The sequence below is a fragment of the Streptomyces omiyaensis genome, from assembly GCF_014650895.1.
Lineage (GTDB): Bacteria > Actinomycetota > Actinomycetes > Streptomycetales > Streptomycetaceae > Streptomyces > Streptomyces omiyaensis.
This window is the reverse complement of the sequence record NZ_BMVV01000001.1, coordinates 547727-602043: the sequence shown is the minus strand read 5'-3', so window position 1 is coordinate 602043 and position 54317 is coordinate 547727. Positions and strand designations below refer to the sequence as shown.

The window sequence follows — 54317 nt, the reverse complement described above, 5'->3', positions numbered from 1 at the left end:
GTCGCCGTCGAGGAGGGCCAGGAGGTCCAGGAAGGCGACCTCATCGTCGTCCTGGAGGCCATGAAGATGGAACAGCCCCTCAACGCCCACAAGTCCGGCACCGTCACGGGTCTGAAGGCCGAGGTCGGCGCGTCGGTCACCTCCGGCGCCGGCATCTGCGAGATCAAGGCCTGACGGCCCGACAGCTCACCGGAAGGGCCCGCAGGCAGCCGCCTGGGGGCCCTTCTCCGCGTACGGGGTGCGCACGGGGGAAGGGGCGGCGGCTCACTGCGTGCGGGGCGGCCCGGCGGTACGGGGACGGCCGCGGTTCAGCGGCGGCGCAGGTCCGCCACGCGGGCCGTGCGCTCCAGGGGCTCGGCACCCAGTCCGGGGCCCGGGCCGCGGAACTGGCCGCCCGGCATCCTGCCGCCCCGCTGCACGGGGAGCGGCATGTCGCGGCGGCCCCGGACGCCCGGGGGGAGCTGCTCGCCGGCGGGGGCGCCGGCCTGTCCGGTACCGGCCACGGCGATCTGCACGCCCTGGTCGGCGAGGGCCTGGAGCTCGGTGGCGGCCCGCTCGTCGTGCGGCGGGGGCTCGTCGGTGACCAGCCGGGTGATCACGTCCGTCGGCACCGTCTGGAACATGGTGTCGGTGCCGAGCTTGGTGTGGTCGGCGAGGACCACGACCTCGGCCGCCGCCTGCACCAGCGCCCGGTCCACGCTCGCCGAGAGCATGTTGGACGTGGAGAGGCCGCGCTCGGCGGTGAGCCCGCTGCCCGAGAGGAAGGCGCGGGAGACGCGCAGCCCCTGGAGCGACTGCTCGGCCCCGCTGCCCACCAGGGCGTAGTTGGAACCGCGCAGGGTGCCGCCGGTCATGACGACCTCGACCCGGTTGGCGTGCGCCAGGGCCTGGGCGACGAGCAGCGAGTTGGTGACCACGGTGAGGCCGGGCACCCGGGCGAGCCGGCGGGCCAGCTCCTGGGTGGTGGTCCCGGCGCCGACGACGATGGCCTCGCCCTCTTCGACCAGGCTCGCGGCGACGTCCGCGATGGCCGTCTTCTCCGCGGTAGCGAGATGGGATTTCTGCGGGAAGCCGGATTCTCGCGTGAATCCGCCCGGCAACACCGCACCGCCGTGCCGGCGGTCGAGGAGTCCTTCTGCCTCCAGGGCCCGTACGTCGCGGCGCACGGTCACTTCTGAGGTCTGGACGACGCGGGCGAGCTCGCGGAGCGACACGGCTCCGTTGGCGCGCACCATTTCGAGGATCAACTGGCGACGTTCTGCAGCGAACACGAAACTGACAGTAACGTGCGCCGGTGTTGCTTTTCAGCACTATGCGCCGGATTGCGGAAGATACGTACGAGCGGGGCCCCCAAGTGGTATGGAGAGCCCCGCCGTTGATCCTTTTTGTCCCTGGACTATGCCCCGTCTTGCCGGGGGTTGTCCGAGTCGGCGAACCGTTCCCGCAGGCGGGAGCGGTGATCGCCGCCGGGCTCAGCCCTCGTCCGCTGTCTTTCGGGTGTGCAACTGCCGTGCCACTTCCGCGATCGAACCCGACAGGGAGGGGTACACGGTGAAAGCATTTGCGATCTGTTCGACCGTCAGATTGTTGTCGACCGCGATCGAGATCGGGTGGATCAGCTCGCTCGCCCGGGGGGCGACGACGCAGCCGCCGACCACGATGCCGGTGCCGGGGCGGCAGAAGATCTTCACGAAGCCGTCCCGGATGCCCTGCATCTTGGCGCGGGGGTTGCGCAGCAGCGGCAGCTTGACGACCCGGGCGTCGATCTTGCCGGCGTCGACGTCGGCCTGGGTGTAGCCGACGGTGGCGATCTCGGGGTCGGTGAAGACGTTCGAGGAGACCGTCTTCAGGTTGAGCGGGGCCACCGCGTCGCCGAGGAAGTGGTACATCGCGATCCGGCCCTGCATGGCGGCGACCGAGGCGAGCGCGAAGACGCCGGTGACGTCGCCGGCCGCGTACACGCCGGGGGCGGAGGTGCGGGACACCTTGTCGGTCCAGATGTGCCCGGAGTCCTTCAGCCGGACCCCGGCCTCCTCCAGGCCCATGCCGGCGGAGTTCGGGATGGCGCCGACGGCCATCAGGCAGTGGGTGCCGGAGATGACCCGGCCGTCCGAGAGGGTGACCTCGACCCGGTCGCCGACCCGCTTGGCGGACTCGGCGCGCGAGCGGGCCATGACGTTCATGCCGCGGCGGCGGAAGACGTCCTCCAGGACGGCGGCGGCGTCCGGGTCCTCGCCCGGGAGGACGCGGTCGCGGGAGGAGACGAGGGTGACGCGGGAGCCGAGGGCCTGGTAGGCGCCGGCGAACTCGGCGCCGGTGACGCCGGAGCCGACCACGATGAGCTCCTCCGGGAGCTCCTTGAGGTCGTAGACCTGGGTCCAGTTCAGGATCCGCTCGCCGTCCGGCTTGGCGTCCGGGACCTCGCGCGGGTGGCCGCCGGTGGCGATCAGCACCGCGTCGGCGGTCAGCGTCTCCTCGGTGCCGTCGGCGGCCGTCACGATCACCTGACGGGAGCCGTCCACGGTCTGGCGGCCGGAGAGCCGGCCGCGGCCGCGCAGGACACGGGCGCCCGCGCGGGTGACGGAGGCGGTGATGTCGTGCGACTGGGCGAGCGCGAGCCGCTTCACCCGCCGGTTGACCTTGCCGAGGTCCACGCCGACGACGCGGGCGGCCTGCTCGAGGTGCGGGGTGTCGTCCGCCACGATGATGCCCAGCTCCTCGTAGGAGGAGTCGAAGGTGGTCATCACCTCGGCCGTGGCGATCAGGGTCTTGGAGGGGACGCAGTCGGTCAGGACGGACGCGCCGCCGAGGCCGTCGCAGTCGACGACGGTCACCTCCGCGCCGAGCTGGGCGCCCACCAGGGCAGCCTCGTATCCGCCGGGTCCGCCGCCGATGATCACGATCCGGGTCACTGGGATCTACGCCTCGCGCTCTCGTTCTGCCGGGGGTGTGCGGCCCCCGCTGGGCTGCAGTGCGTACGCCATTGTCCCGCACGCTTCAAGTGCGTACCCCATTGTCCCGCACGCGGCGGACTCCCTCGCGCCGGGGCCCCGCGAACACGCCCCGGAGCCGCCCGGAACCCCCGCACGGCCCTCACCTCGGGGTTCTCCGGACACCCCGGCCACTCCCGTACCCTCGGTCCCATGTCGCTCTACGCCGCCTACGCCGGCAACCTCGACGCCCGGCTGATGAGCCGCCGCGCCCCGCACTCCCCGCTGCGCGGCACCGGCTGGCTGAACGGCTGGCGGCTCACCTTCGGCGGGGAGCAGATGGGCTGGGAGGGGGCGCTCGCCACCCTCGTCGAGGCCCCGCGCCAGCAGGTCTTCGTGGCGCTGTACGACATCGCCCCCATGGACGAGGACTCCATGGACCGCTGGGAGGGCGTCGGACTCGACATCTACCGGCGGATGCGGGTCCGGGTGCACACCCTCGACGGCGAGGAGGCGGCCTGGGTGTACGTGCTCAACGCCTACGAGGGCGGGCTGCCGTCCGCGCGCTACCTGGGCGAGGTCGCCGACGCGGCGGAGTCGGCGGGCGCGCCGCACGACTACGTGATGGAGATCCGCAAGCGGCCCTGCTGAGGCCATGGCCCCACCCCCGGGCGGGGCGCTTTCGTGGGAAACGACAAGACAACGATCGCATGTCCGTCCGCGCCGTCATCTACGCGCGTAGGAATTATCGGGCTAGGCTTCTTCGCGAACGAAATCCGTCCGGGGTCACCTCCCTCGGACCCCCTCCCCGAGGCGAGAAGAGCCAGTGAACGCTACTGCCACCCCGTACGAGGCCGCCGAGTCCGCCGCCGCGCGCCTGCGCGAGCTGACCGGAGTCGAGAACCACGACGTCGCCCTGGTCATGGGCTCCGGCTGGGCCCCGGCCGTCGACGCCCTGGGCGCCCCCGAGGCCGAGTTCCCCGTCACCGAGCTGCCGGGCTTCCCGCCGCCGGCCGTCGAGGGCCACGGCGGCAAGGTCCGCTCGTACAAGATCGGCGAGAAGCGCGTCCTGGTCTTCCTCGGCCGCACCCACTTCTACGAGGGCCGCGGGGTCGCCTCCGTCGCGCACGGGGTCCGCACGGCCGTCGCCGCCGGCGTGAAGACCGTCGTCCTGACCAACGGCTGCGGCGGCCTGCGCGAGGGCATGCGCCCCGGCCAGCCGGTCCTCATCAGCGACCACATCAACCTGACGGCCGCCTCGCCGATCGTCGGCGCGAACTTCGTCGACCTCACCGACCTGTACTCGCCGCGGCTGCGCGCGCTGTGCAAGGAGGTCGACGAGACGCTGGAGGAGGGCGTGTACGTCCAGTTCCCCGGCCCCCACTACGAGACCCCGGCCGAGATCAACATGGTCCGCGTCATGGGCGGCGACCTCGTCGGCATGTCCACCGTCCTGGAGGCCATCGCCGCGCGCGAGGCCGGCGCGGAGGTCCTCGGCATCTCCCTCGTCACCAACCTGGCGGCGGGCCTCTCGGGCGAGCCGCTCAACCACGAGGAGGTCCTCCAGGCGGGCCGCGACTCGGCGGCGCGGATGGGCGAGCTGCTCACGCGGGTCCTCGACCGGATCTGACGGCCCCCGCGGCGGGCGGCGTGCCCGTGCGCGCGGCCGGGTGCGGGTGCCGTGCCCGTGCGGGCAGCCGGTGCGGGTGCCGTACCCGTACCCGTACCCGTACCCGTACCCGTACCCGTGCGGGTGGCGTGCCCCTGCGGGTGGGACGGTCCGTGCGGTGGTGGGGCCTCTGCGCGGGGCTCCTCCCCCGCCCCTTCCGGTGACCGGGGCTCCGTCCCGGAACCCGTGCCCCGGGCGCCGGCGGGGCCGGAACCGGTCCGCGCGGCCGCAGGCCGTACGGGGGCCCGGGGGCCCGCCCCCGGTTCGGGAGGGGGCGGGGCGGGGAAAGGCTCCGCGCAGCGGTCCCGCACCGCCCGCCCGCATCCCCACCCCCACCCGCACGCACCCCCGCCCGGCCCCGCACGGATCCCCGCACCCGCCCCGCACGCACCCGCCCCCGCCGCACCCCACCCGCCTCCTCCTTCCCCGCTCCGCACTCCGAAAGGCGCATCACCGTGACGCAGGACGAACTCCTCGCCCGGGCCCAGGCCTGGCTCGCCGAGGACCCCGACGGCGAGACCCGCGACGAACTCGCCGCGCTGATCGAGAGCGGCGACACGGACGAGCTGGCCGTCCGGTTCGCCGGGACCCTGCAGTTCGGCACCGCCGGGCTCCGCGGCGAGCTGGGCGCCGGGCCCATGCGGATGAACCGGGCCGTGGTGATCCGGGCCGCCGCCGGACTCGCCGCCTACCTGAAGGCCGAGGGGCGGACCGGCGGACTGGTCGTCATCGGCTACGACGCCCGCTACAAGTCGGCCGACTTCGCCCGGGACACCGCCGCGGTGATGACGGGCGCGGGACTGCGCGCCGCGCTGCTGCCGCGCCCGCTGCCGACGCCGGTCCTGGCCTACGCCATAAGGCACCTGGGCGCCGTCGCCGGCGTCGAGGTGACCGCGAGCCACAACCCGCCGCGCGACAACGGCTACAAGGTGTACCTGGGCGACGGCTCGCAGATCGTGCCGCCGGCGGACGCGGGGATCGCGGCCGGGATCGACGCCGTACGGGCGCTCGCCGACGTGCCCCGGCCGGAGGACGGCTGGGAGGTGCTCGGCGACGAGGTCCTGGAGGCGTACCTGGCCCGGACCGACGCCGTCCTGACCCCCGGCTCGCCGCGCGGCGCGCGGACCGTCTACACCGCCCTGCACGGCGTCGGGAAGGACGTCCTGACGGCGGCCTTCGCCCGGCACGGCTTCCCGCCGCCGGCGCTGGTCGCCGCGCAGGCCGAGCCCGACCCGGCGTTCCCGACGGTCGCCTTCCCGAACCCGGAGGAGCCGGGTGCCATGGACCTCGCCTTCGAGGCGGCCCGGGCCGTGGACCCCGACCTCGTCATCGCCAACGACCCGGACGCCGACCGCTGCGCCGTGGCCGTCCCGGACGCGTCCGTGGACGGCGGCTGGCGGATGCTGCGCGGCGACGAGGTCGGCGCGCTGCTCGCCGCGCACCTGGTGCGCAAGGGGGCCACCGGCGTCTTCGCCGAGTCGATCGTGTCGTCCTCGCTGCTCGGCCGGATCGCCGAGGCGGCCGGGGTCGGGTACGAGGAGACGCTGACCGGCTTCAAGTGGATCGCCCGGGTGGACGGGCTGCGGTACGGCTACGAGGAGGCGCTCGGCTACTGCGTGGACCCGGAGGGCGTCCGCGACAAGGACGGCATCACGGCGGCGCTGCTCGTCGCCGAGCTGGCCTCGGAGCTGAAGGAGCGGGGCCGCACCCTGACCGACCTCCTCGACGACCTGGCGGTGGAGCACGGGCTGCACGCCACCGACCAGCTGTCGGTGCGGGTGGAGGACCTGTCGGTCATCGCGGACGCGATGGCGGCGCTGCGCGAGCGGCCCCCGGTGCGGCTCGCGGGGCTGTCGGTCGTGTCGGCGGAGGACCTGACCCGGGGGACGGAGTCGCTGCCGCCCACCGACGGCCTGCGCTACCACCTGGACGGCGACTACCGGGCCCGGGTGATCGTCCGCCCGTCGGGCACGGAGCCGAAGCTGAAGTGCTACCTGGAGGTCGTGGTCCCGGTCGCCGGCGCGAGCGGCCTGGCCGCGGCGCGGGCGACCGGCGCCGAGGTGCTGGGCGCGCTGAAGAAGGACCTGGCGGCGGCCGCGGGGCTGTGAGCCGGGGCCGACGCCCGAGGGCCGGTACGGGAACGCCCGTACCGGCCCTTCGCCGTGCGCCCGGCGCCCGGCACCCCTATCCGAAGCGCCCGTCGACGTAGTCCGCCGTCCTCGGGGACTCAGCCGATCGCGGAGAGCACCACGAAGAGGATCAGGCCGACGACGACCGGGGCGATGATCTCGTACGCCCAGCGGACCTGGGGCGCTCCCTGCGCCCCGGTACGGCCCTGGTACCGCTCGGCCATCTCCCGCAGGTCCGCCACGGTCTGGTCGGTGGGCGCGGTGCGCGCCGCGCTGTCCCGGACGTCGGCGGTGGTCGAGGTGCGGCCGTGGGGGTCGTCCTGGGAGGCGCGCGCGGCCCGGCGGGCGGCCTTCTTCCGCTGCCGCAGCGAGACGGGCACGGCCCACAGCTGGTACTTCGCGCCCTCCTTGGTGAAGACCTCGCTGGAGTAGCCGGCCCGGAGGTCGGCGACCGCCGCCCAGGGCAGCAGGATCGAGCGGAAGGGGTTGCGGATCCGGAGCCGGTCCTCGTTGGCGTAGACGGCGGGGCGCAGGGTGAAGGCGATGATCAGCGGTACCGCGATCACCAGGCCGGCCAGCGCCAGCCAGGGCGCCTGGCCCTCGCCGCGCATCAGCGCGTCGATCACGAAGACGAGCACGATGGCGAGCAGCAGCACGCCTCCCGCGATGCCGAAGGAGGACCGGAAGACGCGGTCGGCGGAGGTCGGCTCGGGGGTCGGCTCGGAGGGCGCGGGGCTCGTCATGCCGCCGATTCTGCCTCAGGAGCCGCCGGGAGGCTCGGGCGCCCCGCTCGGCACACAGCCCGGCGCTCTCTGCCCGGCGCGCCGCTCGCCGCGCTGCCGCCCGGCCCTCCCGTACCGCCCGTCCCGCCCGGCGCTCCGCGCGGCCCGGGGTCAGGCCCGCCGGGCGGCGACCAGGTCGGCGTAGAGGATGATGTTGTCCGGCCGGTGCCCGTCGACGAGTTCGCCGCCGCAGGTGATGACGCGGAGCTCGGGCCGACGGGTGTCGCCGTACACCTTCTCCGTGGGGAAGGCGTCCTTGTCGACCTGCTGGAGCTCGCGGACCCGGAAGACGGCGGCGGTGCCGTCGGCGCGGGTCACGGTGAGCTCGTCGCCGACCCGGACCTTGGAGACGTCCTTCAGCACGGCCGGCCCGCGCTCGGTGTCGAAGTGCCCGATGAGGACGGCGGGCCCGGTCTCGCCGGGCGTGACGCCCTTCGTGTACCAGCCGATCCGGTCGGCCTGGGCGACCGAGGGCACCTCGACGGTCCCGTCGGCGTTCAGGCCGAGGTCCAGGATCCCCCGGGCGTCGACGGCGGCCGAGGGCAGCTGGACGCGCACGGGCAGCGAGCGGGCGAGCGGCTTCACCGGCGCGGCGGAGGCGGTGGCGGCGGGCGCCGGGGCGCTCGGCTCCGCGATCCGGGCGGGCGGGGTGGCGGCGGTCGGCCCGGCCTGCGCCGAACAGCCGGCGAGGGCGGCCACGAGGAGGACGGTGGCGGTGAGGGTGCGGCGGCGCATGGGACGGCTCTCCGGGAGGACGGGTGCGGCCGGCCGTCGAGGGGTGGCGACGGCCGGCCTGGGGTGGTGGTGCGCTCCGGGCTCGGGTCGAGGGCGGGGAGCTGGGCGTACGGGTCGTAGGCCCGGGGCGGCGCGGGTCAGGCGCGGGCCGCGGCGGTACGGCGGCGCAGCACGGTGAAGCCGAGCCCGGCGGCGGCCAGCGAGGCCGCGCCGGCGCCGACCGCGAGCAGCGTGCCGGAGCCCTCCCCGGCACCGGACTCGGCACCGGCCGCGACCCCGCCCCGCGGCACGACGGACGTCTGGCCGCCCTGGGCGTCCGTGCCGTCCGAGCCGCCGCCCTGTGCCTGGCCCGCCGGGGCCACGCCCTCCACGGAGCAGCCCTTCGGGAGCCGCGGGAAGGGGGTGCTGGAGCCCTTGGCCTCGCCGCCCTCGACCTTGGTGTAGAGGGACGGGGTGGCGGTGAAGGCGCCGTCGATCCGGGCGACGATGCCGGCGCTCGCGGGCAGCGAGGGGTGCGCGCGGTCGAGGACGCCGATGACCTTGTCGTCGCCGGCGGTGACGATCTTGGCCTGCGGGCCCTTCGTGGTCATGGTGAGCTGGGCCTGGGTGCCCGCGCCGATCGCGTAGGCGATGCTCTGGGGCAGGCAGTGGTCGACCTTGCCCGTCTCCATGTTGTAGGGCTGCGGGGCGGACTGCCGGGCCGCGCCGGGGACGTAGGCGGCGAAGTGGCCGGTGGTCTCCAGGACGACGACGGCCTTGCCGTAGAAGAGGACCTTGCGGCCGTGGCCGGAGGGGTAGGTGAAGCCGCTGCCCTTGCCCGTGGCGGGGTCGACGCTCTGGAGGCCGGTGGTGGAGCCGTCGAAGCGGACCTCCAGGACCGTGCCGTCGACGAGCCGGTAGAAGCCGTGCTTGAAGGGGGCGGTGGTGCCGACCCAGTTGTAGGTGGTGCCGTCCGGGTTGAGGACGAAGTACTCGGTGCTGACGTCCCAAGCGGCGACGGAACGGCCGGCCGCGTGGAGCTCGTCGACCTTGCGGCCGTCGAGGAAGAGCTCCGCGATGTGGTTCCGGTCCTTGAGCTTGTAGATCTTGGCGGTCCGGCCGCCGATCAGCTTCTCGGTGCGGACCGGGGTGGCGTGCTCCGGACCGGCCTCGACGGCGGTGACCCCGCCCTCGGCGTCCAGCGTCACGGCGTACCCGGAGAAGACCCCGGTGTCGCTCTTCGCGTAGCCGCCGCCGGCCTTCAGCTCGCCCAGGACCTCGCTGCCGCGCAGGACGGTGGCGGTGAAGTACCGGTGCTGGGTGCCCTTGTCGTACACCTTCGCCGTCAGGCCGCCGCCGAGCTTCACCGTGCGGAGCAGGACGTCGGCGTCCGGCGCGGGCGCGGACGGGGCGGTGGCGGCGGGGGCGGTGGTGGCAGCGGCGGCGGGCTTCTCCGGGGCCTTCTCGGGCGCGACGGCCTCGGCGGGCGCGGCGGGCGCGGTGGTCGCGGTGGCGGTCGGCGCCGGGGCCGTACCGGCGGCGAACGCGCTGCCGGCCGCGAGGACCGGAGTGGCGGCGACGCCCGCGACGAGCGCGGCGGCAAGAGCGGTGCGAAGGGCGGTGCGCATTACGACTCCCGAGAAGATTCGGTGGCGGATAAGAGAAGAGCCGCATGCCTGGCTGATGTCTCGGTCGGGGAGGGCCGGTGAGTTCTCGCTGGCTGCTGATGAATAATCTAAAGATCTTGTATGGGGGATCCATCCGCTCCACGTCACAGGCGCGTGACAGGCGTCACCGGCCCCACTCGTCCCCCTCCTCGCCGGCCGGACCGCGAGACGCACGACACCCCGCCCCGGACCCCCTCCCCTGTACAGGTCGCTACGCGCGTAGATATGCTCGACTGGTGACCATGCCCACCACTGCATCCGCAGCAGCAGCTTTCGCCGACGTGACCGCGTCCGAGAGCACGCTGCGCCGCTTCCTCCACGGGCTGCCCGGCGTCGACGCCGTGGGCCTGGAGGCGCGCGCCGCGTCCCTCGGCACCCGCTCGATCAAGACCACGTCCAAGGCGTACGCCATCGACCTGGCCATCTCCATGATCGACCTGACGACGCTCGAAGGCGCGGACACCCCGGGCAAGGTCCGGGCCCTCGCCGCCAAGGCCGTCCACCCCGACCCGACCGACCGCACGACCCCGACGACCGCCGCCGTCTGCGTCTACCCCGACATGGTGGCCACCGCCAAGGCCGCCCTCGCGGGCTCGGACGTCAAGGTCGCCTCGGTCGCCACCGCCTTCCCGGCCGGCCGCGCCGCCCTCCCCGTGAAGCTGGCCGACACCGCCGACGCGATCGCCGCCGGCGCGGACGAGATCGACATGGTCATCGACCGCGGCGCCTTCCTCGCCGGCCGCTACCTGGAGGTCTACGAGCAGATCGCCGCGATCAGGGCCGAGTGCGGCGACCGCGCGCGCCTCAAGGTGATCTTCGAGACCGGCGAGCTGTCCACGTACGACAACATCCGCCGCGCCTCCTGGCTCGGCATGATGGCCGGCGCCGACTTCATCAAGACCTCGACCGGCAAGGTCGCGGTCAACGCCACCCCGGCCAACACCCTGCTCATGCTGGAGGCGGTGCGCGACTTCCGCGCCCAGACCGGCGTGCAGATCGGCGTGAAGCCGGCCGGCGGCATCCGCAACACCAAGGAGGCCATCAAGTTCCTGGTGCTGGTCAACGAGACCGCGGGACCGGACTGGCTGGACAACCACTGGTTCCGCTTCGGCGCCTCCAGCCTGCTCAACGACCTGCTGATGCAGCGCCAGAAGATGGCCACCGGCCACTACTCCGGCCCCGATTACGTGACGGTGGACTGATCGACATGACCTCCCCCTTCGAGTACGCCCCCGCGCCCGAGTCGCGCGGCGTCGTCGACATCGCCCCGAACTACGGCCTGTTCATCGACGGCGAGTTCACCGACGCGGCCGACGGCAAGGTCTTCAAGACCGTCTCCCCCTCCACCGAGGAGGTCCTCTCCGAGATCGCCCAGGCGGGCGAGGCGGACGTGGACCGCGCGGTCAAGGCCGCCCGCAAGGCCTTCGAGAAGTGGTCCGCGCTCCCCGGCTCCGAGCGCGCCAAGTACCTCTTCCGGATCGCCCGGATCATCCAGGAGCGCAGCCGCGAGCTGGCCGTCCTGGAGACCCTGGACAACGGCAAGCCGATCAAGGAGACCCGCGACGCGGACCTCCCCCTGGTCGCCGCGCACTTCTTCTACTACGCGGGCTGGGCCGACAAGCTCGACCACGCCGGCTACGGCGCGAACCCGCGCCCGCTCGGCGTCGCCGGCCAGGTCATCCCGTGGAACTTCCCGCTGCTGATGCTGGCGTGGAAGATCGCCCCGGCGCTCGCCACCGGCAACACGGTCGTCCTGAAGCCCGCCGAGACGACCCCGCTCTCCGCCCTGTTCTTCGCGGACGTCTGCCGCCAGGCCGGGCTGCCGAAGGGCGTCGTCAACATCCTCCCCGGGTACGGGGACGCCGGCGCCGCCCTCGTGGCGCACCCCGACGTGAACAAGGTCGCCTTCACCGGCTCGACCGCCGTCGGCAAGCAGATCGCCCGCACGGTCGCGGGCACCGACAAGAAGGTCACCCTGGAGCTGGGCGGCAAGGGCGCCAACATCGTCTTCGACGACGCCCCCCTCGACCAGGCCGTCGAGGGCATCGTCAACGGCATCTTCTTCAACCAGGGCCAGGTCTGCTGCGCGGGCTCCCGCCTGCTGGTCCAGGAGTCGATCCAGGACGAGCTGCTCGACAGCCTCAAGCGCCGCCTGTCGACGCTCCGCCTCGGCGACCCGCTCGACAAGAACACCGACATCGGCGCCATCAACTCCGAGGAGCAGCTGGCCCGGATCACCTCCCTGGTCGCGCAGGGCGAGGCGGAGGGCGCCGAGCGCTGGACCGCCGCCTGCGACCTCCCGGAGGCCGGCTACTGGTTCGCGCCGACGCTCTTCACCAACGTCACCCAGGCGCACACCATCGCCCGTGACGAGGTCTTCGGCCCGGTCCTGTCGGTGCTGACCTTCCGCACCCCGGACGAGGCCGTCGCCAAGGCCAACAACAGCCAGTACGGCCTCTCCGCCGGCATCTGGACGGAGAAGGGCTCCCGCATCCTCGCGGTCGCGAACAAGCTCCGCGCCGGTGTCGTCTGGGCCAACACGTTCAACAAGTTCGATCCGACCTCGCCCTTCGGCGGCTACAAGGAGTCGGGCTTCGGCCGCGAGGGCGGCCGTCACGGTCTGGAGGCCTACCTCGATGTCCGATAAGACCGAGCAGAACCGTCTGGGCGTCTTCAAGACCTACAAGCTGTACGTCGGGGGCAAGTTCCCCCGCTCCGAGAGCGGCCGGGTGTACGAGGTGACGGACTCCAAGGGCAACTGGCTGGCGAACGCCCCGCTGTCCTCCCGCAAGGACGCCCGCGACGCGGTCGTCGCCGCGCGCAAGGCGCAGGGCGGCTGGGCGGGCGCGACCGCGTACCTGCGCGGCCAGATCCTCTACCGCGTCGCCGAGATGCTGGAGGGCCGCCGGGAGCAGTTCGTCCGCGAGGTCGCCGAGGCCGAGGGCCTGTCCAGGGCGAAGGCGGCGGCCCAGGTCGACGCGGCGATCGACCGCTGGGTCTGGTACGCGGGCTGGACCGACAAGATCGCCCAGGTCGTCGGCGGCGCCAACCCGGTCGCCGGCCCCTACTTCAACCTCTCCACCCCGGAGCCGACCGGCGTCGTCACCGTGATCGCCCCCCAGGAGTCCTCCTTCCTGGGCCTGGTCTCGGTGATCGCCCCGGTCATCGCGACCGGCAACACGGCCGTCGTGATCGCGAGCGAGAGGTCCCCGCTCCCCGCCCTCTCCCTGGGCGAGGTGCTGGCCACCTCCGACCTCCCCGGCGGCGTGGTCAACATCCTCTCCGGCAAGGCCGCCGAGATGGGCCCGCACCTCGCGGCCCACCTGGACGTCAACGCGATCGACCTGACGGGCGCGGACGCCGACCTGGCCCGTGACCTGGAGGTCGCGGCCGCGGACAACCTGAAGCGCGTCCTGCGCCCCCGCACCGAGGACTTCGCCGCGTCCCCCGGCACGGACCGCATGACGGCCTTCCTGGAGACCAAGACCGTCTGGCACCCCACGGGCTCGCTGGGCGCGAGCGGCTCCTCGTACTAGACGGCGCCGCACGGCGGAGGCCCCCGGGCAGCAGCACTGCCCGGGGGCCTTGCGCATCGTGGTGATCGGCCGCAGGATCCGGTCATGCTAAGGGGATTGATCAAGGGGGACAACGCCTTCGTCCCGACGGCCGCGCTGCGCGTCGCCGTCGGGAACGGCGTCGACGTCGCGGCGCTGCTCGTGACGGAACAGGGCAGGGTCCGGGGGGACTCCGACATCGTGTTCGACGGCGCTCCGGCGCACCCGTCGGGCGCGGTGCGGCTGTCCCCCGGCGCGGACGGCGCGGTGTGGCTGGACGCCGACCTCACGGGCGTCGAGGAGGCCATCGCCCGCGTCCTCGTCGTCGCGTCGACGGAGGAGGGCGCCCTGCGGGACGCGCGCGCCCTGTCCGTGGAGGTCTTCGGGCCGGACGGCGGGACGGTCGTGGCGTACGAGGTCACCGACGCGGGCGCCGAGACGGCGATGGTCGTCGCGGAGCTGTACCGCCGCTCGGGCGGCTGGAAGTTCCGCGCGGTGGGCCAGGGGTACGTCGACGGGCTGACCGGCCTGGCGGTGGACCACGGGGTGGACCCCGACGGAGAGCCGCAGGAGCTCCCGGAACGGATCCCGGTCCCCGCGCCGCCGGCCCCGGCGCAGGACCTGGCGGAGGCCCCGGCGGGGACCCAGCCGGGGGCCCCGCCCCTCCGCCCCACCCGTGACCAGCTCCTGAACATGACCCAGGACCAGATCCGGGCCCTGGCGCAGGCCCATGCCCAGGCCCGGGCGGACGCGCCCCCGGCGGCGACCGCCCCGCCCCTGCCGGAGCCCGACCCGTCGGTCTGGGCGTGCGGGCCCGTCTTCAAGCCGCGCACCGCCACCGGCCGGGACAACGACGTGATCACCGTGGAGGACCTCCCGCCCGGTCCCGTCATGGTCGAGCTGGCCGTGAAGGGCGAGCACTACACGGGGCTGTGGCCGCTCGACGACTCCAACACCAAGGGGCGTTACCTCGTCAACAGCACGGAGGAGGACTTCCGGGGCCGGGTGATCGCCTTCGTCCCCGAGCACGGGCGGCTGCGCCTGCGGCTGGAGGCGAACGGCTCCTGGCAGGTGCGGATCCTGCCGCTGGCGGAGGCCCGGCGCCTGACGGAGAACCTGCTGGAGAGCTGGGGCCCCGAGGTCCTGCTCCACACCGGGGGGACGGCCGACGCCACCTTCCACTACAAGGGCAGCAGCAACTTCATCGTCCACCTCTACCGGCTGGCCGGGCACACGGATCCCACCACGCTTCCGGAACGCGGACGGGCCGCCGTCAACGAGATCGGCGCGCGCAAGGAGACCCTGCCGCTGCCCGAAGGTCCGCTCCTGGTCTGTCTGATCGCGGCGGACGCCCCCTGGACCGCCCGCCTGAAGGACGTGCGGCCCCACAGCAGCGGCCGGAACGCGGACAGCCCGACGAAGCAGCCCGTGCCCCGCGGGGCACGCGGCTGGCTGCGCCGGGCGAGGGGCTGAATCCGCCCGTCTACGGCAGCAGTTTCTGCGTCAGCGGCCCGGCGACCGGCAGGTCGGCCACCGCCCCGCCCTCGGTGAGGTGGCCGGTGACGAGGTCGGTGCCGACCGGCTTGAAGTCGGCGACCTGGGTGCCGATGCCGTTGGCGAGCGGGTCGACGCCGGTCTTGGCCAGCGGGTCCAGCTGGAGCCGGGTCAGCGGACCGAGCCCGTGCGTGACGCCGGCCAGGGCGCCCGCGCCGGCCGCGCCGGCGTCGGTGCGGGTCAGCGAGTCCACCGGCAGGGGTACGGAAGCCCCCGGGGCGGCCGCCTGAGCCGCGGCGGCCGCCCCGAGCACGGCGGCGCCGGCCGCGGTGACGCCGAGGCCTGCCTTGAACAGGACGCCGCGGCGGGGGGTCTTCGGCTGTGCGTGACGCGCCATGGGAAACCTTCCGAGGGGTGAGCGGGCGGCCACCGACAGTAGTGGAGGTGTGATGCTGGATACCAACGGCCCTCCTCGGTGGTCCCCTGGACGGGGTAATGCCTCACACTGGTGTTCCGTGAGTTCCCAACCGATCCCGACCCGGGTCGTCCTGCTCGCGGGCCCCTCCGGCTCCGGCAAGTCGTCCCTCGCCGCCACCGCCGGTCTCCCGGTCCTGCGCCTCGACGACTTCTACAAGGAGGCCGGCGACCCGACGCTCCCGCTCGTCGACGGCAGCAGCGACGTCGACTGGGACTCCCCGCGTTCCTGGGACGCGGACGCCGCCGTCGCCGCGATCGTCGAGCTGTGCCGCACCGGCCGCACCGACGTCCCCGTCTACTCCATCGCCACCAGCTCGCGCACCGGCAGCGACCGCCTCGACATCGAGCGGACCCCGCTCTTCATCGCCGAGGGCATCTTCGCCGCCGAGATCGTGACCCGCTGCCGCGAGCTCGACGTGCTGGCCGACGCGCTCTGCCTGCGCGGCCGCCCCTCCACCACCTTCCGCCGCCGGCTGCTGCGCGACCTCAGGGAGGGCCGCAAGTCGGTCCCGATGCTGCTGCGCCGCGGCTGGCGCCTGATGCGCGCCGAGCGGGCCATCGTCGCCCGCCAGACCTCCCTGGGCGCCCACCCCTGCGCCAAGCCGGAGGCCCTGGGCCGGCTGGCCGCCGCGGCGGCGGGCCGGCACCGCACCCCGGCGGCCCGCTGACCGCGACCGCGGACACCGCACACGACGAAGCGGGCCGTACGAGACCCCCCGGACTCGTACGACCCGCTTCGCTTTTCCCCCGTGGGCCCCAGATCCCCCCTGAGGCCTCCCCCGTGGTGCTCCCCCGTCGTTCCCCCGTGATCCTCAGGCGACGAGCTCGCCGAAGGACTCCTCCTCGTCACGGCCGAAGCTCAGCACCTCGTCCTCGCGCAGTCGCCGCAGCGAGCGCCAGATGCTCGACTTCACCGTGCCGACACTGATGTCCAGGATCTCCGCGATCTCCGGATCGGTCCGGCCCTCGTAGTAGCGCAGCACCAGCATGGTCCGCTGGAGCTCGGGCAGGCGGGCCAGGGCCTGCCACAGCACCGCGCGCAGCTCGGTGCCGCGCATCGCGTCCGTCTCGCCGACCGTCTCCGGCAGCTCCTCGGTCGGGTACTCGTTGACCTTGCGCCGGCGCCAGGCGCTGATGTGCAGGTTGGTCATCGTGCGGCGCAGGTAACCGCCGACGGCGGCCTTGTCGCTGATGCGCTCCCAGGCGCGGTACGTGGAGAACAGCGCGCTCTGGAGCAGGTCCTCGGCCTCGAAACGGTCACCGGTCAGGTGGTAGGCGGTGGCGTACAGGGAGGCCCGGCGCTCCTGGACGTAGGCCGTGAACTCGGCCTCCGAACAGGAACGCTCCCCCGTGGCCTCCCCGTACACCGCTCCCCCGTCAGCGACGGCGACCATGTAGGGCGCCTTGCGCTGACGCCCGACGGTTCGAACGCACCCCCGTCCGTTCGTTGCACCGCCGGACTTCTCGGTGCTCCGCACGACGTCGTGGAGACGCGTGACCACTGCGCTGGAGTTGGTGCTGTGCAGTGCGTTCATCTCGCGCCCCCCGTCGTTCGGAGTGTGTCTGTCGGTCCGTGTGCCAAGAAGCTTGCCCGCCGGACTTCATGGCGTTGTCCGCCGACTGTCACAGACGTGTCACAGGGGCCGGGACGGAAGCGCGCCTCCGGGCGGTCGAACTCGGACGGCTCATGAGCCAGAATGGCGCCCGTGCCTTTTCTGTTGCTGATCGAGGACGACGACGCCATCCGCACGGCCCTCGAACTCTCCCTGTCCCGGCAGGGCCACCGGGTGGCCACCGCCGCGTCGGGCGAGGACGGCCTGCTGCTGCTCAAGGAGCAGCGGCCGGACCTGATCGTGCTCGACGTGATGCTGCCCGGCATCGACGGGTTCGAGGTGTGCCGGCGGATCCGTCGCACGGACCAGCTCCCGATCATCCTGCTGACCGCGCGCAGCGACGACATCGACGTGGTCGTGGGTCTGGAGTCGGGTGCCGACGACTACGTGGTGAAGCCGGTGCAGGGACGGGTGCTCGACGCCCGGATCCGGGCCGTGCTGCGGCGCGGCGAGCGGGAGTCGACGGACTCGGCGACCTACGGGTCGCTGGTGATCGACCGGGCGGCGATGACCGTGACGAAGAACGGCCTCGACCTCCAGCTGACCCCGACCGAGCTGCGGCTGCTGCTCGAACTGAGCCGGCGGCCCGGACAGGCGCTGTCCCGGCAGCAGTTGCTGCGGCTGGTGTGGGAGCACGACTACCTGGGCGACTCGCGGCTGGTGGACGCGTGCGTCCAGCGGCTGCGGGCGAAGGTGGAGGACGTGCCGTCCTCGCCGACCCTGATCCGCACGGTGCGGGGCGTCGGTTACCGGCTGGACGTCCCTGCGTGACGAAGGGGAACAGGGGGGCCTTCGCCCGGCTGCGGCTGTCCAGTCTGCGCCTGCGGCTCGTCGTGGTGTTCGCGCTGGTGGCGCTGACGGCCGCGGTGTCGGCGTCGGGGATCGCGTACTGGCTGAACCGCGAGGCGGTGCTCAAGCGCACCCAGGACAGCGCGCTCAACGACTTCCGGGGCGAGATGCAGAACCGGGTGGCGACGCTGCCGCTGCGGCCGACCCAGGAGGACCTGCGGCGGACCTCCGAGGAGATGACGGAGAACGGCTCCGGCTACCAGGTGCTGCTGCTCGGCGAGCGGGCGGCGGGGAAGCCGATCGTGGGCGCCTCGGACCCGGACGTGTTCACGCTGGCCGACGTGCCGGTGGCGCTGCGGGAGGCGGTGGGCACCCGGCGCCCGGTGACGGACGCGAACCCGTACGCGTACCACCTGTTCTGGCAGCGGACCGAGCGGGGCGGGACGCCGTACCTGGTCGGGGGGACGCGGATCGACGGCGGCGGTCCCACCGGGTACATGTTCAAGTCGCTGGCGGCGGAGAAGGCGGACCTCAACTCGCTGTCGTGGTCGCTGGGGATCGCGACCGGGCTCGCGGTGATCGGTTCGGTGCTGCTCGCGCAGGTGGCGGCGTCGACGGTGCTGCGGCCGGTGCGGCGGCTCGGCGAGGCGGCCCGGCAGCTCGGCGAGGGCAAGCTCGACACCCGGCTGCGGGTCTCGGGCGCGGACGAACTGTCCGATCTGTCGCGGACCTTCAACAGCGCGGCGGAGAACCTGCAGAAGAAGGTGGCGGACATGAGCGCCCGGGAGGAGTCCTCACGGCGGTTCGTCGCCGACATGTCGCACGAGCTGCGGACGCCGCTGACCGCGCTGACGGCGGTGACGGAGGTCCTGGAGGACGAGCAGGACTCCCTGGACCCGATGATCGCCCCGGCGGTGGCGCTCGTGGTGAGCGAGACCCGGCGGCTGAACAACCTGGTGGAAAACCTGATGGAGGTCACCCGCTTCGACGCGGGCACCGCCCGGCTGGTCCTGGACGACGTGGACATCGCCGACCAGATCACCGCGTGCATCGACGCGCGGGCCTGGCTGGACGCGGTGGACCTGGACGCGGAGCGCGGCATCGTCTGCCGGCTCGATCCGCGGAGGCTGGACGTGATCCTGGCGAACCTGATCGGGAACGCGCTGAAGCACGGCGGTTCGCCGGTGCGGGTCTCGGTGCGGACCGAGCAGGGCGCGGCGGAGGACGGTTCCGGCGAGGAGGAGCTGGTCGTCGCGGTGCGCGACCACGGGCCCGGCATTCCCGGGGAGGTGCTGCCGCACGTCTTCGACCGCTTCTACAAGGCGAGCGCGCAGCGGCCCCGCTCGGACGGCTCCGGACTGGGCCTGTCGATCGCCATGGAGAACGCGCTCATCCACGGCGGGACGATCTCCGCCGCCAATTCGACGGGCGAGGACGGGGCCGTGGACGGCGCGGTGTTCGTGCTGCGGCTGCCCCGGGACGCGTCGGCGGTCGCCCGCGCCCTGGGCACCGGCTCCCGGCAGGGCGAGGGGACGGACGAGTGAGGCTGCGGACGGCCGCGGCGGCGGGGCTCGTGCTGCTCCTCGCCGGCTGCGGGATCAGGACGACGTCGGTGCCGGTGGACGCGGGCGCGGCCCCGTCGCGGGTGCCGTGCCACGTGACGGAGGCGCCGGCCCCGGCGCAGGGGGTGCCGGTGCGGGCCTTCCTGGTGTGCGGCTCGCAGCTGGAGCCGGTGGACCGCAGGTCGCCGCAGCCGGAGGACAAGGCGAGCGGCGATCCGGTGCGGACGGCGTCGGCGCTGCTCGCGCAGCTGCTCGCGGAGCCGTCGGAGGCGGAGCGGCAGGCCGGCTTCACCACGGCGGTACGGGCTCCGCTGAAGGTGGCGGGCGGCCGGAGCGGGGACCCGGAGGGCACGCTGCGGCTGAGCCGGCAGCCGGAGGACCTGGCGCCGGCGGCGCTGTCGCAGCTGGTGTGCACCTTCGCGGAGAGCTCGGCGGGCGCGGGCGGGCACACGGTGCTGCTCGCGGGCCCGGGGGCGTACCCGCCGAAGCGGTACCGGTGCACGACGGAGCTGCGGGAGCGTCCGGAGTCGGCGCCGCCGACCGCGCCGGCTTCGGCCGTCCCGGTGACGCCGGCGGGCTGAAACGGAACCGTTCCCCGCGCGGACCGCGTCTTGGGGGGCGTGCAGCGTCAAGGTTCGGGCGGGAACACCGCCGTGGTCGTCCGCGTGACGGGGTTCGTGCTCCTGGTCGCGCATCTGCTGTTCGTCGCCTGGGCCGGTCTGCTCCCCCGTGACGTGGCCTGGGTGACCGCGCCGAACACGGTCCCGCTGGCCGGGCTCCGCGCCGATCTGGCGCTCGGGCCCGCCGAGGCGGCCCGGCAGATCGCCGGGGGGCTGCTGCTGCTCGCCCCGCTCGGGGTGCTGCTGCCGATGTGCGAGGGCCGGCTCGACGTGTCCCGCTGGGGGTCGCTGACCCGGACGACGGCGGCGGGGGCGCTGGTGTCCCTGGCCCTGGAGCTGTTGCAGACGGCCGTGCCGGGGCAGGTCGTGGACGTGGACTCGGTGCTCCTGAACACGCTCGGGGTGGCGCTCGCGCACCTCCTGGTGGTGCCGGCCGCGCGGACGCGGCTGCGGCGCCGGGGGACCTCCTCCTCGGGGCGGGGTCCCGGCCGGGGGCGGGTCGTGATCGGGAAGGACCCGGATCAGGGTCGTACCCCGAGGATTCCCAGGGTGCCGATCGCCCGGTAGACCGACGTCGCAGGGCGGGGCCGGGCGGCACCATGGAGTCATCGGGAGGCCCGAGGGAGCGGTCTTCCGGAACCGACGAAGGAGCCCACCATGGCCGCACTGATCCGCCCGCGTGAAGGCCGGATGATCGGCGGGGTGTGCGCGGCGCTCGCCCGGCGCTTCGGCACCTCCGCCCTGACGATGCGCGTGATCTTCCTGGCCTCGTGTCTGCTGCCCGGCCCGCAGTTCCTGCTCTACCTGGCGCTGTGGCTGCTGCTGCCGGGCGCGTCGAAGGCGGAGAAGGCGACCGCCTGGTAGCCGTGCGGCGGCGCGGCCGTCACGGAGGTACGCCGAAGGGGCGCGGACCCGGGTTCTTCCGGGTGCGCGCCCCTTCGGCGTGGGGTGGTGCGGGTCAGCCGATCGGCAGGCCGGCCAGCGGCAGGCCGCCGAGGAGGCCGGTGGCGGCACCGAGCGGGGTGGCGCCGAGGGCGCCGGCGGCCGCGTCGGTCGGCAGGTTCTGGGTGGCCTGGCCGGCCGCCGCGGGGAGGGTCTTCACGCCCTGGTCGAGGCCCTGGCCGAGCGCGCCCTGGCCGGCGGCGAGGGACTCGCCCGCACCGTCGGGGAGGGTGGTGAGACCGTCGCCCAGCGGGGCGAGCTGGGTCACGGAGCCCAGCGCGTCGGCGCCGTCGAGCGGTGCCGGGAGCGGGGCCGCGGAGGCCGTGCCGGCGGCGGCAGCGGCGAATGCGGCGCCGAGGGCGGCGACACCGAGCTTCTTGGCGGCAGACTGCTTCATCTGATGAATCTTCCTTGGGCTTGGGGGCTGAGCTTCGGGACTTTCAGGAGAACAAATCCGGAACAGGGGAATCCGGACATGCAGAGCAGCTCCGCAAACTAACCGCCCCGCCCCCCGACCGCAATCACCACAATGCCGCCCGGTGTCGTCTCCCCCGGCCGCCCCCGGGCCCCTCCGCGGTCTGCCCTCAGCCCTCCCCGGCCGAAGAAGCGCTGGTCGTGGCGGTCTGCCGGAAAAGCCACTCGGACTTCAGTTCGGCATATCCCGGCTTGATCACGTCGTTGATCATGGCGAGTCGTTCATCGAAAGGAATGAACGCTGATTTCATCGCATTGACCGTGAACCACTGGAGATCGTCGAGCGTGTAATCGAAGGCGTCGACCAGGAGCTCGAATTCCCGGCTCATGCTGGTGCCGCTCATCAGCCGGTTGTCGGTGTTGACGGTGGCGCGGAAGTGGAGCGTGCGGAGCAGGCCGATGGGGTGCTCGGCGTACGAGGCCGCGGCGCCGGTCTGGAGGTTGGAGGTGGGGCACATCTCCAGCGGGATCCGCTTGTCGCGCACGTAGGCGGCGAGCCGGCCGAGCCGCACCTCGCCGTCCTCGCCGACCTCGATGTCGTCGATGATCCGGACGCCGTGGCCGAGCCGGTCGGCGCCGCACCACTGGAGGGCCTGCCAGATGGAGGGCAGCCCGAAGGCCTCGCCGGCGTGGATGGTGAAGTGGTTGTTCTCCCGCTTGAGGTACTCGAAGGCGTCGAGGTGGCGGGTGGGCGGGTAGCCGGCCTCGGCGCCCGCGATGTCGAAACCGACGACGCCGTCGTCCCGGTAGCGGTTGGCGAGTTCGGCGATCTCCAGGGCGCGGGCCGCGTGCCGCATGGCGGTGAGCAGGGCGCCGACCCGGATCCGGTGCCCCGCGGCGCGGGCCAGCCGCTCCCCCTCCCGGAAGCCCTCGTTGACCGCCTCGACGACCTCCTCCAGGGTCAGCCCGGCCTCCAGGTGCTGCTCGGGGGCGTAGCGCACCTCGGCGTAGACGACGCCGTCCTCGGCGAGGTCGACGGCGCACTCGGCGGCGACCCGGAAGAGCGCCTCGCGGGTCTGCATGACGGCGCAGGTGTGCGCGAAGGTCTCCAGGTAGCGCTCCAGCGAGCCGGAGTCGGCGGCCTCGCGGAACCAGATGCCGAGCTTGTCGGGTTCGGTCTCGGGCAGTCTCGAGTAGCCCTGTTCACGGGCGAGTTCGATGATCGTGCCGGGGCGCAGTCCGCCGTCGAGGTGGTCGTGGAGCAGCACCTTCGGGGCACGGCGGATCTGGTCCGCGGTGGGAACGTGGGATGTCTGGCTCGTCATTGCCGCACTCTAGCCCCTACGCGCGTAGAACACGCCTTGTCGGCACCGGATCCGGTGCCGCGTCTTCCGGTGCGGACCCGGCCTCCCCGGCGCCGGCCGCCCCGGCGCCGGTACCGGCCCCCCGGGCGCCGGGCGCCCCGCGGCGCACCCCGGTTTTCCGGGTGCGGGCCCGGGAGCGGGCTGGCTACGGTGGCCGCATGGACACCGCACCACCGGCCGGCGGACTCCCCGCCGAACCCGCCCGCGCCCGGGCCTTCCTGTCCGCCTTCGCGCGCAGGAAGGCGGCCCGGACGGCCGTCTTCCCCGGCGGCTTCGCCGCCCTCGACGACGCCTACGCCCTGTCGTACGGCGACAACCACCTGCTCGTGGACGGCCCGACGGATCCGGAGCGGCTGCCCGCGGTGGCCGAGGAGCTGCTCGGGCACCTGCCGCACCGGTCCGTCCAGGTGCTCGGCGACGAGGCCGGACGGGCCTGCGCGCAGCCGCTGGTCCGGGCCGGGTACGCCCACTCCGAGGTGCTCGTGATGGTGCACACCGGGCCCGTGCCGGAGCGCGGCGGCGCCCGCGAGGTGGAGCTGCCGGCGCTGCGCGGCCCGGTCGCCGAGAGCTGGCGGCGCTTCCTCCCGGGGGCCGGCGAGGAGGTGGTGCGGACCCTGGTCGAGCGGCGGGCGGCCCGCCACCGGGGCGCCCCCGACGTGCGCTTCCTCGCCTCGCACGACGAGTGGGGCGAGGTCGTCTCGTGGGCCGACCTCTACCTGGACCCGGCCACCGGCACGGCCCAGGTAGAGGACCTGGTCACCGCCGCCTCCCACCTCGGGCGGGGGCACGGCGGGGTGGTCCTGGACACGGCGCTGCGGCTCGCCGACGGGGCGGGCTGCCCGACCCGCTTCCTGACGGCCTTCGCGGACGACTGGCCGCGCCGCTGGTACGAACGGCGGGGCTTCGTCACGGTGGACACCGTGCACTGTTTCGAACGCTCCTAGAACGGAAGGCGGTTCGTCCGGACGGCGATACGCAACAGAGACCGCGCGTACGACTGCCGTACACCTCCGCTTCTGAGACTGTTCTGTCATGGCGCAGTACGCACTCGTGGGGACTGCCGACGGCCGGAGACCCCGGCTCGGTCGGCCTGTCGGGGTTTCACGGTCCGCGGCGGGGGTGGGCGGCGTGGCGCTGCTCCTGCCGGACGGGGAGCCGGTGTCGGGGCGCCGGGCCTCCGCCCGGGCGCACGCCGCCGCACTGCCGCTCGGGCGCGAACTCGCCCGCGCGGGGCGGGCGGAGGGGCTGGTCGCCCAGGTGGTGCGCTACCGGGGGCGCGGCTGGAACGGCGCGGACGCGGAGCTCGCGGCCGACGCCTCCTGGGCCGTCGCCGAGGCCGTGCGCCGCTACGGCGACGTACCGGTCTGCCTGATCGGGCACGGGATGGGCGCCCGGGCGGCGCTGCGGGCGGCCGGGCACCCGGCGGTCGGCGCGGTCCTGGCGCTCGCGCCCTGGCTGCCCGAGGAGGACGTGGCCGCCGAACCCGAGCCGGTACGGCAGCTGGTGGGGCGGCGGGTCCTCCTCGTGCACGGCACCAACGACTCCCGCACCGACCCCGAGCTGTCCTTCCGCTACGCGGTGCGCGCCAAGAAGGCGAACCGGGACACCTGCCGCTTCGAGGTGCACGCGGACGGGCACGGGCTGCGCCAGTACGCCGACGAGGTGCGGGCGCTCGCCGCCGACTTCGTGCTCGGCGCGCTCTTCGCGCGGCCCGTCACCCGGCCGCTGACGGACGCGATGGCGGCCCCTCCGCCGATCGGCCTGCGGATGCCGCTGGCCGCCGGCTTCGGATCCGGCGCCCGCCGGCGCTGAGCCGCCCCGGACGCCCTCGTCCGGCTCCCGCCGGCACCGGGCGCTCCCCGGGCGTGCGCCGGCCCGGAGCCCGCGGCCGGCTCACGCCGGCGGCGGGTCCTCCCGGGGCGGCCGGGACTCCTTCGGGAGGAGGTGGCCGCGCCTGCTCAGCAGGAACCTCTTGAAGGCGGCCACCGGGGCGGTGTCCGGGTGGCCGTCCAGCCAGGCGACGCCGATCTCGCGGACCGCGCGGGGGGCGGTGACCGTCAGCTCGACGACGCCGGGGCGGGCCACGGCCGGCGGCGGCAGGAGCGCCACCCCGAGGCCGGCCGCGACCAGGCCGCGCAGGGTCTCGGCCTCCTCGCCCTCGAAGGCGATCCGGGGCGTGAAGCCCGCCTCGGCGCACAGGTCGTCGGTGATGCGGCGGAGCCCGTACCCCGGTTCGAGGGTCACGAAGGTCTCCTCGGCGGCCTCGGCGAGCCGGATGCGGCGGCGGCCGGCCAGCCGGTGGTCGTCGGGGACCACGAGCCGCAGCCGCTGCTCGTCCAGGCGGCGGCCGACCAGATCGGGGGCGTCCGGCACCGGCGAGGTCAGGCAGAGGTCGAGCTCGCCGGCGCGGAGCCGCTCGATCATCGCCTCGCCGTAGTTCTGGACCAGGGTGAAGCGGACCTTCGGGTGGTCCACCCGGAAGGCCCGGATCAGCGCGGGCACGGTCTCCGAGCCCATGGTGTGCAGGAAGCCGAAGGCGACCCGCCCGGCCGTGGGGTCGGCGTCGGCCCGCACGGTGTCGGCGGCCCGCTCGACCTCGGCCAGCGCCCGCTCGGCCGCGGTCAGGAAGCGGCGGCCCGCCGGGGTGAGCGCGACCGTCCGGCCGCGCCGGGCGAAGAGCGCGACGCCGAGGTCCGCTTCGAGCCGGACCATCGCCCGCGACAGCGTCGACTGCGGCACGCCCATCTCGGCCGCCGCCCTGGTCACGTGCTCGTGCCGGGCGACCGCCGCGAAGTACGCGAGCCGCGGGGCGAGCAGCAGCCCCATGTCTTCTTCGTTACTGTTCGGTGACAGCCGCGGCTGTGACCTGTATTCATGCGCCACGGGAACGATTACAGCAGTTCCGTGCATTGGACGCATGAAGCGGAGCGTCCTACGTTCGTGACATGCCTTCCGCCAGTACCAAGGCGGACGCCACACCCGCGTCCGCCGACACCCGCCTCGCCCCGGGCGCCCCCGGCCACCGCCGGATGAGCCTCGCGCTCTTCGCCGCCGGCCTGGCCGCCTTCGCCCTCCTCTACTCCACCCAGGCCCTCCTCCCGGCGATCTCCGCCGAGTTCGGCGCCACCGCCTCGGCCGCCTCCTGGACCGTCTCCGCCGCGACCGGCGCGCTCGCCCTGTGCGTGCTGCCGCTCAGCGCGCTGTCGGAGCGCTTCGGCCGGCGCGCGATGATGACCGCCTCCCTCACGCTCGCGGTCGGCCTGGCGCTCCTGGTGCCCCTCGCGCCCAATCTGGAGGTCCTCGTCGCGCTGCGGGCGCTCCAGGGCGCGGCGCTGGCCGGACTGCCGGCCTCGGCGATGGCCTACCTGGCCGAGGAGGTGCGGCCCCGGGCGCTGATCGGCGCCATCGGCCTCTTCGTCGCGGGCAACTCGATCGGCGGCATGAGCGGCCGGATCGTCACCGGCTGGGTGGCGCAGATGTGGGGCTGGCGGGCCGGTCTGGCCGCCGTCGGCCTGACCTCCCTGGTGTGCGCGCTCGCCTTCCGGGCGCTGCTCCCGAAGGCCCGGCACTTCGCCCCCGCCGCCCTCGACCCGAAGGCGCTCCTCGGCGCCGTGCGGACGCACCTCGCGGACCCGCTGCTGCTGCGCCTGTACGGGATCGGCGCGCTCTTCATGACCGTCTTCGGCGCCGTGTACACGGTGATCGGCTACCGCCTGGCGGAGGCCCCGTTCTCGCTGCCGCAGGGCGTGATCGGCTCGATCTTCCTCGTCTACCTGGTCGGTACGGTCTCCTCGGCGGCGGCCGGGGGGCTCGTCGGCCGGCTCGGCCGGCGCGGCGCGCTGTACCTGGCGGTCTCCACCACCACGGCGGGCCTGCTGCTCTCGCTCTCCGACTCCCTCGCGGCGGTCCTGGCGGGCCTGGTCCTCATCACGGCCGGCTTCTTCGCGGGCCACGCGGTGGCGTCCTCCTCGGTGAGCCGGACCGCGAGGACGGGCCGGGCGCAGGCCTCGGCGCTCTACCAGTCGGCGTACTACCTGGGCTCCAGCGCGGGCGGCACGCTCGGTGCGATCGCCTTCCACGCGGGCGGCTGGGCCGGGACGGTCGCGATCGGCCTGGTGGCGGTGGCCGGCGTCGTCTCGATCACCCTGTACGGCTCCCACAGCGCGCGCGTCGAGGCCCGCAGGATCCACCCGGTGACGGCCTGAGCACGCCTGTGTGACCGTACGGTCACGGCTCCGGTCCCGGTGCAACTGAAGGGCTCCCCCGACCGTCCCACATGTCAGGACCCTAGGGGGAGTTGACGATCATGAACCGATTCGCGAACCGTGCGGGGAGGAGAGCCGGCATAGCCGCCGGCCTCACCTCGCTGCTCGTTCCGGCCGCCCTCGTGCTGGGCGCGTCGCCGGCCCGGGCCGCGTCGTGCAACGTGACGACGGGGCCGTACCAGAAGCAGGTCGAGAAGTTCCTCGGCCGCACCGTCGACGGGCGGCAGTCGCTCGGCGACTGCCAGGCCATCCAGGCCTTCCAGCGCAAGCACGGCATCCTGCCGACCGCCGGCTACGCCGGTCCGCTGACCTGGCGGACCATGGACACGATGAACCAGCAGAAGGCCGCCGGGACCAACCCGAACAAGGCCGGCAAGTGTCCGACCAACAAGGGCCGGATCGCCTGCGTGGACCTCACCCGCCAGCTCAGCTGGATCCAGGACGGCTCGCGCCTGAAGTACGGCCCGGTGCCGGTGCGCACCGGCAAGGACGGCACCGAGACCCGTACCGGCCTGAAGAAGATCTACTGGCGGAACATCAACCACTGGTCGACGCTGTACAACGTCTCCATGCCGTACTCGCAGTTCTTCGACGGCGGGCAGGCCTTCCACTCCACGACCAAGTCGATGTGGAACCCGCCGGGCTCCGGCGGCTGCGTCAACATGCGTTCGGCCGACGCCAAGGCGTACTGGAACCTGCTGCGCAACGGCGACGACGTCTACGTCTACGGGCGCAAGCCGGGAACCTGACCCCGGCTGTCGGTGCGCTGCGGTAGCTTCGCTCCCACCGGCACCGAACGGGTGCCGGTGAGGGGTGAGTGGGGACGCGATGGGCGAGACCGCCGTGGTGACGACCGATGAACTCGACAAGTACCGGCGCGAGTTGACCGGCTACTGCTACCGGATGCTCGGTTCCTCCTTCGAGGCCGAGGACGCGGTGCAGGACACGATGGTGCGGGCCTGGAAGGCCCTGGACTCCTTCGAGGGGCGCTCGTCCCTGCGCTCCTGGCTCTACCGGATCGCCACCAACGTCTGCCTCGACGCGCTCAGCGCGGGCAACCGGAGGGCGCGGCCCATGGACCTCTCCGGCCCGACGCCCGTCGCCCAGGCGCAGCTCGTCAAGCAGCCGGAGATCACCTGGCTGGAGCCGATCCCGGACGGACGGGTGATGCCGTCCGCCGGCGACCCGGCGGAGACGGCGCTGAGCCGGGAGACCGTGCGGCTCGCCTTCGTCGCCGCGCTCCAGCACCTGGCGCCCAAGCAGCGGGCGGTGCTCATCCTGCGCGAGGTGCTCGCGTGGAAGGCGAGCGAGGTGGCCGAGCTGCTCGGGACCTCGGTCGCCTCGGTGAACAGCGCGCTCCAGCGGGCCCGGGCGACCATCGCCGAGCAGGCACCGGCCGCGTCCGACGCGGCCGACCCGCTCGACGCGGAGCAGCAGGCGCTCCTGGAGCGGTACGTGGCCGCCTTCGAGGGCTACGACATGCAGGCCCTGACCGCGCTCCTGCACGAGGACGCGACCATGTCCATGCCGCCGTTCGACCTCTGGCTCCGGGGCCACGACGACATCGTCGGGTGGATGCTGGGCGTCGGCGACGTCTGCCGCGGCTCGAAGCTGCTGCCGACGGTCGCCAACGGCTCGCCGGCCTTCGCGCACTACCACCCGGACCCGGAGGGCGGTTACAGCCCGTGGGCCCTGATCGTGCTGGAGGTGCGGGACGGCAAGGTGGCGGGGATGGACTTCTTCCTCGACACCCCGCGCTGGTTCCCGCTCTTCGACCTGCCGGAACGGCTGGAGGCGTAGCCCGGCTCAGAGCACCTCGTCGAGGCCGGTGAGGCGGAGCAGGGCGGCCAGGTCGGGCCCCGCTCCGTGGAAGGTGAGCCGGTGGCCCGCCCTGCGCCCCGCGAGCGCCAGCCGCGCCAGGGCGTCGACGGCGACGAGCCCGCCCGCGCGCGGGTCGAGCTCGCACCGCACGTCCCCGGGCGGGGCGGCGGCCAGGCCCGCGCAGAGCCGGGCGACCTCCTCCCGGGTGGGCGCGGCGGGCAGGGTCACGACGAGGGGCTGACTGGTGTCCACGAGGGGATGACCGCCGGGGGCCGGGAAAGTCATCGCGCTAGGCTCGCGATCATGACTTCTCACCCCGTCGAACTGGTGATCTTCGACTGTGACGGCGTTCTGGTGGACAGCGAGCGGCTCTACTGCCGGGTGGACCGGGAGGTCTTCGCCGAGCTGGGGGCCGACTTCACCGAGGCGGAGATGGTGGAGCGCTTCGTGGGCTCCTCGAAGGACATGCTCACCGCGATCGTCGCCGAGCGGCGGGGCCGCCCCCTGGAACCCGGCTGGGACGCGCCGTTCAGGCAGCGGTACGAGGACGTGCTGGACGCGGAGCTGACGGCGGTGGAGGGGGTCGCCGACGTGCTGGACGCGCTGGCCGTCCCGTACTGCCTCGCCTCCAACGGCAGCCACGCCTCCATCCGCAGGAACCTCGGCAGGACGGGCCTGCTGGAGCGCTTCGAGGAGCGGATGTTCAGCGCCCGTGACGTCGACCGGGGCAAGCCCGCCCCGGACCTCTTCCTGCACGCCGCCGCCGCGATGGGGGTTCCGCCGGAGCGCTGCGCGGTGGTCGAGGACAGCCGCTACGGCGTCCAGGCCGCCCGCGCCGCCGGCATGCGCGCCTTCGGCTACACCGGCGGCCTCACCCTCGCGTCCCACCTCGAAGGCCCGGGCACGGTGCTCTTCGGGCACATGCGGGAGCTGCCGGGGCTGCTGGGGGTCGGCTGACGGGGAACCCGGCGGCGTCGAGGCCGATGCCGAAGGGGGCGGCGCCCGGGACCCGGTGGACGTCGCCGGGCGGCACCGGGCCCAGCATGCCGAACGGGACCGAGGGAGGTCCCTCGGTCCCGTTCGCCCGAAGGCGTCACCGGCACATGCCGGAGGTCCTACGCGATGCGGTCCAGGACGATCGGGGTCGCCTGGAACTCCGTGCCCGCCGGGGCGATGTCCCAGGCGCCCTCCAGGGAGCCCAGGGCGTAGTCGAACTTCTCCGGGGTGTCCGTGTGGAGGGTGAGGAGGGGCTGGCCCGCCGTGACCGTGTCACCGGGCTTGGCGTGGAGCTCGACGCCCGCGCCGGCCTGCACCGGGTCCTCCTTGCGGGCGCGGCCGGCGCCCAGGCGCCAGGCGGCGATGCCGATGTCGTAGGCGTCGAGGCGGGTCAGGACGCCGGAGGCCGGGGCCGTCACGACGTGCTGCTCGCGGGCGACCGGGAGGGTCGCGTCCGGGTCGCCGCCCTGGGCCGCGATCATCCGGCGCCAGACGTCCATGGCCGAGCCGTCCCTGAGGGCCTTCGCCGGGTCGGCGTCCTCGATGCCGGCGGCGGCCAGCATCTCGGCGGCGAGGGCGATCGTCAGGTCGACGACGTCCTGCGGGCCTCCGCCGGCCAGGACCTCGACCGACTCGCGGACCTCCAGGGCGTTGCCGGCGGTGAGGCCGAGCGGGGTCGACATGTCGGTGAGCAGCGCGACCGTCCTCACGCCGCTGTCGGTGCCGAGCGCGACCATGGTGGAGGCCAGCTCGCGGGCGTCCTCGATGGTCTTCATGAAGGCGCCGGTGCCGACCTTGACGTCGAGGACGAGGGAGCCGGTGCCCTCGGCGATCTTCTTGGACATGATCGAGGAGGCGATGAGCGGGATCGCCTCGACGGTGCCGGTCACGTCGCGGAGCGCGTACAGCTTCTTGTCGGCGGGGGCCAGGCCGTCGCCGGCGGCGCAGATGACCGCGCCGGTGGTGTCGAGGACGTGCAGCATCTCCTCGTTGGAGAGGAGGGCGCGCCAGCCGGGGATGGACTCCAGCTTGTCGAGGGTGCCGCCGGTGTGGCCGAGGCCGCGGCCGGAGAGCTGCGGGACGGCCGCGCCGCAGGCGGCGACGAGCGGGGCGAGCGGGAGGGTGATCTTGTCGCCGACGCCGCCGGTGGAGTGCTTGTCGGCGGTGGGGCGGGAGAGCGCGTCGAAGTTCATGCGCTCGCCGGAGGCGATCATGGCCGCCGTCCAGCGGGCGATCTCGTCGCGGTTCATGCCGTTGAGCAGGATGGCCATCGCCAGGGCGGACATCTGCTCGTCGGCGACCGCGCCGCGGGTGTAGGCGTCGATGACCCAGTCGATCTGCTCCGGGCTCAGCTCGCCCTTGTCCCGCTTGGTGCGGATGACGGAGATGACGTCCATGTCGTGGTGCCTCTTTCTACGCGCATAGAGGGGGGAACGGGAGGAGCGGCCCCTCCCATGGTGTCGGAAGGGCCGCTCCGAGGTGCTACGTGGCGAGGTGGTCCGGGCCGAAGGCCTGCGGCAGCATCTCGGCCAGGGTCAGGAACCCGGCGGGCGTCTCCAGGACGAGCTCGGGGCCGCCGAACTCGTACAGGAGCTGCCGGCACCGCCCGCAGGGGACGAGCGGCTCGCCCCGGCCGTCCACGCACACGAAGTGGGTGAGCCGGCCGCCGCCGGTGGCCTGGAGCTGGGAGACCAGGCCGCACTCGGCGCAGAGGCCGAGCCCGAAGGAGGCGTTCTCGACGTTGCAGCCCGAGACCGTGCGGCCGTCGTCGACGCGGGCGGCCGCCCCGACCGGGTAGCCCGAGTAGGGGGCGTAGGCGCGGGCCATCGCGGCCCGCGCCTCCGCCCGCAGGGCCTCCCAGTCGGGCTCGGCGGAGGGCGTCGTCACTTGCCCTGGCCCTTCCGGTAGGGCAGGCCGTCCGCCTTCGGCATCCTCAGCCGCTGGGCGGACAGGGCCAGCACGAGCAGGGTGGTGATGTACGGGGCGGCGTCGACGAACTGGCTGGGGACCTGGTCGGTCAGCGCGTACCAGAGGAAGAAGCCGACCGCGAAGACCGCGGCGATCACGGCGGGCACGTACTTCTTCTTGTACAGCTGCCAGGCGGCGGCGAGCACCAGGAGGATCGCGACGAGCAGCAGCAGCGCGTGGACGTTCTCGGCGCCGCCGCGGATCTTGAGGCTGTCGGTGAAGCCGAAGAGGCCGGCGCCGAGCGCCATGCCGCCGGGCATCCAGTTGCCGAAGATCATCGCGGCGAGACCGATGTAGCCGCGGCCGCCGGTCTGGCCCTCCTGGTAGATGCCGGTGGCGACGATCGCGAGGAAGGCGCCGCCGAGGCCGGCGAGGGCGCCGGACATGGTGACCGCGATGTACTTGTACTTGTAGACGTTGACGCCGAGGGACTCGGCGGCGACCGGGTTCTCGCCGCAGGAGCGGAGGCGCAGGCCGAAGGCGGTGCGCCACAGCACCCACCAGGTGGCCGGGACCAGCAGGATGGCGACGACGGTCAGCAGCGACAGGTTGGTGACCAGGCCGCCGAGGATGCCGGCGACGTCCGAGATCAGGAACCAGTGCTTCTGCTGGAGGTCGGCCAGCCACTCCGACAACCCGGGGATCGTGATGTCGGTGATGGGGTCGATGCGCGGGGACTGCTTGGAGGAGCCGCCCTCGGCCTCGCCGAACGTGAAGTTCGACAGGTACATCGTGAAGCCGGCCGCGAGGATGTTGATCGCCACACCGGAGACGATGTGGTTCACGTTGAAGGTGACCGTGATGATCGCGTGCAGCAGACCGCCGAGCGCGCCGCCGAGGAGGCCGAAGAGGACGCCCACCCAGGGGCCCCACTGGTAACCCGCCCAGGCACCGAACCAGGTGCCCAGGATCATCATGCCTTCGAGGCCGATGTTGACCACGCCCGCGCGCTCGGCCCACAGGCCGCCCAGGCCGGCGAGGCCGATCGGGACGGCGAGGCGGAGCGCGCCGGAGACCTGGCCGACGGAGGTCAGGTCGTCGGCGCCGGAGACGACGCGGACCAGGGAGAAGAGGACGAGTCCGGCCGCGACGATCAGCAGGATCCACGGCCAGGTCAGCTTGCGGCGCCCGGTGCCTTTGGGTGCGGCGCTCGGCTTGGCGACAGTGCCGGTGCTCATGCCGAGACCTCCTTGTCGGTCTTGATGGCACCACCGGCGGCGAGCTCCTCGCCGACCTTCTGCTGCTGGCGGCGGGTGCCGTATCGGCGGACGAGTTCATAGGAGACGACCACGGCGATCACGATGATGCCCTGCATGATCTGCGTGATCTCCTTCGGGTAGCCCGCGACGTCCAGGTTCGAGGACGCCTTCTCCAGGAACGCGAAGAGCAGGGCGGCGAAGAGGATGCCGACCGGGTTGTTCCGGCCGAGCAGGGCGATCGTGATGGCGGTGAAGCCGACGCCGACCGGGAAGGACAGGCTGTACGTGTGGGTGTCGCCGAGCAGCGTGGGCATGCCGGAGAGACCCGCGAGGCCGCCGGAGATGAGCATCGAGGTGAGGATCATCTTCTTGGCGTCGACGCCGCTGGCCTGGGCCGCGGACTCGCTCTCGCCGGTGGCGCGCAGGTCGAAGCCGAAGCGGGTGCGGTTGAGGACGAACCAGTAGACGACGCCGAGGGCGAGCGCGACGAAGGTGAAGCCGTAGATCTCGCCGTTGCCCTGGCCCATGTCGATGCCGGGGAACCAGCCGGACTCGGCGATCTCGCCGGTGGTGAGGTCGTTGGAGCCCTCGGGCTGGACGCCGAAGTTGGCCGGCAGGATCAGCCAGGCGATCAGGGAGGTCGCGATGGCGTTCAGCATGATCGTCGAGACGACCTCGGAGACGCCCCGGGTGGTCTTCAGGATGCCGGCGATGCCGGCCCAGAAGGCGCCCGTGAGGATCGCGACGACCACGATCAGCAGGATGTGCAGCGGACCGGGCAGCTCGACGGAGGCGCCGACCACGGCCGAGATCATCGCGGCGAGGCGGTACTGGCCGTCGACGCCGATGTTGAAGAGGTTCATCCGGAAGCCGATGGCGACGGCCAGGGCTGCCAGGTAGAAGATCCCCGTCTGGTTGACGATGAGGACCTGGATGTCCGCGTACTCGGCGTTCTCGATCATCAGCCGGATCGGCTCGATCGGGTCGAGCCCCGTCGCGAGCAGCACCAGCATGGTGAGGACGAACGAGGAGACGAGCGCGAGCACCGGGCCGGCGGCCCCGATGATCAGCTTGTCCTTGTCGATCTTCTTCATCGGGCGTCACCGTCTTCGGACTGCTCGGTGCCTTCGAGGTGGCCGGAGGCCGCGCCGGTCATGGCGGAGCCCAGCTCCTCGGGCGTGATGGTGGCGGGGTCCGCGTCCGCGACGAGCTTGCCGCGGTACATGACCCGGAGGGTGTCGGAGAGGCCGATCAGCTCGTCGAGGTCGGCGGAGATCAGCAGCACCGCCAGGCCCTCGCGGCGGGCGTCCCGGATCGCGTCCCAGATCTGCGCCTGCGCGCCGACGTCCACGCCGCGGGTGGGGTGGGCGGCGATCAGGAACTTGGGGTTGTGGCTCATCTCGCGGCCGACGATCAGCTTCTGCTGGTTGCCGCCGGAGAGGGAGGCCGCGGTCACGTCGATGCCCGGGGTGCGGACGTCGTACTCGCGGACGATCCGCTCGGTGTCCTTGCGGGCGGCCTTCGGGTCGAGGATGCCGCGCCGGGAGTTGGGCTCCTCGGTGACGTGGCCGAGGATGCGGTTCTCCCAGAGCGGGGCCTCAAGCAGCAGGCCGTGGCGGTGCCGGTCCTCGGGGATGTAGCCGATGCCGCCCTCGCGGCGCTTGCGCACGGAGACCCTGGAGATGTCCTCGCCGTCGAGCGTGATGACGCCCGCGTCGGGGGAGGCCATGCCCATCAGGGCCTCGATGAGCTCGGTCTGGCCGTTGCCCTCGACGCCGGCGATGCCGAGGATCTCGCCCTTGTGGATGGTGAGCGAGATGTCGTCGAGCAGCTTGCGGCCGGCCGCGACCTCCTGGACGACCGTCGTGCTCGACGGGTCCGCGGGGGCGGCGGTGGTCAGCGGGGCGCCGGTGGCACCGCCCTCCAGGAGGGTGAGGTTCTCGACCCGGAGCATCGCGACGTCGGTGACGGTCGACTCGCGGGTCTCCGGGGAGGGCAGCTCGCTGCCGACCATCAGCTCGGCGAGCTGCTTGGTGGTGGCGGTCTTCGGGTCGGCGGTGCCGACGGTGGTGCCGCGCCGGATGACGGTGATGTCGTCGGCGACCTTCAGGACCTCGCCCAGCTTGTGCGAGATGAAGATGACGGTGAGGCCCTCCGCCTTGAGCTCGCGCAGGTTGTCGAAGAGCGCGTCGACCTCCTGCGGGACGAGGACGGCGGTCGGCTCGTCGAGGATGAGGATCTTCGCGCCGCGGTAGAGCACCTTGAGGATCTCGACGCGCTGCCGGTCGGCGACGCCGAGGTCCTCGACGAGGACGTCGGGGCGGACGCCGAGGCCGTACGCGTCGGAGATCTCCTGGATCTTCCTGCGGGCCTTGGCGCCGATGCCGTAGAGCTTCTCGCCGCCGAGGACGACGTTCTCCAGGACGGTGAGGTTGTCGGCGAGCATGAAGTGCTGGTGCACCATGCCGATGCCGCGCGCGATGGCGTCGCCGGGGCTGGCGAAGGTGACCTGCTCCCCGTCGATGGCGATGGTGCCCTCGTCCGGCTTCTGCATGCCGTAGAGGATCTTCATGAGGGTCGACTTGCCGGCACCGTTCTCACCGATGAGGGCATGCACGGTGCCCTTGCGGACGGTGATCGCGATGTCCTTGTTGGCGACGACGCCGGGGAAGCGCTTGGTGATGCCGTGGAGTTCCACGGCAGGGGGGCTGGACGCGTTGATGACGCACTCTCCTTGGCCGAAAGGAGTGGGAGCGGAGGGCAGGGCGGGGCGAAGTTATCGTGCCGGTGCGACATCTACACGCGTAGCGCTGCCGAAAAGTGAAAACCCGTACGGGAATGGGCCCGGGGCCCGGTACCGGTGGGAGTCCCACCGGGGCCGGGCCCGCGGGCAACTGGTCGTGACCTGCGCGCCTTACGGGGCGGTCTTGACCGTGATCTTGCCGTCGATGATGTCCTTCTTCGCCTGGTCCACCGCGGCGATCAGGTCCGTCATGGACTTGTACTTCGGGTTGGAGTCGGCCAGGGCGACACCGTCGGTGGCGAGGCCGTAGCGGACCTCACCGGTCTGCGGCTTGCCGTCCTTGACCGACTTGATCAGGTTGTAGACGGAGTCCGAGACGTCCTTGGTGACCGAGGTCAGGATCGAGTCCTTGTACTCGGCGAGACCGGCCTGGTTGTACTGGTCGGAGTCGACGCCGATGGCCCACTTGCCGGCCTTGGAGGCGGCCTCGATCGAGCCGGAACCGGCCAGACCGGCGGCGGCGTAGATCACGTCGGCGCCCTTGTCGAGCTGACCCTCCGCGGCGGCCTTGCCGAGGTCGGGCTTGGCGAAGCCGTCGAAGTTCGGCGGCTGGGTCAGGTACTGGGTGAGCACCTTCGCCTTGGGGTTGGTGTCCTTGACGCCCTGCGCGAAGCCGGCCTCGAACTTCTTGATCAGCGGGACCTCGACACCGCCGATGAAGCCGACCGTGCCGGTCTTGGACGCCTTGGCGGCGGCGACGCCGGCCAGGTAGGAGCCCTGCTCCTCGTTGAACACCATGTTGGCGATGTTCTTGCCGGTCACCGAGGTGTCGTCGATGATGCCGAAGGTCGTGTCCGGGAACTGCGCGGCGACCTTCTTGATGGCCGGGGCGTAGGCGAAGCCGACGCCGATGACCGGGTTGTTGCCGGCGCGGGCCAGCGAGGTGAGGCGCTGCACCTTGTCGGCGTCGCCCTCGCCGGACGACGGCTCGGCCTCGGAGCCGTCGACGTCGAGCTCGTCCTCGGCCTTCTTCAGACCCGCGTAGGCGGCGTCGTTGAAGGACTGGTCGCCGCGGCCGCCGATGTCGTACGCGATGGCGGCCTTGGTGGCCTTCGAGTCCGAGGTGGAGGCGGAGCCGCCCTCGGAGGAGGACTTGCCGCAGGCGGTGGCGGACAGCGCGAGCGCCGCGGAGGCGATGCCCACGGTGGTGATCCTGGTGATCCGGCGCAAGAGGAGGGTCCCTTCAAGACTGACCGAAAGCGCCTCTTCCGGCGCTGGCTTTGCGGCGATCGTAACGCGCGTAGATGTCAGTTAAAGACCCGTTCATGAGTCGTTACCGTATCGACGCGAACCCACAGGCCAGCGTACCCGTACACACTTCGCGATCAAGGCGCAACCCCGTGTCATCAGCCGAGATGGGGCGGACCGGCGCGAGGGGCGCCGCTCCCCCGCCGGCGGCGAGGAGGCGGCGCCCCGTCCGGCCGGGTCAGTCGGCGTCGATCAGCGCGGCGGCGGTGAAGAGCTCCACGGCGGTCCTGATGCACCGCTCGTCGACGTCGAAGTCGCCCGCGTGGAGGTCACGGACCCGGAGGTCGCCGGGGGTGCGGACGCCGAGCCGGGCCATGGCGCCGGGGACGTGCTCCAGGTACCAGGAGAAGTCCTCGCCGCCGAGGCTCTGCTCGGTGTCCTCGATCGAGTCGATCCCGAGCCGGGCCGTCATGGCGTCGCGGAGCAGCTCCACGATCACCGCGTCGTTGACGACCGGCGGGACGCCGCGGACGTAGTTGACGGTGGACTTGGCCCGGTGCAGGGCAGCGACCTCGTCGACGGCGGCGTGCACCAGGTCGGGCGCGTCGCGCCAGGCGGGCAGGTCGAGGCAGCGGACCGTGCCGGAGAGCTCGGCGTGCTGGGGGATGACGTTGGGCGCGTGGCCCGCCTCGATCCGGCCCCAGGTGACCGAGAGGCCGGAGCGGGCGTCGACCCGGCGGGCGAGGACGGCCGGCACGTCGGTGGCGATCCGGGCGGCGGCGGTCACCAGGTCGGTGGTGAGGTGCGGGCGGGCGGTGTGACCGCCGGGGCCGTCGAGGGTGACCTCCAGCCGGTCGCAGGCGGAGGTGATGGGGCCGACCCGCAGGCCGATCTTCCCGGCGTCGACCTTGGGGTCGCAGTGGACGGCGATGATCCGGCCGACGCCGTCGAGGACGCCGGCCGCGACCGCGTCGGCGGCGCCCCCGGGCAGCACCTCCTCGGCGGGCTGGAAGACCAGCCGCACCGGGCGCGGCAGCCGGCCCTCGCGCGCCAGCCCGGCGAGGACGAGGCCGGCGCCGAGGACGGTGGTGGTGTGCACGTCGTGGCCGCAGGCGTGGGCCCGGTTGGGCACGGTGGAGCGGTACGCGACGGTCTTGGCGTCCGGGATGGGGAGGGCGTCGAGGTCGGCGCGGACGGCGAGCATGGGACGCCCGCCGTCCCAGGTGCCGATGTCACAGATGAGGCCCGTGCCGCCCGGGAGGACGCGCGGCGCCAGGCCGGCCGCCTCCAGGCGGGCCTTGAGCGCGGCGGTGGTGCGGAACTCCTGGTTGCCGAGCTCGGGGTGCATGTGCAAGTCCCTGCGGAAGGCGATCAGTTCGTCGCGCAGGGCGGAGGGCAGCGTTCCGGGCAGGGTGAAGGATCCGGGCTCACGGGTCTTCAACTGGTTCACCCTTTGAAGGGTAGGCCCATCCGGTGATCAACTGCCCGTTGATCACGAAAAGTTCAGCCCCTTAGGGGAAAGAATCTCGGTTTGGCGTGCATGGGACACCCTCCGTATGGGTATGGTCACCCGAATTCGAGCCGGTCGACCGCCGCTCCCGTGCGCGGGGTGAGCCGGTCCGCCCCCGACGCCGTGCCGACGACGCCCGAGAGGAAGCCCTGGGCCCTCGGGGAGGCGGTGGCACGCAGCCATTCGGGTGCGATCTCGCAGACGGCCACCTTGACCCCCGTGCCCCGCAGGGCGAGCGGCAGGGTGTGCACGACGGTGGACGGGAAGCTGACGACGGTGGAGCCGATCGGACCGCGCCGGGCGATGAGCTCCAGCGGCAGGTCGGGGCGCACCACCTGGAGGCCGGTCTCGACCGCGACCCGGTGCAGCTTCTCCGGCGTCTCGCGGCGGTGGGCGAAGTAGCGGGTGGCGCCGTGGGCGCGGGCGAGCTGCCCGACCACCCTCAGGTAGTGGTCGGCGTCCACCACCCCGGTCTCCACCAGCGAGGTGCCCACGAGGTCGGCGCCGCCGGTCAGCGCGGGCGGACCGAAGCGGGCCCGGGTCCACGCGTAGGCGTTCTCGGTGACCTCGGTGCCGGGCGGGGCCTGCACCGGGAGCGAGGTGAAGATCTCCACGGTCCTGCGGGGCCCGGGCGCCAGCCGGCGCCGGGCCAGCGAGGTGACCGGGGCCAGGACCAGCTCGCGCGGCCCCAGCGAGCCCTTGCGGTGCCAGCGCACCAGCCGCTCCCCGCCCGCGAGCTGGGCGGCGAACTCCATGGTCGCGGTGCCGTCGTCGACGACCGTGACGTGCCGGGGGCCGAAGAGCGTGAGCAGCAGCTGCACGTAGCGGGAGAACGGGTCGCCGACGACGACGCGCTCGGCGGCGCGCAGCGGCCCGCCCAGCTCCCGCAGGGTCCGCGCGAGCGCGCCGCGCCCCGCCCGCGCCTCCTGCCAGTGCACGGTGAACCCCTCGTCGCGCGCGAGCTGGGCCATCCGGCGCAGCTGCCCCCGCGACATGGGGTCGGTCGGCGAGAGGACGACGATCCGGAGGCCGTCGGGGGCGGAGGCGGGAGCCGGGGCGGCGGGGCCGGGCTCCGCGGCCGGGGCGCCGCCCCGGCCGCGCGCGTGGGCCCACTCCAGGACGTTCAGGAGCTGGACGGGGCTCTCGACGAACGCCAGGCGGCCGGTCATGCGGTGACGGGCTCCTGGACCCGGCGGAGCTTCTTCATCGGGCCGAGCTCCGACTCGTACACCTTCTTCACGCCGTCGCCGAGCGCGGTCTCGATGGTGCGGATGTCGCGGACGAGGCGCTCCAGGCCCTGCGGCTCGACGGAGGCGGCCTGGTCGGAGCCCCACATGGCGCGGTCGAGGGTGATGTGGCGCTCGACGAAGGTGGCGCCGAGGGCGACGGCGGCGAGGGTGGTCTGGAGGCCGGTCTCGTGGCCGGAGTAGCCGATCGGGACGTTCGGGTACTCCTCCTGGAGCGTCTGGATGACGCGCAGGTTCAGCTCCTCGGCCTTGGCCGGGTAGGTGGAGGTGGCGTGGCAGAGCAGGATGTTCGCGCTGCCGAGGACCTCGACCGCGTGGCGGATCTGCTTCGGCGTCGACATGCCGGTGGAGAGGATGACGGTGCGGCCGGTGGCGCGCAGCTCGCGCAGCAGCTCGTCGTCGGTGAGCGAGGCGGAGGCGACCTTGTGGGCCGGGACGTCGAACTTCTCCAGGAAGGCGACGGCCTCGGTGTCCCACGGGGAGGCGAACCAGTCGATGCCGCGCTTCTTGCAGTGCTCGTCGATCTGGCGGTACTCGTCCTCGCCGAACTCGACGCGGTGGCGGTAGTCGATGTACGTCATCCGGCCCCAGGGGGTGTCGCGCTCGATGTCCCACTGGTCGCGCGGGGTGCAGATCTCCGGGGTGCGCTTCTGGAACTTCACGGCGTCGCAGCCGGCCTCGGCGGCCACGTCGATCAGCTTGAAGGCGTTCTCGAGGTCGCCGTTGTGGTTGATGCCGATCTCACCGGTGATGTACACGGGCCGACCGGGGCCGGCGGTCTTCGAGCCGAGGGTGCGCAGACGGGTGCTCATGGTGGTGCTTCCTTCAGTTGGCGAGAGGGGTGGCAGGGGTGTTCAGCTCGGGTCCGAGGAGCCAGGCGGCGATCTCGCGGATCGCGCCGAAGCCGCCCGGGGTGACGGTGACCGCGCGGGCCGCGGCCCGGACGGAGTCGTGGGCGCTGCCCACCGCGACGGGCCAGCCGACGAGGTGGAAGCAGGGCAGGTCGTTGACGTCGTTGCCGGCGTAGAGGACGCGCGCGGGGTCGATGGACTCGGCCTCGCACCACTCCTTGAGGGCGAGGTCCTTGCGGTCGATCCCGTGCAGGACGGGGATCCGCAGCTTCCGGGCGCGGGCGGCGACGACGGGGTTCTGTTCGGTGGAGAGGATGAGGACGGGCAGTCCGGCGCGGCGCAGGGCCGCGATGCCGAGGCCGTCGCCGCGGTGGGCGGAGACGAACTCGCGGCCCTCCGCGTCGAGGTGGACCCGGTCGTCGGTCTGGGTGCCGTCGAAGTCGAGGACGACCGCGTCGACGTCGGCGAAGGACGGGGTGGCCGGCTCGTCGAGGAGCGGCGCCAGCGCCTTGGCGCGGGCCAGGTCGTGCGGGTCGTCGATCTCCAGGACGCGGGCCGGGTCGGTGACGACGACGGCGGTGCGGCCGAAGAAGCGGTGCCCGTGGGTACGGAACCCGGCCGCGTCCATCGCGTAGACGGCGCCGGTCTCCAGGTACTCGGGCTCGCGGTCCTGGCGGCGCGGGCGGTGGGCCTTGTCGTGGTTGACGCCGGTGGCGCCGTCGGGCGTCTCCCGCCACAGGAAGCCGTGCGAGGGCGCCGCGGTGAAGGCGGTGTCGGCGGTGCCGGAGACGATCCGGCCGACGGCCTCGGCGACCTCCCGCGCGGTGAGGAAGGGGCTGGTGCACTGGACGAGGAGGACCACGTCGGCGGTGCGGCCCCGCTCCGCCTCGAAGGCGTCGAGGGCGTGCAGGACGGCGGACTCGCTGGTGGCGGTGTCGCCGGCGATCGCGGCCGGGCGGCGGACGGCCCCGGCGCCGAAGGAGCGGGCCGCGGCCTCGATGGCGGGGTCGTCGGTGGAGACCACGACGTCGGTGACGCCCGCGGCGTCGAGGCAGGCGCGGACGGCCCGGCCGACCAGCGGGATCCCGGCGACCGGGGCGAGGTTCTTGGCGGGGACGCCCTTGGAACCGCCCCGCGCGGGGATGACGGCCAGCACGGTGGGGCTCGGCTTCTTCACGGTCATCACAGTTCTCCCAGGCGTCGGACGACGGGGGCCACGCGCTGGACGCCGTGGCGGTAGGCGCCGCGCGCCGCCTCGCGGACGATCCGGCGCAGCCCGCTGTCGCGGACCGGGGGCGCGGAGACGTCCAGGCGGTGGCGGGCGAGGATCCCCGGCAGGTAGCCGGGGGCCGTCTCCGCGGTGTAGTAGGGGCTGATCGGGGGGAGTCCGGGCCGCGCGAGGAGGGCCGCGACCCGCTCGCGCGCGGCGTCGAAGGCGGAGTCGTACCCCCCTTCGGAGGCCACTCCCTGGCGGGCCAGCCACGCCTCGTCGGGCTCGGGCGCCTCGCCCCGGTCGAGCCGGTCGAAGGAGGTGAGGAGGCCGGAGCCGATGAAGTGGTGGTTGCCGTTGACCTCGCGGACCCCGCAGTCGGTGAGGACCGCGGTGGGGATCCGGCGGTGCAGGGCCTCCAGGGCGGCGGTGGAGGAGACGGTGACCAGCAGGTCGGTGCGGTCCAGGACCTCGCCCATGTGCCCGTACACCAGGCGGAAGTTGGCGGGCGGGTCCAGGTCGCGCACCAGCCGCTGGTACGGGTGCTCCTCCAGGTGCGTGGTGTGCTCGCCGGGCTTGGAGCGGAGCTTGAGGAGGACCTCGCGCCCCGGGTGCAGCCGGGCGTGCCGGACCAGTCGTTCCAGGACGTACACCCGCTCGGCGCGGGTGACCGGCACCGACGGCTGGGCGGCGAACACCAGGGTGTCGCGGCCCGCCTCGGGGCGGTACGGGGCGCCGCCGAGGAACGGCAGGGCCGCCTCGACCACCGACTCGGCGCCCGCGCCCACCCCCTCGTACACGGCGCGGAACCGGTCCGCGTCGTGCCGGGAGTTGGCGAGGACGACATCGGCGCCGTGGCGCAGCAGCAGTCCGTCGGCCAGCTTCTCGTAGACCACCCCGACGTATCCGGTGACGACCACCGGCCGGCGGTCGAGGCCGAGGTCGGCCAGGCCCTGGAGCACGGCCCGGACCGTGCCGCCCACCAGCGCGAGGACGACCACGTCGTACCGCTCGCCGCGCGCCTCCGCGTCCCGCACCTCGCGCAGGAACTCCGCGCCGGTCACCTCGCGCGGGGCGGCCGTGGAGGCCCCCGTCTCGGCGAGCTGGCGGGCGGTGGGGGTGGCACGGCCGCGGAGCACGAAGCCGGTCGGCTCGCTCTCGGCGCCCGGGGCGTCGGCCGCGGTGATGCGGCGCGCGGTGAGCGCACCCCATTTCCACCGGGTGTCGGAATCCGCGAGTACGGCGATCCGTACCGCTTCACTGGAACTTGCTGGCACGTCGAGGACGCTAGAAGGGCATTCGGGTCAACGGCCCAACTGGGCGGCAACAAACGGTGAACAGCACCTCTCCGCGATCTGAAGCGGCCCGGGATTCAGCCGTTGGACGGCCCGAAATCCCCTGAGGGAAAGGCGGTTAATCAGCCCGCCGCTTCGTGTTCACCGAAAAGCCCCCGGCCGGTCGGCGGAGCGGCCGGGGCGGCGCCTAGCGTCGGCCCCGTGGTCAAGCTCTCCGTCGTCGTGCCGTTCTTCAACGTGCAGACATACGCCCCCGACACCCTCGCCAGTCTGCGCGCCAACGCCCGCGACGACTTCGAGTTCCTCCTCGTCGACGACTGCTCGTCGGACGACACCCCGGACATCCTCGAACGCGCCGCGCGCGCGCTGCCCGGCGCCGTCCTGATCCGGCACGAGCGGAACGAGGGCCTGGCGACCGCCCGCAACACCGGCCTGGACGCGGCCCGCGGCGAGTTCCTCACCTTCCTGGACGGGGACGACTGGCTCTCCCCCGGCTACTACGGACGCCTGGTCGCCGCCGCCGAAGGACTCGGCTGCGACTTCCTGCGCACCGACCACACCTCGGTCACCGGCCGCGCCCGCTCGGTCCGCCGGGTGCCCGTCCCGCGCCGGTCCGAGGTCCTCGACCCGCGCGAGGCGATCCTCCCCTCCCACCGCACGACCTCCGTCGACTACCCCTTCGCCTGGGCCGGGATCTACCACCGCCGGCTCCTCGACCGGGGCCTGCTGCACTTTCCGCACGGTCTGCGCACCGCCGAGGACCGGCCGTGGATCTGGCGGCTGCACCGCGAGGCGAAATCCTTCGCCGCGATAGGCGAACTCGGCGTCTTCTACCGGCGCGGAGTGGCGACCTCGCTCACCCAGATCGGCGACGTCCGGCAATTGGATTTCATCCGCGCATTCGACCAGGTCGTCCAGGAGACGGCCGGGGACCGGGAGGCGGACCGCTTTCTGCCGAAGGCCGTCCGCACCTATTGCGCGGTGATCGCCCATCACATCGGCTCCATCGAGAAGTTCGAACCCGAGGTGGCCCGGCAGCTGAAGGCGATGAGCGCGGGCGCGCTGCGCCGGATGCCGCAGGACGTCCTCGACGAGGCGCTGACCGCGATGGGCGGCGACCGGGCCGCCGTCCTGCGCAGGCTGCGCCGCCGCCGCCCCGCACCGCCGCCGCCGGCCCCGCCGGGCGGCCGGGGCCCGGCGGCCGGCACGGCCCCCTCGGAGGCGGCCGCGTGAACGGGAACCGTACGACCCAGATCTTCGCCGCCTCCACCCTCTACGGCGCGGTCACCCTGGCCGCCGCCCTGGACAGCGGGTGCTTCGACGGTGCCGACCGCCGGATCCTCCTCGTCACCGACAACGCGCCCGTCCCGGAGACCACCCCGTCCTTCGACACCTCCGAGGGCTTCGCCCGGATCCGCGACCGCTTCGACGAGGTGCTGTCGTGGAACGAGACCATCTCCCCGCTCCACCCCGGCGGCTGGACCCCGCGCGGCCAGGACGTGCCGATGCTCCAGCGCCACCTCCACCGGCTGTGGGGACTCGGCGACGACCGGGTCGAGCTGGTCCTGGAGTCCATCCAGGTCACCCCCGCGCTCGCCGTCGCCACCCTCCTCCCGGAGGCCTCGATCACCGTCTACGCCGACGGGCTGATGAGCTACGGGCCGACCCGCAACAAGATCGACCCGCTGATCGGCGGCCGCGTCGCCCGCCTCCTCCACCTCGACCTGGTGCCGGGGCTGCGGCCGCTGCTGCTCGGCGAGTTCGGCACGGTCCCGGAGACCGTGCCCGTGGCCGCCTTCACCGCGGCCGTCGCCGAACTGGCCGGCGCGGACGCCCCGGCCGGCGGTGCCGAGGGCCCCGCGCTGCTCCTCGGCCAGTACCTGGCGGCGCTGAACCTGATGACCGCCGCCGAGGAGGAGGAGCTGCACCTGGACATGGTGCGGGGCGCGGTCGCCCGCGGCCACCGGCGGCTCGTCTTCAAGCCGCACCCCACCGCCCCCGACTCCTGGACGGCGTCGCTGGCCGAGGAGGCGGCGCGGCTCGGCGCCGCGCTCTCGGTCGAGACCCGCCCGGTGCTCGCCGAGGTGCTCTACCGCGAGCTGCGGCCCTCCCTCGTCGTCGGCTGCTTCTCGACGGCGCTCATGACCGCCCGCACCTTCTACGGCCTGCCGGTCGCCCGGGTCGGCACCCGGGAGCTGCTGCGGAGGCTCACCCCCTTCCAGAACAGCAACCGGATCCCGCTGACCGTCGTCGACGCGGTCGTCCCGCCGCTGACGCCCGGACCGGAGGACGAGGAGCCGGTGACGGACCCGGCCCGCCTCGACGACCTGGTCGCCGCGGTCGGCTTCGCGATGCAGCCGAACATAAGGGCCGACCTGCGCGAGGCGGCGGTACGCCACCTGTCCGGGCCGCACGCCGAGCGCACCCGGCACCACTTCAACCGGCGCCGGCTCACCATCCTGGACCTCCCGGGCGGCCTTCCCGTCCCCCGGCACCCGAAGGTCCGCCGGCTGGCCCGCAGGGCCCTGCGCCTGCGCAAAGCCCTGCGGAAGTAGGCGTCCGCGGCCGGCCCGGGACCCGTGCGGGGGTCCCGGGCCCGCGCGGTCACGGGCGGGTGATGGCCTCCTGGATCTCGGTCACCCAGCGCGAGCGGTCCTCCGGGCACTCCAGGTAGAGCTCCCGGGCGTAGCCGCTCGGCTTGTACCCGTTGGTGTCGATCCACCGGGCCAGGTTCTGCGCCGTCGGCAGGATGTCGTCCATCGAGCCGCGGTGCACGATGGTCGCCGCCTCCTCGATCCCGGGCAGCACGTGCACCAGGACGCCCTCCGCGGCCGTCCCCTCGGCCACGGTCATCGCGGCGTGCACGAGCACCGAGCCGTCCCCCCGGCCCGCGTCCTCGTAGTACGCGAGCCCGGGGCCGAAGCCGGTGACCCCGGCGGCCTCCAGCCGGCCGCACAGCTCGTCGTAGAGCGGGCCGATGACGGGCCCGATGTCGTGCGGGCCGAAGCCGGCGGCGACCGCGCTCAGCTCGGCGACGCGCACGGCGGGGATGTTCTTGACGACGACGTCCTGAGTGGACATGCGTCCCTCGCTCTCGATGGCTCGGAGCCTCGCACCGACCTGGGCGAGCCGCGTCCGCGTCTCCTCCAGCGCGGCCTCGAGCTCGGCCCGGCGCAGTCGCAGCATCCCGCGCAGCTCCTCCGCGCCGATCTCGTCGCCGAGGATGGCCCCCACCTGTTCCAGGGTGAAGCCGAGGTCCTTCAGCGCGATGACGCGGTTGAGCCGCGCGAGCTGGTCCGCCGTGTAGCGGCGGTACCCGCTGTGCGGGTCGACGTGGGCCGGGCGCAGCAGTCCGATCGCGTCGTAGTGACGCAGCATCCGGACCGACACCCGCCCGTGCCGGGCGAAGTCTCCGATGGTGAACATGACGCCCCCTACGGAACGGCCTCACACCGTGTGAGGGTCAAGCGGGCGGGGCCGCGGCGTCAGGCGGCGCTGCTCAGGGAGAGTTTGACGGCGAAGCCGAGGAAGAGGGCGCCGGCGGCGGAGGTGGCTCCGGCGGAGAGGCGCTTGCGGCGGCGGAAGGCGGCGGCGAGGCGGGTGCCGCTGAAGATGAGCGTCGTCAGGTAGAGGAAGCTGCCGAGCTGGAGGAGGGTGCCGAGGACCAGGAAGGAGAGCGCCGGGTAGGCGTAGGAGGGGTCCACGAACTGCACGAAGAAGGAGATCAGGAAGAGGATCGCCTTCGGGTTGAAGAGGCTGATGACGAGGGCCCGGCGGTACGGGTGCTCGGTGGAGCCGCTCTCGGGCGACTCGGTCCCGGCGCCGGCGGGTTCGCGGCGGGAGCGCCACATGTCGAGGGCGGCGCGGAGCATCCCGTACGCCATCCAGGCCAGGTAGCCGGCGCCCGCGTACTTCACGACGGTGAAGAGGAGCGGGGTGGTCTGGAGGAGGGAGGCCGCGCCGAGGGCGGCCAGGGTCATCAGGATCGTGTCGCCGGTGAAGACGCCGGCGGCGGCCTTGTACCCCGTCCTGGTGCCCTTGCGGGCGGCGACGGACAGCACGTAGAGCGAGTTCGGCCCCGGGAGGAGGATGATGAGGACGAGCCCGGCGAGATAGGTCGGCAGATCGGTGACACCCAGCATGGGCGGAGTGTCGCACAGGTGCACGACACTCCGCTGTGAGCTGCGTCTACGGGGACGAGTGGGTCAGAAGACGTCGCTGGGGACGTAGGTGCCCCACACCTCGCGCAGGGCGTCGCAGACCTCGCCGACGGTGGCCCGGGCCCTGAGGGCCTCCTTCATGGGGTAGAGGACGTTGTCGGTGCCCTCGGCCGCCTTCTTCAGGGCGGCGAGGGCGGCGTCGACGGCCGGCTGGTCGCGCTCGGCGCGGAGCCGGGCGAGGCGCTCGGCCTGCTGGGCCTCGATCGCCGGGTCGACGCGCAGCGGCTCGTAGGGCTCCTCGACGTCGATCGTGTAGCGGTTGACGCCGACGACGACCCGCTCGCCGGAGTCGGTCTCCTGCGCGATGCGGTAGGCGGAGCGCTCGATCTCGCTCTTCTGGAAGCCGCGCTCGATGGCGTCGACCGCGCCGCCCAGCTCCTCCACCTTGGCCATCAGCTCCAGCGCGGCGGCCTCCACCTCGTCGGTCATCCTCTCGACGACGTAGGAGCCCGCGAAGGGGTCGACGGTGGCGGTGACGTCGGTCTCGTACGCGAGGACCTGCTGGGTGCGCAGGGCGAGGCGGGCGGACTTGTCGGTGGGGAGGGCGATGGCCTCGTCGAAGGAGTTGGTGTGCAGGGACTGGGTGCCGCCGAGGACGGCCGCGAGGCCCTGGACGGCGACGCGGACCAGGTTGACCTCGGGCTGCTGGGCGGTCAGCTGCACGCCCGCGGTCTGGGTGTGGAAGCGGAGCATCAGCGACTTGGGGTTCTCGGCGCCGAACTCCTCCTTCATCACGCGCGCCCAGATCCGGCGGGCGGCGCGGAACTTCGCCACCTCCTCCAGGATCGTCGTGCGGGCGACGAAGAAGAAGGAGAGCCGGGGGGCGAAGTCGTCGACGTCCATGCCGGCGGCGACGGCGGTGCGGACGTACTCGATGCCGTCGGCGAGGGTGAAGGCGATCTCCTGCGCGGGCGAGGCGCCGGCCTCGGCCATGTGGTAGCCGGAGATCGAGATCGTGTTCCACTTCGGGATCTCGGCCCGGCAGTACTTGAAGATGTCCGCGATCAGCCGCAGCGAGGGCTTCGGCGGGAAGATGTACGTGCCGCGGGCGATGTACTCCTTCAGCACGTCGTTCTGGATCGTGCCGGTCAGCCTGTCGGCCGGTACGCCCTGCTCCTCGCCGACGAGCTGGTACATCAGCAGCAGCAGGGAGGCGGGGGCGTTGATCGTCATCGACGTGGAGACCTTGTCGAGCGGGATGCCGTCGAACAGGACCCGCATGTCGTCGACCGAGTCGATCGCGACGCCGACCTTGCCGACCTCGCCGCCGGCGATCGCCGAGTCCGAGTCGTGGCCCATCTGGGTGGGCAGGTCGAAGGCGACCGACAGGCCCATCGTGCCGTTGGCGATGAGCTGCTTGTAGCGGGCGTTCGACTCCACGGCCGTGCCGAAGCCGGCGTACTGCCGCATCGTCCACGGGCGGCCCGTGTACATCGACGGGTACACGCCGCGTGTGAAGGGGTACGCGCCCGGCGCACCCAGCTTCTCGGACGGATCCCAGCCCTCCAGGGCCTCCGGGCCGTAGACCGGCTCGATGGGCAGTCCCGACTCCGACTCGCGCGCCATTGCTTGTGCCTCCCGATTGACCTGCTGCCGCTACTCGGCGGTACCGACCCTCGCGACGGACTGTAGCGGCGGGCGTGCGACCCGGTGGAGAGCAGCACGCTGGGACCTTTTTCACAGCATGGGCGCTCGCTCGCGCACCCGCGCAACCGCGGGCGGGCGGAAAGCATCCCTAGGGGCACAGTTCTTTCCACGGGGGGCACACCATGAAGCGTTCCACCGCCATACGCAGGGCCGTTCTCGCCGCGGCCGCCGTCGCGCTCGTCGCCACCGGCTGCGCCGAGGGAACGGCGGGGTCCGGAGGGGGGTCCGGGAGCGGGAGGCCGAAGACGCCGGCGACGGCGCCGGCGACGGCGCCGGCGACCGGGGCGACGCCGGAGACCGGCGGGCCGGCCTCGCCGGGGTCGGACGGGAAGCCGCCGTCCCCCTCGGCCTCGGCGCCGGACTCCTCGCCGTCCCCCTCCTCCGCCACGCCGGCGCCCTCCGCGAAGGCGCTCATGAAGGACGGGGACGAGAACGAGCAGGTGCGGGAGCTCCAGGCGCGGCTGCGCCAGCTGGACCACTTCGACCGGGCGCCGACCGGCTTCTACGGCACGATCACGGGGAAGGCGGTGACGGCCTTCCAGAAGATGCGCGGCCTGCCCGGCACGGGTGTGGTGGACGCGACGACCTGGCAGCGGCTGCTCGCCGTGACGAAGAAGCCGACGGCGGACGAGCTGAAGCCGTCCACCACCAACAAGCTGGACACCCCGGACGCGCGCTGCATGACCGGCCGGGTGCTCTGCATCAGCAAGGAGAGCCGGACGCTGGCCTGGATGGTCGACGGGCGGGTGGTGTCGTCGATGGACGTGCGCTTCGGTTCGGAGAACACCCCGACCCGCGAGGGCACCTTCGCCGTGGGCTGGAAGGCGAGGAAGTGGACGTCGACGATCTACCACACGCCCATGCCGTACGCGATGTTCTTCAGCGGCGGCCAGGCGGTGCACTACTCGGCGGACTTCGCGGCGCGCGGCTACGCCGGGGCCTCGCACGGCTGCGTCAACGTCCGGGACCGGGCGAAGATCTCGGCCCTCTTCGACCAGGTGAAGGTCGGCGACAAGGTCGTCGTCCACTGGTGACGGACGGAGCGGGGAGAAGGGGCGCGGGTGGGACCGGGGGAACGTGTCCCACCCGCGCCGGGTGCGCGGAGCCGTAGGTACGGGGGGAACCCCGGCTCGCTGCGCGGCCGATGACCAGTCGGCTCACTCCGTACAGCGCCGGCGGCCCGAAAAGTGTCACACCCCCGGTGCGGGGGCTCCCGTCGGGCAGAGCGCGAGGGCCGCGACGGCGGTGCGGGCGGTGCCGGCGAGGGGGGTCGTGCCGGTCCGCGTGCCGGCCTTCGCCCGGGGGCGGTCCTTCGGTCCCGGGGCGCCGCGGCCGGGCCCGCGGCGGGAGTCGGCGGGGGCGGGGACGGAGCTGTTCAGGGCGTCGGACCGCTCGCGGCCGTCACCGGCGGGGCCGGCGCCGTCCCGGGAGCCGTCGCCTCCGCGGCCGTCGTCGCGGTCGCGCCCGCGGTCGTCGCCCCGGGGGTCGTCGTCCTTGGAGCCGTCGTCCTTGGAGTCGTCCTGGGAGCCGTCCTTGGTCCCGTCGCCCTTGCGGTCGTCGCCGGCGCCGTTTCCGGAGCCGGCCGAATCGTTCCCCTCCGCGCCGGTGGCGAGGAGTTCGTCGCAGTAGGCCCTCAGGGTCTCGCCGGCGCGCAGGGCGCCCGAGAGCCGCTGGCGGCCCGCCGCGTCGAGTCGGCCGGTGCGGTACTCGCGGCAGGCCGTGAGCCGGGCCTCGCCGCCGGACGGGCGGGCCCTGGCCGAGGGGGTGGTGCCGCGCGCGCCGGTGCGGTCCCCCGCGGAGGGGGTGGCGCGGGGCCGGGGGGCCGCGGTGGTCCCGTCCGGTCCGCCGGTGGGGCTCGCGCCGGGCGCGGGGGTGCCGGGGCCGGGGCTGCGGAGGGGCTCCGGGTGCCGTTCGATCCCGGAGGTCGGTTCGCGCGGGTCGGGCGGGGTGGCGGTCTCGGCGGCGGTGACCGTGCGGGACGGCTCCTTGTCGACGAGCGGGAGCACTCCGGTCCCGGCGGCGACGGCGACCCCGCCGACGGTGACGGCGGCGAGCGCGGCGGCCAGCCCGTACCGCAGGGAGCGCCCCCACGGGCGGCCGGCGGCGGAGGCGGCGCGGACGAGCCGCACCTTTCCGAGGTCGGCCGGGGCGGTGGTGCCGGGGGCGGAGGCGGCGCGGGCGGCGGTGGCGGCGCGGAAGGCGGCGAGCGCGGCCTCCTCCCCGGCGAGCGGGGTGCCGGGGGCGGGGGCGGCGGAGGCGCGGGCCGCTTCGAGGGCGGCGGCGAGCGCGGCGGCCGCGGTGCGGGCCGAGGGGTCGACGGGCTCGCCTCGGAGCAGCCGCTCCGCGGCCTCCGGGTCGAGCCACTGGTACCGCTCGTCGGCCATCACATGTCCTTCTGCGTACGCGGACGCCAATGCGTCACACCGCCGGGGGCTATGAACCCCGGGTTCCGGCCGCGTTGGGGCGGCACGCCGTCGAGGGGCCGGCCGCCCTCGGCGGGCTCCTCGCCCGGCTCCGTGCCGGTGGTGCCGTCGACGCCGAGGAGTTCGGCGAGCTTCTTCAGGCCGCGGTGGGCGGCGGTGCGGACGGCGCCGGGGCGCTTGCCGAGGGCCTCGGCGGCGCTCTTGGCGTCGAGGCCGACGACGACGCGCAGCACGACGGCCTCGGCCTGGTCCTGCGGGAGGCGGGCGATGAGGCGGAGGGTGTCGCCGGTGGCCAGGGCCTCCAGGGCCTCGCCCGCGGTGTCGGAGTCGGCGGGCTCGTCGGTCAGCTCGGTCTCGTCGCCGCCGGAGGCGGGCCGGCGGCCGCGCATCCGGATGTGGTCGAGGGCGCGGTTGCGGGCGATCCGGGCGGCCCAGCCGCGGAAGCGGTCCGCGTCCCCGCTGAAGCGGTCGAGGTCGCGGGCGATCTGGAGCCAGGACTCCGAGGTGACGTCCTCGGCGTCGGCCTCGCCGACCAGCGTGCGCATGTAGCCCAGCAGACGGGGGTGCACGGCGCGGTACACAGTACGGAAGGCGTCCTCGTCCCCGTCCTGCGCAGCGAGCACCGCGGCCGTCAGCTCCGCGTCGTCCCCCAGCACTCCCAAACCCTGTCCGTCGTTCGCGTCCTGCGCGCGCGTCAGCGCTTCGCTCGCGTCGTCGGGGCCGGTCATCGCCGCCGAGTCCGCCTCGCGCTCCAGCACGCTACGTCGAGTCCGGGCGTCCCGTCCACGCGGGTCGGCCCACCTTGTACAACTTGCAACCTTCGTTCCGCGCGGCCGGCGGGGTGATGGTGTGACAGAAACCGCACCCTCGGCGCTGTAGGGAGTACGGAGCCGTGCTGCGGCTCCGTGGACGACGACCGGGGCCTCTCCTGTGGGGGGTGGCGGCCCCGGTCGTCTCCCTTTTCCGGGGCGCTCCCCCACCCCGCACGCCCGATTCCTCCCACTTTCATGCCATAGGACGCATCACCCGAAAGAGTCTCCGGGGCGACTGTCAACCGGCCGTTGACAGTCGAGGACTGTCAACCTAAGGTTGCCTCATGACGCATCCCGCGGTTCCGCAGATCAGCATCCGTCTCGACGAACTCATCGAAGCGATCAAGAAGGTCCACCCGGGCACGCTGGAGCAGCTCTCCGGCGCGGTCATCGCGGCGGACTACCTCGGCGAGATCGCCGACCACCTCATCGGCCACTTCGTCGACCAGGCCCGCCGCTCCGGCGCCTCCTGGACCGACATCGGCCGCAGCATGGGCGTGACCCGCCAGGCCGCCCAGAAGCGCTTCGTCCCCAAGGACCCCGACGCCGAGAAGATGGACCCGAACGCCGGCTTCGCCCGCTTCACCCCGCGCGCCCGCGCGGTCGTCGTCGCCGCGCAGAACGAGGCGATCGCCGCGCGGAACGCGGAGACCGTCCCCGGCCACCTCGCCCTCGGCCTGCTCGCCGAGCCCGAGGGGCTCGCCGTCCTGTGGATCACCTCGCAGGGCGTCACCGCCGAACAGCTGCGCGAGGCCGTCACGCCGACGCTGCCGCCGGCCGCCGAGGAGGTGCCGGCGCTCCTCCCGTACGACGCGGCCGCCAAGAAGGTGCTCGAACTGACCTTCCGCGAGGCGCTGCGGCTCGGGCACAACTACGTCGGCACCGAGCACATCCTCCTCGCGCTCCTGGAGCACGAGGACGGCGAGGGCGCGCTCAGCGGCCTCGGCCTGGAGAAGGCGGTGGCGGAGCGGCAGCTCACCGAGCTGATCTCCTCCGCCACGGTCGGGGCGCCCTCGGAGGACTGAGGCTCAGGCGGTCCTGGCGCGGCGGGAGACCACCGCGCGCAGCACCCGGCCGCCCTCGACGGAGAGCTCACGGACCCGGCGCAGTCCGGTCGGGCCGTGGGCGACCGCCTCCAGGACGGCCAGCTGCCGGCGGAGCTCGCCGGCGTGGAGCGGACCGTCCTCGGTCACGTCGTACAGCCGGTGCACGGCGAGGGCCACGGCCGAGCACGCGCCGGCCCAGGCCCGCAGGGGCTCCCCGGCCCATTCGGCGGGGAGCCCGTCGAGCATCGAGCGGACCAGGGCGACGGCCCCGCCGTCCCCGGCGGCCGCGCCTCCGGCGCCGTCCAGTTCGACCCGGGCCTTGGCGACGGCCTCGCCCCAGGCGGCGGCGTCCGCACGGGCGACCGCCGCCCACACCGGCCGCAGCACCTCGGCGCGCTCGGGCGCGAGCAGCGGCAGGCACCGGTCCAGGCAGGCGAGCCCGGCGGCGGCGAGGCCGCGGTCGCCGGTCCCGTCGATCAGTTCCACCAGACTCCGACCCGTACTCGACGTCATGGACGCCTCCTCGCCACCCGATGCGGACGCTCTACGTCCACTTCTGCGCCGACAGGCGCTATCTCGTCACTTGGCGGCCGAAAGCATGCCAGTGGCCTTGGCGTGCTGCATAGAGGTCAGACGGCGGACGAACAGGATGGCGAGGACTCCGGCGGCGGCGGCGAAGACGCACCCGGCCACCGACCAGGCGGCGGCGGTGGCCAGCGCGTCCAGCGTCTCGGCCCGGTCGTAGAGCGTGCCGGAGAGGCGGTCCAGCACCAGCCCCGCCACGAAACACGTCCACCAGGCGTTGAGCACCGTCAGCTCCCGGGCGCCGTCGGCGGCGTACGGGTCCTGCCGGGAGGCCCGCCAGACCTCCACGGCGATCTGGCGCGGGATCCACAGGTTGGCGAACGGGATGAACCAGGCGCCGACGGCCCAGCCCGGCGTGCGGGTCTGGGTGTCGGGGGCGAAGACCCCGGCGTTCCGCCGGACCCGGTGGAACCAGACGACGAAGACGACGGCGGTCGCGAGGATCGCGCAGGCGGCGGCGACCGCCAGCAGGCCCAGGCCGGACTCGACGGAGAGCACCGCCTCGGCGGCG

At 73.4% G+C, this 54317-nt stretch carries 54 protein-coding genes (1 of these 54 cut by a window edge); 24 read left to right on the top strand and 30 right to left on the bottom strand.

The genetic code is table 11. The annotated features are described in order from the left end of the window. Positions 1-174, top strand: a 174-nt coding sequence (locus IE287_RS02890) for an acyl-CoA carboxylase biotin carboxyl carrier protein subunit (protein WP_308436846.1), incomplete at its 5' end; no start/stop codon positions are given. A 134-nt stretch (positions 175-308) separates the two neighbouring features. Here IE287_RS02890 and IE287_RS02885 read toward each other — a convergent pair. After that, positions 309-1235 carry a DeoR/GlpR family DNA-binding transcription regulator gene (locus IE287_RS02885; RefSeq protein WP_229883248.1) on the bottom strand — a complete coding sequence of 309 codons (927 nt, stop codon included), beginning with the start codon at positions 1233-1235 and terminating at the stop codon, positions 309-311. Between the two features lie 237 nt (positions 1236-1472). After that, positions 1473-2912 (bottom strand): NAD(P)H-quinone dehydrogenase, encoded by a 1440-nt coding sequence (locus tag IE287_RS02880; RefSeq protein ID WP_189847238.1) that lies wholly within the window; start codon positions 2910-2912, stop codon positions 1473-1475. Positions 2913-3143: 231 nt separating this feature from the next. Here IE287_RS02880 and IE287_RS02875 point away from each other — a divergent pair, with 231 nt between their 5' ends. From IE287_RS02875 to IE287_RS02865, 3 genes are all read left to right on the top strand, one after another. Continuing rightward, positions 3144-3581, top strand: a complete 438-nt coding sequence (locus IE287_RS02875; RefSeq protein ID WP_189847237.1) for a gamma-glutamylcyclotransferase family protein — start codon at positions 3144-3146, stop codon at positions 3579-3581. A gap of 175 nt (positions 3582-3756) precedes the next feature. Next, positions 3757-4560, top strand: coding sequence for a purine-nucleoside phosphorylase (locus IE287_RS02870; protein WP_189847236.1), 804 nt, complete (start codon positions 3757-3759; stop codon positions 4558-4560). Positions 4561-5048: 488 nt separating this feature from the next. Next, positions 5049-6707 (top strand): phospho-sugar mutase, encoded by a 1659-nt coding sequence (locus tag IE287_RS02865; RefSeq protein WP_189847285.1) that lies wholly within the window; start codon positions 5049-5051, stop codon positions 6705-6707. A gap of 119 nt (positions 6708-6826) precedes the next feature. On the opposite strand, the gene IE287_RS02860 is transcribed toward IE287_RS02865, so the two are convergent. The 3 genes from IE287_RS02860 to IE287_RS02850 form a co-directional block, all read right to left on the bottom strand. Beyond that, on the bottom strand, positions 6827-7471 hold the full coding sequence (locus IE287_RS02860; protein WP_189847235.1) for a PH domain-containing protein: 645 nt from the start codon (positions 7469-7471) through the stop codon (positions 6827-6829). Between the two features lie 150 nt (positions 7472-7621). Then, positions 7622-8245: a class F sortase gene (locus tag IE287_RS02855; protein ID WP_189847234.1), complete on the bottom strand. Its 624-nt coding sequence runs from the start codon at positions 8243-8245 to the stop codon at positions 7622-7624. Positions 8246-8382: 137 nt separating this feature from the next. After that, entirely contained in the window at positions 8383-9852 is a 1470-nt protein-coding gene (locus IE287_RS02850) for a hypothetical protein (protein WP_189847233.1), read from the bottom strand. Positions 9853-10133: 281 nt separating this feature from the next. On the opposite strand from IE287_RS02850, the gene deoC reads away from it, so the two are divergent. From deoC to IE287_RS02830, 4 genes are all read left to right on the top strand, one after another. Beyond that, positions 10134-11093 (top strand): deoxyribose-phosphate aldolase, encoded by a 960-nt coding sequence (deoC, locus tag IE287_RS02845; RefSeq protein ID WP_189847232.1) that lies wholly within the window; start codon positions 10134-10136, stop codon positions 11091-11093. 5 nt (positions 11094-11098) lie between these two features. Beyond that, complete coding sequence (locus IE287_RS02840; protein ID WP_189847231.1) at positions 11099-12538, top strand: aldehyde dehydrogenase family protein; 1440 nt, start codon at positions 11099-11101, stop codon at positions 12536-12538. After that, positions 12528-13427 carry an aldehyde dehydrogenase family protein gene (locus IE287_RS02835; protein ID WP_189847230.1) on the top strand — a complete coding sequence of 300 codons (900 nt, stop codon included), beginning with the start codon at positions 12528-12530 and terminating at the stop codon, positions 13425-13427. Before IE287_RS02840 ends, IE287_RS02835 begins: the two co-directional genes overlap by 11 nt. 84 nt (positions 13428-13511) lie before the next feature. Then, positions 13512-14918, top strand: coding sequence for a TerD family protein (locus IE287_RS02830; protein ID WP_189847229.1), 1407 nt, complete (start codon positions 13512-13514; stop codon positions 14916-14918). A 10-nt stretch (positions 14919-14928) separates the two neighbouring features. Here IE287_RS02830 and IE287_RS02825 read toward each other — a convergent pair whose 3' ends face one another. Further along, complete coding sequence (locus IE287_RS02825; protein ID WP_189847228.1) at positions 14929-15336, bottom strand: hypothetical protein; 408 nt, start codon at positions 15334-15336, stop codon at positions 14929-14931. Positions 15337-15388: 52 nt separating this feature from the next. On the opposite strand from IE287_RS02825, the gene IE287_RS02820 reads away from it, so the two are divergent. Then, positions 15389-16084, top strand: a complete 696-nt coding sequence (locus tag IE287_RS02820; RefSeq protein ID WP_189847227.1) for an ATP-binding protein — start codon at positions 15389-15391, stop codon at positions 16082-16084. Positions 16085-16228: 144 nt separating this feature from the next. Here the strand turns inward: IE287_RS02820 and IE287_RS02815 are convergent, their stop codons facing one another. Beyond that, on the bottom strand, positions 16229-16951 hold the full coding sequence (locus IE287_RS02815) for a SigE family RNA polymerase sigma factor (RefSeq protein WP_189847226.1): 723 nt from the start codon (positions 16949-16951) through the stop codon (positions 16229-16231). Positions 16952-17122: 171 nt separating this feature from the next. Between IE287_RS02815 and afsQ1 the strand changes: the two genes are divergently transcribed. The 5 genes from afsQ1 to IE287_RS02790 all read left to right on the top strand — a co-directional run bounded on the left by afsQ1 (position 17123) and on the right by IE287_RS02790 (position 20864). After that, positions 17123-17800, top strand: coding sequence for a two-component system response regulator AfsQ1 (afsQ1, locus tag IE287_RS02810; protein WP_189847225.1), 678 nt, complete (start codon positions 17123-17125; stop codon positions 17798-17800). Then, on the top strand, positions 17698-19362 hold the full coding sequence (locus IE287_RS02805; RefSeq protein ID WP_189847224.1) for an ATP-binding protein: 1665 nt from the start codon (positions 17698-17700) through the stop codon (positions 19360-19362). Before afsQ1 ends, IE287_RS02805 begins: the two co-directional genes overlap by 103 nt. Further along, on the top strand, positions 19359-19961 hold the full coding sequence (locus IE287_RS02800) for a hypothetical protein (protein WP_189847223.1): 603 nt from the start codon (positions 19359-19361) through the stop codon (positions 19959-19961). The genes IE287_RS02805 and IE287_RS02800 overlap by 4 nt, the downstream gene beginning before the upstream one ends. Before the next feature lie 39 nt (positions 19962-20000). Next, the gene (locus tag IE287_RS02795) at positions 20001-20567 is read left to right on the top strand and encodes a VanZ family protein (protein WP_189847222.1); all 567 of its coding nucleotides are present in this window, start codon (positions 20001-20003) and stop codon (positions 20565-20567) included. A gap of 90 nt (positions 20568-20657) precedes the next feature. Continuing rightward, positions 20658-20864 carry a PspC domain-containing protein gene (locus IE287_RS02790; RefSeq protein ID WP_189847221.1) on the top strand — a complete coding sequence of 69 codons (207 nt, stop codon included), beginning with the start codon at positions 20658-20660 and terminating at the stop codon, positions 20862-20864. A gap of 94 nt (positions 20865-20958) precedes the next feature. Here IE287_RS02790 and IE287_RS02785 read toward each other — a convergent pair whose 3' ends face one another. Further along, entirely contained in the window at positions 20959-21339 is a 381-nt protein-coding gene (locus IE287_RS02785; protein WP_189847220.1) for a hypothetical protein, read from the bottom strand. Between the two features lie 187 nt (positions 21340-21526). After that, complete coding sequence (locus tag IE287_RS02780; RefSeq protein WP_189847219.1) at positions 21527-22681, bottom strand: adenosine deaminase; 1155 nt, start codon at positions 22679-22681, stop codon at positions 21527-21529. Between the two features lie 197 nt (positions 22682-22878). Here IE287_RS02780 and IE287_RS02775 point away from each other — a divergent pair, with 197 nt between their 5' ends. Both IE287_RS02775 and IE287_RS02770 read left to right on the top strand, forming a co-directional pair. Next, positions 22879-23664 carry a GNAT family N-acetyltransferase gene (locus IE287_RS02775; RefSeq protein ID WP_189847218.1) on the top strand — a complete coding sequence of 262 codons (786 nt, stop codon included), beginning with the start codon at positions 22879-22881 and terminating at the stop codon, positions 23662-23664. An 88-nt stretch (positions 23665-23752) separates the two neighbouring features. Further along, positions 23753-24532 carry an alpha/beta hydrolase gene (locus IE287_RS02770; RefSeq protein WP_189847217.1) on the top strand — a complete coding sequence of 260 codons (780 nt, stop codon included), beginning with the start codon at positions 23753-23755 and terminating at the stop codon, positions 24530-24532. 81 nt (positions 24533-24613) lie between these two features. Here IE287_RS02770 and IE287_RS02765 read toward each other — a convergent pair whose 3' ends face one another. Next, positions 24614-25603 carry a LysR family transcriptional regulator gene (locus IE287_RS02765; protein WP_189847216.1) on the bottom strand — a complete coding sequence of 330 codons (990 nt, stop codon included), beginning with the start codon at positions 25601-25603 and terminating at the stop codon, positions 24614-24616. A 62-nt stretch (positions 25604-25665) separates the two neighbouring features. Here IE287_RS02765 and IE287_RS02760 point away from each other — a divergent pair, with 62 nt between their 5' ends. The 3 genes from IE287_RS02760 (at position 25666) to IE287_RS02750 (ending at position 28785) form a co-directional block, all read left to right on the top strand. Then, positions 25666-26925, top strand: coding sequence for an MFS transporter (locus IE287_RS02760; RefSeq protein WP_189847215.1), 1260 nt, complete (start codon positions 25666-25668; stop codon positions 26923-26925). 101 nt (positions 26926-27026) lie between these two features. Beyond that, positions 27027-27734: a L,D-transpeptidase family protein gene (locus tag IE287_RS02755; RefSeq protein WP_189847214.1), complete on the top strand. Its 708-nt coding sequence runs from the start codon at positions 27027-27029 to the stop codon at positions 27732-27734. 79 nt (positions 27735-27813) lie between these two features. Beyond that, positions 27814-28785: a sigma-70 family RNA polymerase sigma factor gene (locus IE287_RS02750; protein ID WP_189847213.1), complete on the top strand. Its 972-nt coding sequence runs from the start codon at positions 27814-27816 to the stop codon at positions 28783-28785. A gap of 6 nt (positions 28786-28791) precedes the next feature. Here the strand turns inward: IE287_RS02750 and IE287_RS02745 are convergent, their stop codons facing one another. Next, positions 28792-29058 carry an STAS domain-containing protein gene (locus IE287_RS02745; protein WP_229883234.1) on the bottom strand — a complete coding sequence of 89 codons (267 nt, stop codon included), beginning with the start codon at positions 29056-29058 and terminating at the stop codon, positions 28792-28794. A gap of 51 nt (positions 29059-29109) precedes the next feature. On the opposite strand from IE287_RS02745, the gene IE287_RS02740 reads away from it, so the two are divergent. Beyond that, complete coding sequence (locus IE287_RS02740; RefSeq protein WP_189847212.1) at positions 29110-29763, top strand: HAD family hydrolase; 654 nt, start codon at positions 29110-29112, stop codon at positions 29761-29763. 158 nt (positions 29764-29921) lie between these two features. Here IE287_RS02740 and IE287_RS02735 read toward each other — a convergent pair whose 3' ends face one another. The 11 genes from IE287_RS02735 to IE287_RS02685 form a co-directional block, all read right to left on the bottom strand. After that, complete coding sequence (locus tag IE287_RS02735) at positions 29922-31199, bottom strand: thymidine phosphorylase (protein WP_189847211.1); 1278 nt, start codon at positions 31197-31199, stop codon at positions 29922-29924. Positions 31200-31284: 85 nt separating this feature from the next. Beyond that, the gene (locus IE287_RS02730) at positions 31285-31689 is read right to left on the bottom strand and encodes a cytidine deaminase (protein WP_189847210.1); all 405 of its coding nucleotides are present in this window, start codon (positions 31687-31689) and stop codon (positions 31285-31287) included. Then, on the bottom strand, positions 31686-32948 hold the full coding sequence (locus tag IE287_RS02725) for an ABC transporter permease (RefSeq protein ID WP_189847209.1): 1263 nt from the start codon (positions 32946-32948) through the stop codon (positions 31686-31688). Before IE287_RS02725 ends, IE287_RS02730 begins: the two co-directional genes overlap by 4 nt. Then, positions 32945-34063, bottom strand: coding sequence for an ABC transporter permease (locus tag IE287_RS02720; protein WP_189847208.1), 1119 nt, complete (start codon positions 34061-34063; stop codon positions 32945-32947). The genes IE287_RS02725 and IE287_RS02720 overlap by 4 nt, the downstream gene beginning before the upstream one ends. After that, a complete protein-coding gene (locus IE287_RS02715) occupies positions 34060-35667 on the bottom strand; it encodes an ABC transporter ATP-binding protein (RefSeq protein ID WP_189847207.1) in 1608 nt (535 codons plus the stop codon). The genes IE287_RS02720 and IE287_RS02715 overlap by 4 nt, the downstream gene beginning before the upstream one ends. Positions 35668-35883: 216 nt before the next feature. Then, the gene (locus tag IE287_RS02710; protein WP_189847206.1) at positions 35884-36942 is read right to left on the bottom strand and encodes a BMP family lipoprotein; all 1059 of its coding nucleotides are present in this window, start codon (positions 36940-36942) and stop codon (positions 35884-35886) included. A gap of 256 nt (positions 36943-37198) precedes the next feature. Beyond that, positions 37199-38410: an amidohydrolase gene (locus tag IE287_RS02705; RefSeq protein ID WP_189847205.1), complete on the bottom strand. Its 1212-nt coding sequence runs from the start codon at positions 38408-38410 to the stop codon at positions 37199-37201. 116 nt (positions 38411-38526) lie between these two features. Continuing rightward, on the bottom strand, positions 38527-39639 hold the full coding sequence (locus IE287_RS02700) for a hypothetical protein (protein ID WP_189847204.1): 1113 nt from the start codon (positions 39637-39639) through the stop codon (positions 38527-38529). Beyond that, positions 39636-40529 (bottom strand): N-acetylneuraminate synthase family protein, encoded by an 894-nt coding sequence (locus IE287_RS02695; protein WP_189847203.1) that lies wholly within the window; start codon positions 40527-40529, stop codon positions 39636-39638. The genes IE287_RS02700 and IE287_RS02695 overlap by 4 nt, the downstream gene beginning before the upstream one ends. A 13-nt stretch (positions 40530-40542) precedes the next feature. Further along, the gene (locus IE287_RS02690; protein ID WP_189847202.1) at positions 40543-41751 is read right to left on the bottom strand and encodes an acylneuraminate cytidylyltransferase; all 1209 of its coding nucleotides are present in this window, start codon (positions 41749-41751) and stop codon (positions 40543-40545) included. Further along, positions 41751-43055, bottom strand: coding sequence for a DUF6716 putative glycosyltransferase (locus IE287_RS02685; RefSeq protein WP_189847201.1), 1305 nt, complete (start codon positions 43053-43055; stop codon positions 41751-41753). The genes IE287_RS02690 and IE287_RS02685 overlap by 1 nt, the downstream gene beginning before the upstream one ends. A 219-nt stretch (positions 43056-43274) precedes the next feature. On the opposite strand from IE287_RS02685, the gene IE287_RS02680 reads away from it, so the two are divergent. Both IE287_RS02680 and IE287_RS02675 read left to right on the top strand, forming a co-directional pair. Continuing rightward, positions 43275-44306, top strand: a complete 1032-nt coding sequence (locus tag IE287_RS02680; protein ID WP_189847200.1) for a glycosyltransferase family 2 protein — start codon at positions 43275-43277, stop codon at positions 44304-44306. Continuing rightward, complete coding sequence (locus IE287_RS02675; protein ID WP_189847199.1) at positions 44303-45628, top strand: polysialyltransferase family glycosyltransferase; 1326 nt, start codon at positions 44303-44305, stop codon at positions 45626-45628. Before IE287_RS02680 ends, IE287_RS02675 begins: the two co-directional genes overlap by 4 nt. A gap of 49 nt (positions 45629-45677) precedes the next feature. Here the strand turns inward: IE287_RS02675 and IE287_RS02670 are convergent, their stop codons facing one another. The 4 genes from IE287_RS02670 to IE287_RS39370 all read right to left on the bottom strand — a co-directional run bounded on the left by IE287_RS02670 (position 45678) and on the right by IE287_RS39370 (position 49355). Continuing rightward, positions 45678-46499 (bottom strand): MerR family transcriptional regulator, encoded by an 822-nt coding sequence (locus IE287_RS02670; RefSeq protein WP_189847198.1) that lies wholly within the window; start codon positions 46497-46499, stop codon positions 45678-45680. Positions 46500-46558: 59 nt separating this feature from the next. Continuing rightward, on the bottom strand, positions 46559-47215 hold the full coding sequence (gene leuE / locus IE287_RS02665; RefSeq protein ID WP_189847197.1) for a leucine efflux protein LeuE: 657 nt from the start codon (positions 47213-47215) through the stop codon (positions 46559-46561). A 63-nt stretch (positions 47216-47278) separates the two neighbouring features. Further along, positions 47279-48859 (bottom strand): acyl-CoA mutase large subunit family protein, encoded by a 1581-nt coding sequence (locus tag IE287_RS02660; protein ID WP_189847196.1) that lies wholly within the window; start codon positions 48857-48859, stop codon positions 47279-47281. Between the two features lie 169 nt (positions 48860-49028). After that, the gene (locus IE287_RS39370) at positions 49029-49355 is read right to left on the bottom strand and encodes a hypothetical protein (protein WP_373307782.1); all 327 of its coding nucleotides are present in this window, start codon (positions 49353-49355) and stop codon (positions 49029-49031) included. Here IE287_RS39370 and IE287_RS02655 point away from each other — a divergent pair. Continuing rightward, entirely contained in the window at positions 49354-49974 is a 621-nt protein-coding gene (locus IE287_RS02655) for a L,D-transpeptidase family protein (protein ID WP_373307781.1), read from the top strand. The genes IE287_RS39370 and IE287_RS02655 overlap by 2 nt on opposite strands. A 156-nt stretch (positions 49975-50130) precedes the next feature. Here IE287_RS02655 and IE287_RS02650 read toward each other — a convergent pair whose 3' ends face one another. After that, the gene (locus IE287_RS02650) at positions 50131-51324 is read right to left on the bottom strand and encodes a hypothetical protein (protein WP_189847194.1); all 1194 of its coding nucleotides are present in this window, start codon (positions 51322-51324) and stop codon (positions 50131-50133) included. Next, on the bottom strand, positions 51324-52019 hold the full coding sequence (locus IE287_RS02645) for an RNA polymerase sigma factor (RefSeq protein ID WP_189847283.1): 696 nt from the start codon (positions 52017-52019) through the stop codon (positions 51324-51326). Before IE287_RS02645 ends, IE287_RS02650 begins: the two co-directional genes overlap by 1 nt. A gap of 440 nt (positions 52020-52459) precedes the next feature. On the opposite strand from IE287_RS02645, the gene IE287_RS02640 reads away from it, so the two are divergent. Then, a complete protein-coding gene (locus IE287_RS02640) occupies positions 52460-53200 on the top strand; it encodes a Clp protease N-terminal domain-containing protein (RefSeq protein WP_189847193.1) in 741 nt (246 codons plus the stop codon). A gap of 3 nt (positions 53201-53203) precedes the next feature. Here the strand turns inward: IE287_RS02640 and IE287_RS02635 are convergent, their stop codons facing one another. Both IE287_RS02635 and IE287_RS02630 read right to left on the bottom strand, forming a co-directional pair. Next, positions 53204-53734, bottom strand: coding sequence for a hypothetical protein (locus IE287_RS02635; protein WP_189847192.1), 531 nt, complete (start codon positions 53732-53734; stop codon positions 53204-53206). A 66-nt stretch (positions 53735-53800) separates the two neighbouring features. Beyond that, a protein-coding gene (locus tag IE287_RS02630) for a DUF4328 domain-containing protein (RefSeq protein WP_189847191.1) crosses the window boundary here: on the bottom strand, positions 53801-54317 show its 3' portion. It continues 116 nt past the right edge of the window; 517 of the gene's 633 nt are visible here — the last part of the coding sequence; the start codon falls outside the window, past its right edge; its stop codon occupies positions 53801-53803.

Coding starts and splice junctions, on each gene's coding strand:
- IE287_RS02885 (WP_229883248.1), bottom strand. CDS start 1,235: ATGGTGCGCGCCAACGGAGCCGTGTCGCTCCGCGAGCTCGCCCGCGTC.
- IE287_RS02875 (WP_189847237.1), top strand. CDS start 3,144: ATGTCGCTCTACGCCGCCTACGCCGGCAACCTCGACGCCCGGCTGATG.
- IE287_RS02860 (WP_189847235.1), bottom strand. CDS start 7,471: ATGACGAGCCCCGCGCCCTCCGAGCCGACCCCCGAGCCGACCTCCGCC.
- IE287_RS02855 (WP_189847234.1), bottom strand. CDS start 8,245: ATGCGCCGCCGCACCCTCACCGCCACCGTCCTCCTCGTGGCCGCCCTC.
- IE287_RS02850 (WP_189847233.1), bottom strand. CDS start 9,852: ATGCGCACCGCCCTTCGCACCGCTCTTGCCGCCGCGCTCGTCGCGGGC.
- deoC (WP_189847232.1), top strand. CDS start 10,134: ATGCCCACCACTGCATCCGCAGCAGCAGCTTTCGCCGACGTGACCGCG.
- IE287_RS02840 (WP_189847231.1), top strand. CDS start 11,099: ATGACCTCCCCCTTCGAGTACGCCCCCGCGCCCGAGTCGCGCGGCGTC.
- IE287_RS02835 (WP_189847230.1), top strand. CDS start 12,528: ATGTCCGATAAGACCGAGCAGAACCGTCTGGGCGTCTTCAAGACCTAC.
- IE287_RS02830 (WP_189847229.1), top strand. CDS start 13,512: ATGCTAAGGGGATTGATCAAGGGGGACAACGCCTTCGTCCCGACGGCC.
- IE287_RS02825 (WP_189847228.1), bottom strand. CDS start 15,336: ATGGCGCGTCACGCACAGCCGAAGACCCCCCGCCGCGGCGTCCTGTTC.
- IE287_RS02820 (WP_189847227.1), top strand. CDS start 15,389: ATGCTGGATACCAACGGCCCTCCTCGGTGGTCCCCTGGACGGGGTAAT.
- IE287_RS02815 (WP_189847226.1), bottom strand. CDS start 16,951: ATGAACGCACTGCACAGCACCAACTCCAGCGCAGTGGTCACGCGTCTC.
- IE287_RS02790 (WP_189847221.1), top strand. CDS start 20,658: ATGGCCGCACTGATCCGCCCGCGTGAAGGCCGGATGATCGGCGGGGTG.
- IE287_RS02785 (WP_189847220.1), bottom strand. CDS start 21,339: ATGAAGCAGTCTGCCGCCAAGAAGCTCGGTGTCGCCGCCCTCGGCGCC.
- IE287_RS02780 (WP_189847219.1), bottom strand. CDS start 22,681: ATGACGAGCCAGACATCCCACGTTCCCACCGCGGACCAGATCCGCCGT.
- IE287_RS02775 (WP_189847218.1), top strand. CDS start 22,879: ATGGACACCGCACCACCGGCCGGCGGACTCCCCGCCGAACCCGCCCGC.
- IE287_RS02770 (WP_189847217.1), top strand. CDS start 23,753: ATGGCGCAGTACGCACTCGTGGGGACTGCCGACGGCCGGAGACCCCGG.
- IE287_RS02760 (WP_189847215.1), top strand. CDS start 25,666: ATGCCTTCCGCCAGTACCAAGGCGGACGCCACACCCGCGTCCGCCGAC.
- IE287_RS02755 (WP_189847214.1), top strand. CDS start 27,027: ATGAACCGATTCGCGAACCGTGCGGGGAGGAGAGCCGGCATAGCCGCC.
- IE287_RS02750 (WP_189847213.1), top strand. CDS start 27,814: ATGGGCGAGACCGCCGTGGTGACGACCGATGAACTCGACAAGTACCGG.
- IE287_RS02740 (WP_189847212.1), top strand. CDS start 29,110: ATGACTTCTCACCCCGTCGAACTGGTGATCTTCGACTGTGACGGCGTT.
- IE287_RS02735 (WP_189847211.1), bottom strand. CDS start 31,199: ATGGACGTCATCTCCGTCATCCGCACCAAGCGGGACAAGGGCGAGCTG.
- IE287_RS02725 (WP_189847209.1), bottom strand. CDS start 32,948: ATGAGCACCGGCACTGTCGCCAAGCCGAGCGCCGCACCCAAAGGCACC.
- IE287_RS02720 (WP_189847208.1), bottom strand. CDS start 34,063: ATGAAGAAGATCGACAAGGACAAGCTGATCATCGGGGCCGCCGGCCCG.
- IE287_RS02700 (WP_189847204.1), bottom strand. CDS start 39,639: ATGACCGGCCGCCTGGCGTTCGTCGAGAGCCCCGTCCAGCTCCTGAAC.
- IE287_RS02695 (WP_189847203.1), bottom strand. CDS start 40,529: ATGAGCACCCGTCTGCGCACCCTCGGCTCGAAGACCGCCGGCCCCGGT.
- IE287_RS02690 (WP_189847202.1), bottom strand. CDS start 41,751: ATGACCGTGAAGAAGCCGAGCCCCACCGTGCTGGCCGTCATCCCCGCG.
- IE287_RS02670 (WP_189847198.1), bottom strand. CDS start 46,499: ATGTTCACCATCGGAGACTTCGCCCGGCACGGGCGGGTGTCGGTCCGG.
- leuE (WP_189847197.1), bottom strand. CDS start 47,215: ATGCTGGGTGTCACCGATCTGCCGACCTATCTCGCCGGGCTCGTCCTC.
- IE287_RS02660 (WP_189847196.1), bottom strand. CDS start 48,859: ATGGCGCGCGAGTCGGAGTCGGGACTGCCCATCGAGCCGGTCTACGGC.
- IE287_RS02655 (WP_373307781.1), top strand. CDS start 49,354: ATGAAGGACGGGGACGAGAACGAGCAGGTGCGGGAGCTCCAGGCGCGG.
- IE287_RS39370 (WP_373307782.1), bottom strand. CDS start 49,355: ATGAGCGCCTTCGCGGAGGGCGCCGGCGTGGCGGAGGAGGGGGACGGC.
- IE287_RS02650 (WP_189847194.1), bottom strand. CDS start 51,324: ATGGCCGACGAGCGGTACCAGTGGCTCGACCCGGAGGCCGCGGAGCGG.
- IE287_RS02640 (WP_189847193.1), top strand. CDS start 52,460: ATGACGCATCCCGCGGTTCCGCAGATCAGCATCCGTCTCGACGAACTC.
- IE287_RS02635 (WP_189847192.1), bottom strand. CDS start 53,734: ATGACGTCGAGTACGGGTCGGAGTCTGGTGGAACTGATCGACGGGACC.